Source organism: Bacillus sp. HMSC036E02 (assembly GCF_001836235.1).
In the GTDB taxonomy this organism is placed as follows: domain Bacteria; phylum Bacillota; class Bacilli; order Bacillales; family Bacillaceae_G; genus Bacillus_A; species Bacillus_A cereus.
The window spans coordinates 1-47,030 of sequence record NZ_KV827857.1 but is presented as its reverse complement, the minus strand read 5'-3'; the positions used below and the strand labels follow the sequence as shown (position 1 = coordinate 47,030).

Here is a 47,030-nt window from a genome sequence, read left to right as displayed (position 1 = left end):
GTCACTTGTACATCATCTGGAAGTTGGTTGCTTGGAAGTAGCCTTTGTAGAATTCTCATTCCACCGTAGCCGCCACCTAGTATTACGAGGTGTTTCATGATGGATTACCCCTTTTCTGTTGAAATATCCCCTAATCATAAAATTTTATATTAATAAAATATTTTGACTTTACTCAATCAAATTATATCGAATTTGTGAACAAATAACAATGCATGAATGAATACTCTGTTGTACAATAAGAAGAAAAGTAAACTGTTTTTCTTTTTAAGTTACTCTTTCATTGTAAGTAGCATGTTATATAGAAGAAATCATCTACTTTGAAGTGAAGTAATGAAGTAACTAAATAGTTTAGACTGTGTAACGAAAACAACAAGAAACAGCTTAGTTTTCTTCTTATAGATAAAGTGAAAAGGTAATTTGTTTTGTAGTACAGGGGGGAGAATTTTGATTAAACCATTAATTGAATTTTGTGTAGGTAACCTTGCAAGTGGTTCACAAGCAGCTCTAGAAAAATTAGAAAAAGATCCGAATTTAGATGTAATGGAGTATGGTTGTTTAGGATATTGTGGCATTTGTTTTGAAGGACCATTTGCACTTGTAAATGGTGAAGTTGTACAAGGTGCAACAGTAGAAGAGCTTGTTAATAATGTATATGAGTATTTGGATGAAAATCCAATGTTTTAAGGTGTTGCGAATTAGCAGCACCTTTTTCATTAGATAAAACTTTATTTCGTGGGGAAGACTAATACTGAGTATTAGTCTTCCCAAATCGAAAATAGTAGGATAAATAAAAAAAGGCCCTTTTTAGAAGGGCTTTTTTCTTACACAAATTGTGTAAGAGTGGCTCATCGCCAAACGTTGTCAAATATGAGAAACGGGGGACATTCATATTGTGTTCTAAAAGCATGCATTTTATACTTAACATAACAAATTATTTTGGAGTGAATATAAATGAGCCAATTTTCTTTTACAAAAATGCATGGTCTTGGCAATAGTTATATATATGTAAATATGTTTGAAGAGCAAATTCCTGAAGAAGATTTAGCCCTTGTGGCCGAAAAGGTTTCAAATATTAATACTGGTATTGGAGCAGACGGGATGATTTTAATTTGCCCTTCAGACGTAGCTCCGGTGAAGATGCGTATGTTTAATAATGATGGTTCTGAAGGAAAGAGCTGTGGTAACGGTTTACGCTGCGTAGCGAAATATGCGTATGAGCATAAACTAGTAGAAGAAACAGTTTTCACAATTGAAACGTTAGCTGGTATTGTAACGGCTGAAGTAACAGTAGAAGATGGTGTCGTGACATTAGCAAAAATCGATATGGGAGCACCTCGTCTAACACGTGCAGAAATACCGATGCTTGGTGAAGGTGAAACACCATTTATTCGTGAAAACTTCTTATACAATAATCATCGTTATGCATTTACAGCTGTTTCAATGGGAAATCCGCATGCGGTTATTTTTGTTGATGATGTAGAAAAAGCACCTCTTACAACACTTGGACCAGTTCTCGAGACACATGAAATGTTCCCAGAGCGAGTAAATGTTGAGTTTATCGAAATTTTGAATAATGACGAGATGAACTTCCGCGTTTGGGAACGTGGATCTGGTGTAACGCAAGCTTGCGGAACAGGAGCGTGCGCTGCAGTTGTAGCTGCTATTTTAAATGGAAAGATGGAACGTGGTAAGGAAATTACAGTCCATTTAGCTGGCGGCGATTTAATGATTGCGTGGACTGAAGAAGGAAACGTGTTGATGAAAGGACCTGCGGAAGTAATTTGCCGCGGAGTGTATGAGTACAAGATAGAAGCGTAAAGATGTATAATGAACTAAGAACAGAAAGGAAGGTGTATTTCATGATTGAAGTAACAGAACAAGCAGCTTTTCAAATTAAAGATATGTTAAAAGATGCTGAAGATGGAGAGAAGTATGTGCGCCTTGCTGTACACGGCGGCGGATGTAGCGGTCTTTCTTACGGCTTAGGATTTGAAGTAGAACCAAAAGAAGACGACACAGTTCTTGAGTTTTTCGGTGTTGAATTTGTTATCGATACAGAAAGTGCTCCAATAGTTAAAGGAGTAAAAATTGACTATAAACAATCTATGCTTGGCGGCGGATTTACAATCGACAATCCAAACGCAATCGCATCATGCGGATGTGGATCATCTTTCCGTACAGCATCGAATGCTGGTAAGCCAGAAGAGTGCTAAGTTTTTAGCCAAAAAAGAAAAGACCTTTTTAGCGATAGAATAAAATCGTTAGAAAGGTCTTTTCTTTTTGCGTTAAAACAGGAAATGTATGTAAAGTTACTTTAGATCTTAATTTAAATGTTATTATATATGGTATATATGATTAACGCTGTGAATTCGAGATTCATATTGTTCATTTTAAGATAAGATTATGTAGAAAAAATGTAAACTTTGAACCGAATGGAACTGTTACGGATGTAGTGGAAGACGGTTTACCACGATAATAAATTAGTTACAGGAAGAATTGTAGTAAAGTTGTCTTTGATTTTATAAAGTTTTTGGGAGCATCTCCGAATATAGGTGAAAAAATAATTCTCTTAGCCATGTTAACTACAGTATTAGTATTTACCGAAGTTTCTTCCAAATTCAATAGCGTTATCGTGGATGTTGTTGTCGTATTATCTTTGTTGATATATACCGCAGTAGGGCAGCAATTGTAACTGGACGTAAAAGGACGCGGAGGAGTAGCAGCTTCCTTTTAAAAGAAGGAGGAAAATATGATGGAGGATATTCTTGAATTTATAGGGAGATACGTAATTAAACCTATTATTAGTTTAGTGAGATATCTTGTAATAGAGATTATAATTGAGGGCATAATAGAAGGCGTAATAAACGGTATAAGGAAATTACGTGATAAGTGGCGAAATTGGCGTGAAAGACGTTATTGGCGGTAGTGTAGCTGATGAGCGTGAGAAACAAAAACGTTATACAGAAGCTTAATGGAATGACAATTTCTAAAGTGAAGAAATAATTATTATCTTACAAAAGTGTAATGTTCATGTCATGTTTTTGAATTTCTTCTTTAAGCTCCGGGCTTTAAGATAAGAATATAAGAAAAAACATATGAGGTGAAGGAAATGAAAAGATACATTGCACTATTTAGTATTTTAGTTGTATTTGCAAGTTTGTTAGTTGGTTGTGATTTAAACCGTATGGGTAAAGATGAGTATTATGTTCAAATTACAGTAGATGGAAAAGAATTTGATAGTAAAGATAGTAATGGGCAGAAATTTAAAGATTATGAATATAAACTGACTGGCTTTGATAAAGACGGTAAAGAGAAAGAATTAGAATTCATAGCTCAAAAAAATCTTCGTAAAGAAGCATTCCTACGCGTATACCACTCAGATAAAAAAGGTGTAACAGCTTGGGAAGAAGTGAAAAAAGACGAGCTTCCAGCGAAAGTGAAAGAAAAACTAAGTGTGAAATAAGACAGATAAAAAGGAATTGACGAACAGGGTCAATTCCTTTTTTTGTTTTCAAATTCTTCTTCTGAAATGACTTTAAATCCGTGTCTTTTAAATAAAGCAGTTGTCACTCCGAAACCAGTTTGCTTATTACCGTTAAATTCTCCAGTGTAAATCGTAGAACTACCACAAGATGGGCTGCGTTCTTTTAAAATAATATATTCTGGGTGTAAATCTTTAATTTGTTCTAATGCTTTATAAGCACCATTTACGAAAGCTGCTGTGACATCTTCACCATTTTTTGTTATCACTTTCGCTTTTCCGTCTAAAACGTCGTCGCCATTCCCGCCAATAATTTCAGCGGAAGGACGAGGTGTTGGTAGTCCTCCTAATACTTCAGGGCAAATGAGGACTGTATCTTCTTTTTGCAGAAGCTCCTCTATTTTTGAAACAAGATTGTCATTCCCGTCATAACGGCAAGCAATCCCACCTAAACAAGCGCTAATTACGATCATATTTTCATCTCCATTAAAAAATATTAACTATCACGCCAATTTCGCTTCCTGCCTCTTACTTATAAATGAGGTGATATAAATGGGAAGCTTATATAATTTAATGAAACCATATAGTGAATTTCGAAGTAAAGAAGAGTTTAATACATATCAAAAACAAGTTTTGAAGTGCTACCGATTTCAATTGAATAAAACTGATTCTATCATTATTCATTTTTTAGGAAAATATGCGGTGAATGAGAAACAAAAAACAGTAGGAGTCGCTTGTCCATTAATGGGGACGATTGCGACGAATGTTGGAAAGAGTATTCGTACAGTACGCCGTTCAATTGCAAAGTTAGAGGAACTAGGAATTATAAAGCGTGTTGCAACAAAAGAAAGGCATAAACGCGGCGGGTATAGTGCGAACTTATATGTATTTCTTACATCTGCGATTGACCGCATGGATGACCGTATGAAAATGTCCGCTTGTAAAACTGAGGATAATGCAACTGGCTGTAGTAAAAATGAGCAAAAAATTGCTGGGAAAACAATTCTTTCTAAAAACATTTCACAAATAAAAGAGAAAAGAAAAGGAACGTATGAGCTTGATGAGACGTATTGCCGTCATGATATACCGAAGCCTTTTATATACGCACTGGTGCCGATGACGAGTAATCCGAAGAAAATTAATATATTTTGGAGTAAGGTCGAGCTTGCGTATAAAAAGAGTGGGTTACTAGAACAAGGTGTTTTACTAGAGCAAATATTAGCTGACGAAGAAGTGTATGGAAATTTAATTTGGCGCGTGAAAAGTGTTGTAAGAGCATATAAATATGGGGAAATTCGTAAAGACATTGGGGCACTTTTATACAGTACAGTGCGAGATTTATTTTTAGAGGTTGGATTAGAATGGGGAGCAGCATTAAGGAGAAGTAAGGGAATATCACTATTTGATCCATTCAAAAAAGAGTCATGCGTATAATACATGACTCTAAGTGGCTAATCGAACTTCCTTACAACTGGAATACGAATCGCTACAAATAGTACGAAGACGATAACAGCTATTGCACCACTTTTCATAACGGTTACGATTGGAATTCCCATTGCAAGTGCAAGTGATGTGAATGCATAAGAGAGCGGGATAAAGCCCATTGATGATAGCATAAGTAAACTCATTACGCGTCCCATCATTTCTTCTTTTACTGTCGATTGAATCATTGCCATAAGCGGTACAATCGCCATTGCGATTGTAATACCATAAAACATGCCGGCTAATAGTGCTTGCCAAAGTACGGTGCTAAAGTTGATGGCTAAGAAGAATACACCAGACAATAGCATCATGATAATACAAAATAGACCGCGTCTACGATTAATATTTTTTAAACCTACAATGATAGCACCGATTGCCATTCCGCCGCCTACAGATGCTTCTAAGTAACTAAACTGGAGCGAATCACCATGCAGAACGTTTTTAACAAAAAGAGGGAAACCAACTTGCATCGGGCCGATTAAAAATAAGTTTAAAAAAGCGCTACAAATAAGGAAAGTTGAAAGGAATGGCGATTCCTTTACATATAAGATTCCTTCTTTAATGGAAGTGAACATACCTTTAGCTGTATCTTTTTGTTCTGGCATCGTAAATTGTATTTTTTGAACGAGTATGGCAGCGACAATCAGTAATAAAATCGTAATGGAAAAGATTGTCTCATAGTTCGTAAATTTAATGAGAATACCACCAAGTACAGGGCCTAAGATGACCGATGCTTGGTTCGTCATTTGTGTAAGCGAATTTGCTTGTGTTAACCGGCTTTTTTCTACCAATTCCGGTAAGATAGATCCATCTGCTGACCAGAAGAAAGCATCAGCAAGTCCAAAGAATAAAGCGAATAAAGCAAATGTATATAGTGTTACATCACCAACGATAAACCATGTGAGAATGGTTGCGACAAGAATCGCTCGAATGATATTGGAGTAAAACATAATGTTTTTTTTCGGGAATTTATCAGCTACAGCGCCGCCGACAATCATAAAAATAAGCCTTGGAACACTAAGAGCTACGAAAACAACACCGAGTGAAGCTTCAAGGTTTAATGTTTTTGCTATGTACCACGTTTGTGAAAAAGTAAAAAAGGCTAAAGCAAAGCTTGAAAAAAGAGTAGCTGCCCAAAGAAAAAGGAAATTCGTATTTTTTAATAACGGTTTTCCGCTTCCTTCTAAAGCAGTTTTATTTTGTTGTAGTTCCTCCATATTGCTTCCTTTCTATGTGACGAATTTAAACTAAAAAACTTATTAACAATCGTTTTATACAGTTTCTAATATTTCTATACTGCACTTTCTCATTGTAGACAATAATAATGAATTTGCCCAGTAGCTATTTAACGACAAAAAAAGATGCCGAATGGGCATCTTTTTTTAGGCTAACGCAATATAAATATCCAATTGTGCATGATTTGGGTCTAATGCTCTTTCATCGTAAAGCTCAAAATCTGTTGTGAAGGCACGTTTATTTTCTTTCGACCATTTCCAAATATATTCCCAAGCTTCACAAACGACTTCAGCAACTGGTCCCTTTCTTGTTGTAAATACCGCATATGTAGCGGCAGGTATTGTTAAAGTTGTCATATTTTCAGGAACGTCTTCTAATGAAGAAACGGGCGTACCGATTGTAAATGTATATGTACCAGTTTCATCTGACTCGTAGTTTGAGTAGAAAGCGAATGTTTCTTTCGTTTGTTGATTTGGGATGTGATGCATCATTTGTTCTTGAAAGTATTGGTTCCAGAGTTGTGGGATTTGTCCTTCAGTAGATGCCTCTTTTTCATTAGTCGTCGTAACCGAAACGCCGATTGCGTGGAAAGCTTCTTTTTTTACGATAATGGGTTCGTGTAGCATAAAAAATTCCTCCCTTTAAAAAGAACGTTTGTTCTTATTCAATATAACATATTTTTACATGTAACGGTTGTTATTTTTAGAAAATTTTAATCATAAAAAACAAACTGAAAATAACTAAAAAATGGTAAATTTTCTATTGTATGTATAAATAGGATGAGGAGTATGTTAAAATTTTTAAGTATCCTTTAACTGTTATATAAACCTATACAGCACGGTGTTTTTACTATATTAAAAGTATGGTAAAGGTTTGTATAAGTGTCCGGTATATATGCTATTTTTGATAAATTAAAATAGTAATATTCTATGAGATTTATATTGTTGACATTGGGATTTCAACGATACATTTTCGTAGGTCGGATTGTTGCGAGTGGATATATATTGCTATGTATTCGTCTACTAAATGAAAGGGTTACTGCAATTTAGTAGACGGATAGCAAGTATATAGAAAGGAGAAAGGTAGAAAATATGAAGCAAGTATTGAAGTGTTTTAATGTCGTAACAATGATCACACTTCTTCTATCCATCATATTGCCTTCGCCCAGTGCTTTTGCTACAGAGATAAATAAAAAAAGCTGGGATGAGTTACAAGGAAATGATGTGAAAATTAAGGCAGATCAAGTGAATGCTGAAATGTATAAGGGAGAAGTAGCGGAGAGGGAGCACGTATTTCAATATAAGATTGAAAATACGGGAGATACACCAATCCGAGAATTAGTAATTAAACAAAATAATGACAATGGAATTGAGTTTCTTTCGCAATCTGTGAAAGTAAACGGAGAGAAGTTACTTGAAAATAAGGTAGCGGATTTCTATGTAGAGGAAAAAGATAATGGAGGAAAGGTTCTTTCTTCTAATCTTAAAATTCAAGATTTAAAATCACATGAAAAAATGACTGTATTAATAAAAGCTCGTCGTGCGCAACATTTTAATAAAGAGTATAAGCAAAAAATTAGTGTGCAAAAGGATCAACTACAAATAGGAAACATGTCTGTAGATGTTGAAGGGCTTCCTTCTGAAGAGAAGTTAGAAGCTAATACCGATGATGAGGCTGACAGTAGTAAGAAAGCTATCGGATCAACAACTGATTCAAAAACTAAAGAAGTGGATGGAAAATTAAAAGTATCTGTAGAAGATAAAAATACATCTGCACAAAAAACAGAAATAGAGAAGATAAAACAACCTGAGGCTGAGAAGCAACTAGAAAAAGAGAAAAAGCAATCACCTTTAGCAGTAAAGCAGAGTGATGCAGAAGTACAAGCTGCATCAGAAAATGCTTCGAAGGTTCAAATCCAAACAGGAGATAAACAAGGATTTGGAGACCCGTTGTATTCTACAATTGCTCCTGGTAATTTAGTACAGACTGGTAATGTGACGCTTGGTTTGACATCTGATCATTATGGCAGACAAAGTATGGGTTATAAAACGAATAAAATGACGGTTGATGTTGATAACGATGATAGTACTTTTAATTCGTCAACAGGTGCATTTCCTAACATTCCTGCTGGAAGTAAAGTGAAAAAGGCTTACTTATTCTGGACAGCAGCAATGGGGTTACCAGGAAATATCGCTGATAGAAAGGTTACCGAGGATCAAGTAAGGCAACCAGTCAAAATGAGAATGGGAAATAAAGAATATGCAGAGGTAACTGCTGATAGCATAAGAAAAGCTGATTATCTACCTTATATTTCTAATTATTCAGGTAGTGGCGCAGGATATGTAGCGTATGCAGAAGTAACAAATATAATTGCACAGCAAGGTATTTCTCAAACGTTGACAGTTGCAAATGTGCCACAAATTAAAGATGTAACAGGTGGCGGCTATTACTGGGGTAACTGGAATCTTATATTAGTTTATGAAAACTATAAAGAAACAGTAAAAGACATGAAGATTTGGGAAGGGCTAGTCTCTCAAAAAAGTACAGCCTGGACAGATATTAGTGTTAATAAAATAAACACACCAAAAGAAGGCGCTTTTAAGGCGAAATTTAGTTATTTTTCATCGCAAGGTGATCCAGCTGATAATGATGGATATGCCTATGATTATGGAGAGTATGATTTTGGGTTAGGGTATCAAAAGTTTAAAAATATTAAAGGTAAAGATAATGATGTTAATGACTCATCTATGACAGAAGTACAAGTAGATGGTACTAACGAATTTGTTACAAAAAAATACCCAGGATATAATCCAGATTGGACAAATTCTTTCAGTACAGATATTCATACGTATCACCTTGAAGGACCCACTCAAGTGAAAAATGATTTAAAAGAAGCAAAAATGCGTTTTAGAGCATATGGTGGTGGCGGTGATATTTACGTATTAAATAACGCTACATTCGTTACAGAACATAATGCTCCAAACTTACAAGTTGATAAAAAGGCATTAGATAGTGCCGGAAAAGAAATTAAGGACGTTAAAGCTGGTGAAGAGTTTACGTATCAAATTGAAGTGAAAAATGATACGAAAAATAACCAAGCGCCGGTATCAAATGTAAAAGGTTTTGATAAATTAGATGATCGTTTAGAGTATGTCCCGGGATCTATTCAATATGTTTCTGGAAGTAATAAAGGAAATAAAACAGATAATGCAAGCGATGATGAAGCAGAGTTTGTAAATAATCAAATTGATTTCCGTGTTGGTGAAGGTGCAGATGCTAAAAACGGTGGTGTTTTAAAGCCGGGTGAAAGTACCGTTATTACATTCAAAGTAAAAGTGAAAGATTCTGTACAATCAGATACAACAGTAAAAAATGTCGTTGTTTTAAAGGGACAAGATAGTGCCGAGATAAAGTATGAAACTGAGGACGATGAAATGTTACGGTTACTACCCCAAAAGAAGTTCCAGGGGAAATAGAGGCGAGAAAAATAGCTTCTAATAAAACACCGAAGTTAGGTGATGAGGTAGAGTATCGTATTACATTTAAAAATAAGATAAAAGATGGACGTCTAGATGTATTGACGATTGAAGACGAATTACCAAGTAGTCTTGAATACGTGAAAGATAGTTTGAAAGCCGAAGGTGTAAAACCAGAGCCAGTAGAGCTGAAGTTTGAAAATGGCAAAGTAATTGCAAAGTATCCAGAAATTATGGATATGGAAGAAAGAAGTATCGTCTTTAAAACAAAAGTAAAAGAAACTGCAAAAATTGGTGAAGAAATTGTTAACAAAGCAACCGTTAGTGATAAAACAAATCCACCAAAGGATCTAGAAGAGAAGATTACACCACAGCATAAGGCCGGTAAAATTGATGCAAAGAAAAAGGCAACAAATAAGAAGCCGAAGCTAGGAGAAGAATTTGAATATCAAATTAGCTTTAAAAATACGGTGGAAAACGGAAAACTAGATGCAATTACAATAGAAGATGAAATTCCAGCTAACTTAGAATTTGTTCAAGGCAGTGAGAGAGCTGAAGGTATTGAACCAAATCCAGTAGAGTTAAAAGTAGAGAATGGTAAGGTAATCGCAAAATATCCAGAAATTACGGATACAAAAGAGCGAAGCATCGCCTTTAAAGTGAAAGTAAAAGAAGAGACAAAAGCGGGAGAAACGATTGTTAATAAAGCGGTTGAGAGTGAGCCAAATGGACAGTCTGAGCATCCAGAAGAAAAGATTACGCCGGATTATAAATACGGTAAAGTGGATGTAGAAAAAAACGTAACGAATCAAACACCAAAACTAGGAGAAGAAGTGGAATACCGAATTACATTTTATAATACGGTAGAAAACGGAAAACTAGAAACGGTGCTAGTAGAAGATACACTACCTAAAGGTGTTGAATACGTGAAAGATAGTTTGAAAGCTGAAGGTATAAAACCAGAGCCAGTAGAACTAAAAGTGGAAGATGGCAAAGTAATGGCAAAGTATCCAGAGATTATGGATACAGAAAAAAGAAGTATTGTTTTTAAAGTGAAAGTAAAAGATTCGGCAAAGGTAGGGGAGGCAATTGTAAATAAAGCAATTGCAAAAGATCCGAAAAATGAGCCTGTTGAATCGAAGGTTGTTATTACACCGCAAAGTAAAAAAGGTGAAATTGCTGCTACAAAGGTAGTTAATAATAAGAAGCCGAAGTTAGGTGAAGAAATCGAGTACCGCATTAGTTTTCATAATACGGTTGAGAACGGAAAACTAGAAACGGTGCGAGTGGAAGATACAATTCCAAAAGGTCTTGAATATGTAGAAAATAGCATCAAGGCCGAAGGAGAAGCACCTGGACCAGTAGAATTAGCTGTTGAAAATGGGATAGTCAAAGCTAAGTATATCGATATTATGGATATGAAAGAAAGAAGTATCGTCTTTAAAGTAAAGGTGAAGGAAGAAGTAAAAGTAGATAAAGAGATTGTCAATAAAGCAATTGTTGATGATACGAAAAATCCACCGATTGAACCGGAGGAAAGAATTACTCCACAACATAAGGATGGAATAATTGATTCGAAGAAGACAGTAGATAATCCATCACCAAAACTAGGAGAAGAAGTAGAATACCGAATTAGCTTTAAGAACACGGTAGAAAACGGAAAACTAGAAAAGGTAATAATAGAGGATACAATTCCTAACGGTTTAGAGTATATAAAAGGCAGTGAAAAGGCTGAAGGTGATAAACCAGCTCCATTAAAGTTAAGTGTGAAAGATGGAAAAGTTATTGCTGAATACGACAATATTACGGATATGAAAGAAAGAAGTATTGTCTTTAAGGTAAAGGTGAAGGAAGAAGCGGAAGTGGGGAAGGAAATCATCAATAAGGCAATTGTTGATGATATGAAAGATCCGAAAGAACCAGAAGCGAAAATTACACCATTACACAAAGATGGAAAAATTAAAGCGAAGAAAATCGTAAATAATGAAACACCGAAGTTAGGAGAAGAAGTAGAATACCGAATTAGTATGAAAAATACGGTAAAGAACGGAAAGCTAACAGACGTGACAGTAGAGGATACTTTACCAGAAGGTTTAGAGTATGTAGAAAATAGTTTGAAAGCAGAAGGTGCCGGAATAGATTCAGTAGAGCTGAAATTTGAAAACGGTAAAGTAATGGCAAAATATCCAGAAATTACGGATACAGAAGAAAGAAGTATCGTTTTTAAAGTGAAAGTAAAAGAAGAAGTAAAAGTCGGTAAAAAAATCATTAATAAAGCAACTATTGATGATTCGCAAAATAAGCCAGTTAATCCGACAGCGGAAATTAATCCTCAGTATAAAGATGGAAAACTTGAAGCAAAAAAGATAGTAAATAATGAAACGCCGAAGTTAGGAGAAGAAGTGGAATACCGAATTAGCTTTAAAAATACGGTAGAACATGGAAAGCTAACAGAGGTAAAAATAGAAGATGATTTACCAAATGGATTAGAGTATGTGAAAGATAGTTTAAAAGTAGAAGGTTCTAAGCCAGATCCAGTGGAATTAAAATTTGAAAACGGTAAGGTAATGGCAAAGTATCCTGAGATTACAGATACAAAAGAGAGAAGTATTACCTTTAAAGTGAAAGTAAAAGGTAAAGTGAGCGATTCAATTGTTAATGAAGCGATTGTGAGCGATACGAAACATCCGCCAGAAACACCGACAGCAGAAATTATTCCGCAACATAAAGACGGAAAAGTGAAAGCGAAGAAGACGGTAAATAATGAAACGCCGAAGTTAGGAGAAGAAGTAGAATACCGAATTAGTTTTAAAAACACGGTAGAAGACGGAAAACTAGCAGAGGTAAAAATAGAAGATACTTTACCAGAAGGTTTAGAGTATGTAGAAAACAGTGTGAAAGCAGAAGGTACTAAGCCAGATCCAGTAGAATTGAAAATGGAAAATGGTAAGGTAATGGCGAAGTATCCAGAGATTACGGACACAGAAGAAAGAAGTATCACTTTTAAAGTGAAAGTAAAGGAAGAAGTGAAAGTCGGTAAAAAAATCGTCAACAAAGCAATTGTTGATGATACGAAAAATGAACCAGAAACACCGACGGCAGAAATTACTCCGCAGCATAAAGACGGAAAAGTGGAAGCGAAGAAGACGGTAAATAATGAAACGCCGAAGTTAGGAGAAGAAGTAGAATATCGAATTAGTTTTGAAAATACGGTAGAAAACGGCAAACTAACTGAGGTGAAAGTAGAGGACGAAATTCCAGCTGGTTTAGAATACGTACAGGATAGTATAAAGTCTGATGGGCCGGAACCAAATCCAGTAGAACTTAAAGTTGAGAATGGAAAAGTAACAGCAAAGTATCCAGAAATTACGGATACGAAAAAAAGAAGTATCATCTTTAAAGTGAAAGTACAAGAAACGGTACAAGTAGGAAAAGAAATTATAAACAAGGCGGTTGTGGATGATAATAATCCGACAAATCCACCAGTTGAGTCACTTATACCAATTACACCTCAATATAAAGATGGGAAACTAGAGGCAAGGAAAGAAGTAAGTAACCATGAACCAAAGCTAGGGGAAGAAATCGAATATCGAATTACTTTTAACGGCAGAGTAGATGGCGGGAAGTTAGTTGATGTAAAGATTGAAGATGAAATTCCGTCTGGTTTAGAGTATGTGAAAGAAAGTCTGGAGGCCGTAGGTGATAAGCCTGTGCCAACAGAACTTAAAGTCGAGAATGGAAAAGTAACAGTGAAGTATCCAGAAATTACGGATACGAAAGAAAGAAGTATCATCTTTAAAGTAAAGGTAAAAGAATCAGTAAAAGTTGGAGAGGAAATAACAAATAAAGCGATCATTCATGTAGATGATCCAGATCATCCAGTTATGGAACCGACAGCGACAATAAAGCCAGAATATAAAGATGGTAAGTTAAAAGCGACGAAGACAGTAAATAATAAAGAACCGAAGCTAGGAGAAGAAGTAGAATACCGAATTAGTTTCAAAAATACGGTAGAAAACGGCAAACTAGCAGAGGTAAAGGTAGAAGATGAAATTCCAGCCGGTTTAGAGTACGTGCAAGATAGCATTAGATTTGAAGGGGCTGAACCAAATCCAATAGAGTTAAAAATGGAGTTTGGAAAAGTAATAGCAAAGTATCTAGAAATTACAGATACGAAAGAACGTAGTATTATTTTTAAAGTGAAGGTAAAAGCAGCACCAAGTAAAGGGATAACAAATAGAGCGGTAGTGGACGATAAAATAAATCCACCACTTGAGCCTACAGTTACAATTTTACCGAAAACAAAAGAAGATCTTAAGATACCAGAAGAGCCGAAAGAACCAGAAGTGAAGCCGGAAGATCCGAAAGAACCGAAAGAACCGAAAGAACCAGAAGTGAAACCGGAAGTAAGACTGGAAAAGTTAATTAAAGAACCGCAAGCAAAAGTAGAAAAAGAATTACCGAAAACAGGGGCAGCACATTCATGGATGATGTCAGTTGGTGCGGGAATTTCATTCTTAGTTGGCGGAGTATTATTCGTATTAGGTAGAAGAAGAAAACAATAATTTTTTAGACGAAAAGCACACTGAGTTCGATAGTTTATTGGACTCAGTGTGCTTTTATGTTATATAAAAGGAAAGCTCCTTCCACGTATGGAAGGAGCTTTATTTTTGCATATTAAAACATACTTGAGCTATGCATCGGTTGAAGTTTTGCATTTGGATCGAAGTAAGCTTTTGCATTGTTTACTGCTGTCGGTGCTTCGCCAAATCCACAAGCGATAAGTTTTACTTTTCCTTCATATGTACAAATGTCACCAGCAGCGTAAATGCCAGGAATATTTGTTTCCATTTTTGAATTTACAAGGATGCTGTTTTTTTGTATATCTAAGCCCCAGTTTTTAATTGGGCCAAGAGAAGAAACGAAGCCGTAGTTTACGATTACGTCATCAACATCGATGATAATTTTTTCCTCCGTTTTTACATGTTGAAGAACGACTTGTTCAATCTTGTCATCACCAATGAGTTCTACTGGAACGTATGGTGTACTTACTTCTGCACGAGAATTCATTAAGCTTTCTACGCTATGTTCATGCGCACGGAATTTATCACGACGATGAACGATTGTAACTTTTTCAGCAATCGGTTCTAACATCATTGTCCAGTCTACTGCTGAGTCGCCACCGCCAAATACTACGACGCGCTTACCAGCAAATTTATTCATATCATCAACGAAATAATGTAAGTTTTTCTTTTCGTATTTCGCTGTACCTTCTAATTCTAAGCGGCGTGGTTGGAAAGCACCATTGCCAGCAGTAATGATAACTGATTTAGAATAGTGAGTTTGCTTATTCGTAACAAGTTTAAATATACCATCAGCTTGTTTCTCAAGCGTATCGACAGCTTCTTCTAAACAAACAGTTGGGTCAAATTTCTTCATTTGCTCTTTTAAGTTATCAACTAATTCTTGTGCGCGTACTTTTGGAAATCCAGCCACATCATAAATGTATTTTTCAGGGTAGAGTGCGGATAATTGTCCGCCAAGTTGAGGTAAGCTTTCAATGATTTTTACACTTGCTTGTCTCATACCGCCATAAAATGCTGTGAACAGTCCCGTTGGACCACCACCAATAATTGTTATGTCGTAAACTTTTTGATTTTCTGCCACTTTCATTCCCCCTATAGATGGAATTTTGATATTGATTTCATATATTGTTCATATGTACACGAAAATCCTGCAAATGATGACACTTTCAAATAAATGATAGCATATTTGAGTTCATAATACTTCTGAAAACGACTGAATTGTGTGTAAGTTTTCGCATAGGTTCTTTTTATTGTATAAAATATACAGAAAGGAAAATACATGAAAAAAAGGCTAAAAAACCCTTGAAAACGCTATGTTATTTTAAAATATTGATAATTCTCCAGACGCTTGAATTCTGGAATAAAACCGACTAATATAGGGAAGTATTATGTTAAATTTCTATGACAAAATTCGTACGATTTTTTGACTGCGTTTTGTTATGATATAGAATGTGATAAATTCCACATTCTTGACAAATAGAGTTTTTAGTACTTGGTATTATTTTTCATTACTATTATATAAAGAAAAGGGTTGTGATTTGGTGAAGACTCCAAAAATCGTAGTTTTAGGTGCAGGTTATGGCGGGATGATTACGACTGTTCGTCTGCAAAAAGCATTATCTGTAAATGAAGCTGAAATTACGCTAGTAAACAACAACAGCTATCACTACCAAGCGACTTGGTTACATGAGAGCGCAGCTGGTACATTACAAGATGAAAAAATCTGTCTAGATATTCAAGACGTTATTGATACAAATAAAGTGAACTTTGTACAAGACACAGTAGTAGAAATTAAAGCTGCTGAAAAACGCATTATCTTAAAAGATGGCGAGTTAGAGTATGATTACTTAGTAATTGGTCTTGGTTTCGAATCAGAAACATTCGGAATTACAGGATTAAAAGAGCATGCATTCTCAATCGCTAACATTAATGCAACTCGTGAAATTCGTGAGCATATGGAAGCTAGTTTCTCTAAATATGCAACTGAACAACGCGATGAGTTAGTAACAATCGTTGTTGGTGGTGCTGGATTTACTGGTATCGAGTACGTAGGTGAGCTTGCAAACCGTGTTCCTGAACTTTGCAAAGAGTATAATGTACCACGTGAAAAAGCACGTATCATCTGTGTAGAAGCTGCTCCAACAGCACTTCCAGGTTTTGATCCAGCGTTAGTAGAATACGCTGTAAAACAACTTGAGAAAAAAGGTGTAGAATTCCGCATCGGTACAGCAATTAAAGAAGCAACTGAAGAAGGTATTATCGTTGCGAATGGCGATGACACTGAATTAATTAAGTCTGAAACAGTAGTTTGGGCTGCAGGTGTTCGTGGTAATGGTATTGTGGAAGAGTCTGGCTTTGAAGCAATGCGCGGACGTGTAAAAGTTGATGAGTACATGCACGCTCCAGGATACGAAGATGTATTCATGGTTGGTGACGCAGCGTTAATCATTAATGAAGAAATTAACCGTCCTTACCCACCAACAGCACAAATTGCAATTCAACAAGGTTACAATATTGCACACAACTTAACTGTATTAGTTCGTGGCAAGGGCGAAATGAAGAAATTCGCATTCGATAATAAAGGATCTGTATGTTCTTTAGGTCATGACGATGCAATGGGCGTTGTTATGGGTAAAAAGTTAACAGGTTGGAAAGCTTCCTTCATGAAGAAAGTAATCGATAACCGTTACCTATTCTTATTAGGTGGACCTTTATTAGTTCTTAAAAAAGGTAAATTAAAGTTCTTTTAATATATAGTAGAAAAAGCAGAAACGGCTAAGAGCTGTTTCTGCTTTTTTCATATTAAAAATATAGTATAATATATAAAAAAGAAAGAATATTCTGTCCGTTCTGATGGAGGAGGTTATTACATCATGGAGAAACGAGGGAAGGTATGGCTAGCTGTTAGTGGTTTAGTAGCTACAAAAGATGGTAGGTGGCTATTTGTTAAGAAGAAATACAGTGGATTAAAAGGGAAATGGTCTTTACCGGCTGGTTTTGTAAATGAAGGTGAGACGGTTGATGAAGCTGTGAAACGCGAAGTGTTAGAAGAGACAGGCATTGTCGCTCATGTGAAGGGGATTATTGGTGTTCGATCGGGTGTTATTCGTAATGAGATTAGTGATAATATGATTATTTTCCTTTTGGAACCTGAAGGAGAAAATATTATTGTACAGGAGAAAGAATTGTCTGAAGTGGCGTTCTTACATCCGGATAAGATTGTAGACGATCCGAATACGTCTGTGCTTATTAAATATTTGTTAGAAGGAAGATCAGAACTACATCTTGAAGTGGACAAAACATTAAATCCAGGTGAACCATTTGGTTATACAGCTTATCACGTATTTACGGCACGTGCGAAGGAGAGGGGAAAAGAGTGAGTATACCGGTACTACTTATTTCAATGATGTTATTCTTTATTTTGTTCTTTGGAATTGGATTTTTACTCAACATGATTTTGCGAGCTACTTGGGTAATGGTTATTGTGTATCCGATTGTTTGTATGCTTATTATTAATAAAGCGAGTATGTGGGATTATTTTTCAAAACCGAAAGAAACATTTTCTTCATTTGGGACAAGTGTATCGCACTTAGGACAAGCAGACGTATTTATTCTATCTACTGGATTAGTAGGGGCTGCTTTAGCAGGAGTCGTAATCAAGAAACTTCGGAAAAGCGGATATCAAATGTTTTAATCTCCAATTAAGTTGGAGATTATTTTTTTTGCATATTCCTTCATCGTATAGGGAATGATTAACGATGAAGGAGTGTGGAATATAAAAATGTTAAAACGATATTGTATTCGCATTATGATGACTTGTTTACTTGCAATTGCATTATGCGTAACATGGAATGCTTTCACAGGAGTTTCTTTATTAGAGATTGTAAAGATATATGAAGGAATGAGTGCAAAAGAAGTACATGCAGCAGAAGTTAAGAGAAATGTTGCTCCGAGTAAAGAAGTGATAAATGCTTTAGAGCAGGCAAACGACTGGTCTAAATATCGTTCAATTGAAATGACTGCAACAGGTTATACATCGGGGATTGAGTCAACTGGTAAGAGGCCAGGGCATCCAGAGTATGGTATTACATATTCAGGTGTCAAAGTGAAAAGGGATTTATATTCCACAATTGCTGCGGACTTACGCGTATTCCCGATTGGAACGATTCTCTTCGTGCCAGGTTACGGGTATGGTGTAGTAGCTGATAAGGGCGGTGCAATAAAAGGAAACCGTCTTGATCTATATTATGATACGGTGAAAGATGTTTATAGCCAATGGGGTAAGAAAAAAGTAAATGTGTACGTAGTAAAAGTAGGAAATGGTAAGTTTACAGAAGAAGAGTTAACGATGTTAAATCAAGACGAAACGATGCAAGTGTTTCGTGGTCAATATTTAAAACAAAGATAGTCTAGTCGTAATTACGCTAGACTTTTTTTCTTGGCTTATTTCATGATAGAGGAGATTTTGGATCTGTGATTTTACACGCCATATAACTGTAGTTAGAATTATCGCATTTTATCGAAAATAAAGTTATAATGGTGGTAGAGAAATTTAGGGGGTCTGAACATGTTTCAAGTACAAAAAGAATTAGCAGGTCATGAAGCGGTAATTGTTGCTTTATTTGAAGAAGAGAAAATGAGTAGTTTTGTACAAGAACTGGACAAAGCGTTTGAAGGGCAATTACAAGTTTTACTAGAAGAGAAAGAATTATCTACGAAGAAAAAGGCCATTTCGAAAGTACATAGCTTAGGGAAAACAAATGTGAAACGTTATTACTTTGTTGGTTTAGGAAAGAAGGAATCTTACACGACAGAAACGTTACGTGCGGCTCTTGGTAAGGCGTTTAAAACACTGCAAGCAGCAAAAGTACAAGATGCAGCAATCTTACTTGATTCTTTCGTAACAGAGAAATTAGACGCGATTGATGTCGCTCATATTGCGGCAGAGGTACAAGGCCTTGGTACATATGAGTTACAAACGTATAAATCAGATAAAAAGGATCGTGTAGAGTTAGAGAAGTTCACGGCTATTACAGCGGAAGATGCACAAGAAATTGAAGCAGCATTAACAGTTGGCTACGTACATGGACGTGCAACAAATTCAGCTCGTACACTTGTAAATATGCCGCCAAACGTATTAACAGCGACAAAGCTTGCTGAGTATGCTGTTGAATTAGCGGAGAAATATGATATGGACTATAAAGTTCTTGAAAAAGAAGAAATGGAAGACCTTGGTATGGGTGCGTTACTTGCAGTAAACCAAGGTAGTGTAGAGCCACCAAAAATGATCGCTCTTATTTATAAAGGAAAAGAAGAGTGGACAGATGTCATTGGGTTCGTTGGAAAAGGTATTACATACGATACAGGTGGTTATTCTTTAAAACCACGTGAAGGCATGGTTGGTATGAAAGGTGATATGGGCGGTGCAGCTGCTGTATTAGGTGCGATGGAAATTATCGGTGAACTTCGCCCAGAACAAAATGTGATCGCTGTTATTCCTTCAACTGATAACGTTGTAAGTGGTACGGCATTTAAGCCAGACGATGTAATCACATCTATGAGCGGAAAAACAATTGAAGTATTAAATACGGATGCAGAAGGTCGTCTAGCTTTAGCTGACGGTATTACGTATGCGAAAAACCTTGGTGCAAACTACCTTGTTGATGTTGCAACATTAACAGGCGGTGTAATTGTTGCACTTGGAAACTATACGACAGGCGCAATGACAAATAATGAAGAGTTATTTGAGCAAGTGCTAGAGGCTTCTATGGAAACAGATGAGCCAATTTGGCAACTACCGATTTTTGATCGTGATAAAGAACGTGTGAGAAACAGTAAGTTTGCTGATTTAAATAACTCACCAGGCCGTGAAGGACATGCGGTTATGGCAGGTACATTCCTAGGCGAATTCGCTGAAGATACACCATGGGTACACTTAGATATCGCTGGAACATCAGAAACAAAAGGTGCGCACGACTTAGGTCCAGCTGGAGCAACTGGCGCAATGGTACGTACACTTGCAACACTTGTGGAGCGTTTCGGAGAAGAATAATTTTTTGAAGAAAAGGCTGTCTCAAATTTTTGAGGCAGCCTTTTTTATTGGTAATTCGATATAATTTCGTTTGCTACTACGCTGTTGAAAAAAATGTTTATAAAGAAATTGTGTATAAAATTCCATTTGAAAAAGGAAGTACGGTCTGTTTCTTTACAGAACCAAGTGCATCACTTTTTTCGGGTAAGCCAATTGTAACTTTGAGGCGTGTCCCGAGCTCAAGATTAACTTCTGTAATTGTGTTAATGAAAGAATATTAGCAATGGAGACGATACGATTATTTTAACGAGAATGCATCATCATGAAGATGGTTACTTTTAGAAAATGTTGATTCCATTAATGAGCGTGTAATGCTGTTGTAGCTTTGTCTATTAGAAATACCAATATGGATGAGAGACCTCTTTATTGGTATTTAATAGTTGATTTTCAATGTTATACTTATGTGATATAATCTTTCCTGTATTAGAAGTAAATAACAATTGAATAGGGAGGGAAAGAAGAGAGTGACAAAATAGAAGCACTCTTATTATTATGAGGGAAGGAACTTTATCTCAACAAAATATAGTTGTATTGTTTTTTAAACAGTTACGCCCGAAACAGTGGACTAAAAACTTGCTTGTATTTGCAGCGTTAGTCTTTTCGATAAAACAAGTATCTTTAACTATGGTGGCACAAGCTGCAATTTGTTTTGCACTATTTTGTGCAATATCTGGCTGTGTCTATATTTTAAATGATTTTATGGATATTGAGGCAGATCGACAACACCCTGTTAAGCGATATCGACCGATGGCATCGGGTGCATTAAATCCGTATTTTGCTATTACGGCAGGTTGTGTTATTTTAGTAGCGTCTTTAGTAGTTTCATATATACTAAATCCGTTATTGTGCTTAGTATTAGCAGTCTATTTTATTTTAAATGTAGCGTATTCAATTCGTTTAAAGCACGTTGTAATCATTGATATTTTAATTATTGCATCTGGATTTGTTTTACGAGCATTGGCCGGTGGATTAGTTATTCAAGTGCCATTTACACCGTGGTTTTTATTATGTACATTATTACTGTCACTATTCTTGGCCATTAATAAAAGACGACATGAATTAGTATTGTTACAGAATAATAAAGGTTCTCATAGAAAAGTATTAGAAAGTTATTCTCCAGCTTTGTTAGACCAATTAAGTACAATTGTTACGTCGGCAACTATTGTAACTTATGCTATCTTTACTTTTAATGCAGGGAAAAGTATCTATTTAATGTGGACAATCCCATTTGTAATTTACGGGATTTTTCGTTATTTATATTTAGTTCACATGGAAGATAAAGGTGGAGAACCAGATAAAGTTTTATTAGAGGATCAGCATATTTTAATAACAGTGTTGTTATATGCGATAACAGTTATTATTATACTATTGAACTTTTAATTACTCTATTCGGGTTTGTTAAAACGTTTAAGAGGAGTGTCTTAAACGTTTTTTATTTGGAATAAAACATTTTTTGAATATAAACAGTTAAGGAGTATAGAGATGCAACAATTTTTGATGATTATTTTATCAGTTGGTATGGGAGTTGTAGGGCAAATTTTATTAAAGTTTGGCGCAATGAAATCACAAAGTTCAGCGGCTGTAGGTATTATGAATTTCATTAACGTACCGAACTTTTTCGGACTAGCTTTTTACGGTTTAAGTGCATTATTATGGATGATTGTGCTGAGAAAGGTTGATTTAAGTTATGCATACCCAATGGTGAGTTTCGGATATGTGTTTGTTATTATTGCATCAGCATTATTATTTGGTGAAACAATCAATTTCATGAAGATTGCTGGAATGGTATGTATAGTAGCTGGCATTTTATTTATTGCAAAATCATAGGAGGTAAAGCAATGGGAACATATTTATATTGTGTACTTCCATTTATAGCTTGGGTAGCTTCGGGAGTATTAAAATTTTTAGTGAATTATCTTCGTTCTGGAAAAGATGCTTTTCGTTTAGTAGGAAATGGTGGATTTCCTAGTACGCATACAACGATTTTATCAAGTATGGTCATGACAATAGGGTTTCATGAAGGTTTTAATACCCCGATGTTTGGAATCGGGATGGCAATTTTAACAATTGTTATCATTGATGCCACAGGACTTCGCCGTACAGTTGGTAAACATGCAAGAATGTTGAATAAACATATAAGTTCGGAAGAAGAAAAATTAAGAGAGCGCCAAGGACATCATTGGCATGAGATTTTTGGTGGACTGGTGTTAGGAACAGTTATTGGGTACGTGGCACATCTAATTATGGTATTTCTACCTTAGAGAGGAGAAGAAGTATTGAGTATTTGGAATGGTTATAAAGGAAAGGGGATATTAGCCCTTGTCCTTTTCATTTTTTATTGGTCATTTTATTTTTTTATCGGTTGGAAAATGGAAAACGACTCTAAGATTTTAACAGCTTCCTGGTATGACATGTATTTTTCTTTTGATCAGGGTTATTACATTTTAAGTTTTTTCTTGGCTAAAATACCAATTGCAGATGAAGTGTTGTTTCGACATCCATTTTTAAATTTTTTAACTGAGGAAATAGCAACAGTGGTATCATCACTAGGTGTAAAAAATGTAGTGCAAGGTATTATATTTTTCCAAGCATTCTTAAGTACGATAAGTGTAGTCATGATTTACATGTTATGTTGTAAAATTTGTAAGAATGTAATTGTTTCTTTCCTATTAGCGGTTATGTACGGATTTTCAGCTACTATGTTAGTTATTACGTGGACACCGGAATCTTTTGTTTATGCCAATTTCACATTGGTACTGATGTGCTTTGTATGTTATCCGTTTATTACAGGAGAAAAAGAAGCGAAAGCAGGATTCAGCGTTGCTAATATGTTATTGGCAATAGGAATAACGGGAGTTACATTAACAAATTCGTTTATGTGGTTTTTAGGTAGTGTAATGAGTTATAAAACATTAAAGAAAAGAATCATTTGGACTGGTATTTCTATCATTGTGGTCGTTCTTCTTTTCGTATTAGTGATTATAGAAAATAACATATCACTTATTGATGTGATCAATACTAATATTAAATTTACAGAGAAACAAGGTTTTTCAGAGGAATATGTAGGGTCTAAGTATATACTAGCATTTCATTTAGTATTAGGATCTTCATTCATCTTTGGACCATTCTCGGAAGTTACTTTAAGACAAGGTGAGCAATTCGCACAATTAAATATGCTTCCATCGCATACTATGATCGGATGGATTGTGATTGTATCTGTGTATGCTTTTATAATAGTAGCTGTATGGAAAAACTTTAGAAAAGAACCTTTTGTAAGGTTTTTAAGTTTCTGTTTACTATTTAATATTGTTTTACATGGAATTATTGGTTTTGGGGCATCTGAAGCATTTATTTATGGCGCACATATGCTGTTTACAATACCGTTATTATTGGCATATGGTTTTAAAGTGATGAGACGTGTAAAAGTAGTTGCTTTATGTTTAATATTAATATTAATAATTATAAATAATTTTGAAAGTATGCTATATTTTTACCATTTTGCAGTCTCCAATTATTCTTTATAATAAAATAGATTTTTAATAAAGGGTACTTTAGATAGGATGTCTAAAGTACCCTTTTTCCTATTTCTTAAAAATAGATACAAAATAATAGCCGGAAGTGTAGCATTTTAGAAAAAATATAGTTGTTATGAAAGAACTCTAAACATGTTTTGAGTACAAAAAGAGTTAGCAAGACATGAAGTGATAATTATTGTACTTAGATATCGCTGTGTGCACATAATTTATGGGGCAGTTCCAGCAATGGGTAGGTAATTCGTATACTTTTCGAGCATTTTGTAGAAGAATAATTTTTTGAATAAAAGGTTGGCTCAAATTTTGGAGATAGCCTTTTTTATTAATATTGTAGGCGTATTTGTTGGTAATTCGATATAAATTCATTTACTACTGTGCTGTTCAAAACGGTGCTAAAAAGTATTTATAAAGAAATCGTATACAAAATCCCATTTAAAGCAAAAGAAGTACGGCCCGTTTCTTCAGAGACAACTAATATAAGTGCATCACTCTTTTCTGATAAGCCAATTGCAGCTCTGTGACGTGTTCCTAGCTCAGGATCAACTTCTGTACTTTTCGTTAAAGGAAGAATATTAGCAGCTGAGACAATATGATTATTTTTTACGAGAACGGCACCGTCATGAAGGGGGTTACCTGGATAAAATATTGATTCGAGTAATGGCGCAGTTAAATGAGCGTTTAATGTCGTTCCAGTTTGAATGAGAGCTTCAAGCGTCTCGTTTCGTTCCACGACGATAAGAGCACCATGTTTTCTGGCGCTTAAATGTTGGATAGCTGTCGTAATAAAAGATGAACTTTCCGTATAAGGTGATAAATATGCCTGAATATAGTATGTAGCTGCTAATGTTTGTACATTTGCTAACATATGATGAATATCTTCCATTTTGCATAAAATACATTCGTCTTCTTTATCGATTGCGTTCCTCATAATCGATAGTTCTTTTTCAGCAATTTCAATCATTTGCTTTGTTTGTATTTTGAGCTCTTCTGACAAGCCCCATTCGTGCATAATCCTCATTCCCTTTAGTGGAGTATTTAACAATAGTGTATACAAATATTCCTAGTAAAATCCTGTTAGATTTTATAAAATATTGAGATACAGCATGTTTTTTTCATATAATAAAGGTATGACGAGCGAGAGGAGAGAGAAGAATGAATTGGAAACAAGAATTTAGTCGCTGGCTTTCTTACGCACAATTAGATGCAGAATTAAAAGAACAGCTAGAAAATATGAAGCAAGATGAGAAGAAAATCGAGGATAGCTTTTATAAAAATCTAGAGTTTGGCACAGGTGGTATGCGTGGTGAACTTGGTGCTGGTACGAACCGTTTAAACGTATATACAGTTCGTAAAGCAACAAAAGGATTAGCAAGCTTTATCGAAAAGTTAGGTGAGGAAGCGAAAAAACGTGGTGTTGTTGTAGCCTATGATTCTCGTCATAAATCACCTGAGTTTGCAATGGAAGTTGCTGCTACACTTGGTGCACGTGGTATCACAACATATGTGTTTGAAAGCTTACGTCCAACGCCAGTACTTTCTTTCGCAGTTCGTCATTTACATACAGTAAGTGGAATCGTTCTTACGGCAAGCCATAATCCACCTGAATATAACGGATACAAAGTATACGGTGAAGATGGTGGACAGTTACCTCCAAAAGAGGCAGATGAGTTAATTAGCTACGTAAATGCAGTAGAAGATGAATTAACAGTTGAAGTCGCTGATGTAGAGCAATTAAAAACTGACGGTTTATTACATATTATTGGACAAGAAGTAGATGATGCATATGCTGCAGAATTGAACAATGTCATCATTAATAAAGAAATGGTACAAAAGGTTGGTAAAGACTTAAAAATCGTCTTTACACCATTACACGGAACATCAAATATTTCTGTACGCCGTGGTTTAAAAGAAGTTGGATTTACAGATGTAACAGTTGTAAAAGAACAAGAGTTACCAGATCCAAACTTCTCTACAGTAAAATCACCGAACCCAGAAGAGCACGCAGCGTTTGAGTATGCAATTCGTGACGGTGAAAAGGTAGGCGCAGATGTATTAATCGCAACTGATCCTGACGCAGACCGCCTTGGTGTAGCAGTGCGTAATCATAATGGTGAGTTCCAAGTATTAACAGGAAACCAAACAGGTGCATTAATGCTTGATTACTTACTATCTCAAAAGAAAGAAAACGGAACGCTTCCAGAGAACGGTGTCGTATTAAAAACAATCGTAACGTCTGAAATTGGTCGTACAATTGCAAAAGCATACGGTTTAGATACAGTTGATACGCTAACTGGATTTAAATTTATCGGTGAGAAAATTAGACAGTATGAAGAAAGCGGACAATATGAATTCCAATTCGGTTATGAGGAAAGCTATGGTTATTTAATCCGCCCATTCTGCCGTGATAAAGATGCAGTACAATCTGTTCTATTTGCATGTGAAGTAGCTGCATACTACAAATCACAAGGGAAAACGTTATATGACGGTCTATTAGAAGTATTTGAGAAGTACGGCTTCTTCCGTGAAGACCTTGTATCGTTAACGTTAAAAGGAAAAGATGGAGCGGAAAAAATCCAAGAGATGATGGCAACGTTCCGTGAGAATCCTCCGAAAGAAGTGGCGGGCTTAACAGTCGTAGCAGTTGAAGACTATAAAGCGAGCGTTGTTACATCTTTACAAGATGGACATAAAGAAGAGATTCACTTACCGAAATCAAATGTGTTAAAATATCAATTAGAGGATGGTTCATGGTTCTGCCTACGCCCATCTGGAACTGAGCCGAAGATTAAGTTTTACTTTGGTGTGAAAGATAGTTCTTTACAAAATAGTGAACAAAAGTTACTTACTATTAAAGAAGACATTATGAATCGTTTATAATACAAAGTAATTTTAAGTAGTAAGGAACAAAAGGGAGCGAAATCTCCCTTTTGTTTTATGTAGGAAATGCTTGCTATTGATTCCGACAGGAGAGAGGGTATTTTGTGATGAAAAAAGTAAGAAAAGCGATAATCCCAGCAGCTGGATTAGGAACACGTTTTTTACCAGCAACGAAAGCAATGCCGAAAGAAATGTTACCGATAGTAGATAAACCAACGATTCAATACATTGTAGAAGAAGCAGTGAAATCGGGAATCGAAGATATTATTATTGTTACTGGTAAAACAAAGCGCTCTATCGAAGATCATTTTGATAACGCATTTGAACTAGAACAAAACTTATTAGAGAAGAAAAAATATGAGTTGCTTGAAAAAGTACAAGCTTCTTCAAAAATGGTAGATATTCATTACATCCGTCAAAAAGAGCCGAAGGGACTAGGACATGCTGTTTGGTGTGCACGTAAATTCATTGGTGATGAGCCATTTGCAGTGTTACTAGGTGATGATATTGTCCAAGCTGAGAAACCGTGTTTACGTCAATTAATGGATGAGTATGAAAAAACACTTTCTTCTGTTATTGGTGTACAAACTGTTCCAGAAAATGAAACACACCGCTACGGAATTATCGATCCATTAGAACAAGAAGGTCGTCGTTACCAAGTTCGCAATTTCGTTGAGAAACCAGCACAAGGTACAGCTCCTTCAAACTTAGCGATTATGGGGCGCTACATTTTAACGCCTGAAATCTTTATGTTCTTAGAACAGCAACATGTCGGTGCTGGTGGTGAAATTCAGTTAACAGATGCAATCCAAAGCTTAAATGAAATCCAACGTGTATTTGCCTACGATTTCGAAGGAAAGCGCTACGACGTAGGTGAAAAGCTAGGATTCGTTCAAACGACAATCGAAATGGCTCTGCAACACCCAGAATTACGTGATGACATGGTTGCGATGATGAAGAAAATTTTAGAAGAACAAGCGAATCAAGAGTCATAATAAAAAAATGAGTTATTTCAGTATACTGAAATAACTCATTTTTTTATTATGAAATCGTCGAATGAGAATGCTGATAAGCAGAACGACGCACAGCATAATATATGCGAGGTGCGATAATAGCACCGATAATTGTAAATGCAATATCTTTTACTGCAAACCACATCATAATCATCCAAGCAGCTTTATAGCTCATATTACCGCCCATAAAGAGATTGACTGCCCCGTACATGTAAGTAGTACCGATTATATAAGTTAAAATAATTCCTGTGAAAGAGGCAATTGCAAATGTAATGAATGTTGGTCTTTCTTTTTGTTCTACTAGTTTTCCGGATACGTAAGCAACGATAATAAATGCGATAATAAAACCACCAGTAGGATCTAAAAGTGCTCCAAATCCAGCTTTGAAGTTAGCGAAGATTGGTGCGCCGGCTACGCCAACGAGCATATATACAGTCATGGATAAGGCACCAAGTCTACTTCCAAGAAGAAGACCTGCTAAAATTGCGAAAAATGGTTGCATAGATAATGGGATGCCTGCTACTTGAAGGAATGGTGCCCAAGATACAATATTTGCACCGATTGCCATAAGAGCAACGAACATGGCAGCTAATGCTAAATCTAAAACATGAAATCTTCTCATAATGTTAACCTCCTGTTGTTTTTAGGTTAACATTATCGTAGCGAAAATATTTACTTGTTGTCAATTAAAATATTTTGATAAGAAGGCTTTAAATAGTCTCTTAGCAACGTATATGGAATACGAAATTGCGGAATTCCACTTGAATAGGGAGCAATCTCATATAAAGGGAAATAAATGACGAGATTGTCTGGCTCTAAAAAGAAGTGGAATTTTTTCATACTCATTACTTTTTCAGTTGCATCAGGAAAATAAATGCTTTCATTTTGTTTAATTTGTCGTACAATCTCCGCACGGATTACATCTTTATATTTATCCTTTTGTTCAAATAAGTCGTCTAAGTGCAGTACCTTTTTTTCGTTTAAATCGAATGTATTTGCCTTCCACGTATAAAGACCGTGTGCTCCGCCAGTATATTGATAGTAATTCACATATAGGCTAAGAAAAGGTGGTTTGTTTAAAGAGACTTTATAATCAACATTTGCTACGTACGGATGAAATGGTGTACTAGATCCTTCTGTCTCTTTATAATATTTTTTTGCTTCTTTTTCTAATTTGGTTTTAAATTTGTCAGTGGATTTTTTGTAGTATAAATTGAGTTTATTTTGAAATTTAGAGTCAGAAAATTCGTGAAAAGAAGGCCTGTTTATTTGATATTCTATATAAGGTTTCTTACCTTTTTGCGTTACAGTCTTAACATCGATTGTCAGGTTAGATGCTTTGGCTGTTATTGCACAATTTGGTACAATAGTCAGCAAGGAGAACATAAGCAGTAATATACAAAATTTCTGTTTCATTTAGGTGAAGCCTCCTTATATAAGTGTTATAAGTAGTTTGAAAATAAATAGGTAAAATTATACATTTAATTAAAGTAAGAGAAGGGGGAAGCGATATGGCAAAAACTTTAATGGATTCACTTGGAATTGAGTTGTTAGAGATGACAGAAGATAAGGTGGTTGCTACGATGCCTGTTGATGAGCGTACGCATCAGCCATTTGGATTTTTACATGGTGGTGCATCGGTTGCATTAGCAGAAACAGTGGCAAGTGTTGGTTCATATAATTTAATTGATCAAGAAAAATGTATTTGTTTCGGATTAGAAATTAATGCGAACCACATTCGCTCAAAGAAAGATGGAATTGTAACAGCGATCGGAACACCAATACATAGAGGACAATCGACAATGGTTTGGGATGTTCGCATTATTGATGAAAATGATGATTTACTATGTATATCAAGATGTACAGTAGCAATTAAAGAAAAACGTGAAAAATAAAAAAGAGGCGCTCTTATGAGCAGCCTCTTTTTCTTATAATTAGAACTGGATTTTCTTCTCTAAGAAACCTTTTAGTTCGCTAATTGGCATACGAACTTGTTCCATTGTGTCACGGTCACGTACTGTAACAGCTTTGTCTTCAACTGAGTCGAAGTCGTATGTGATACAGAATGGTGTACCGATTTCGTCTTGACGACGGTAACGTTTACCGATAGAACCAGTTTCATCAAAGTCTACCATGAAGTCTTTAGCTAATTCTGCGAATACTTCAGTAGCACCTTCAGATAGCTTTTTAGATAATGGTAAGATAGCTGCTTTGTATGGTGCTAAAGCAGGGTGGAAACGAAGAACTGTACGAGAATCGTTTTCTAATTGCTCTTCTTCATATGCATCACATAAGAATGCTAATGTTACGCGGTCTGCGCCTAAAGATGGCTCGATGCAGTATGGTACGTAACGCTCATTCGTTTGTGGATCGATATAGTTAAAGTCTTCGTTTGAGTGTTCCATGTGACGTTTTAAGTCGAAGTCTGTACGAGATGCAACGCCCCAAAGTTCGCCCCAACCGAATGGGAATTTGAATTCAATGTCAGTTGTTGCATTACTGTAGTGAGATAACTCTTCTTCACCGTGGTCACGAAGACGCATGCTCTCTTCAGACATACCAAGTGAAAGTAACCAGTTTTTACAAGTTTCACGCCAGAATGCGAACCACTCTAAATCTTCACCAGGCTTACAGAAGAATTCAAGTTCCATTTGTTCAAATTCACGTGTACGGAATGTGAAGTTACCAGGTGTGATTTCGTTACGGAAACTCTTACCGATTTGGCCGATACCAAATGGAAGCTTTTTACGCATAGAGCGTTGAACGTTTTTGAAGTTTACGAAAATACCTTGTGCTGTTTCAGGACGAAGGAAGATTTCGTTTGTGCTAGACTCTGTAACACCTTGGAATGTTTTGAACATTAAGTTGAACTGACGGATTTCAGTAAATTCTTCACTACCGCAATCAGGACATTTTACTTCATGTTCTTTCATTAAGTCAGCCATTTGGTCGAAAGTAAGACCGTCAACAACCATTTCGATGCCTTTTGCATCTAAAGCATCCTCAATTAATTTGTCAGCACGGTGACGAGCTTTACATTTTTTACAGTCGATCATTGGATCGTTGAAGTTACCAACGTGACCAGAAGCGATCCAAGTTTTAGGGTTCATTAAAATAGCTGCGTCTAAACCAACGTTGTGTGGAGATTCTTGAATGAATTTTTTCCACCAAGCTTTTTTAACATTATTTTTTAATTCGATTCCAAGTGGACCGTAATCCCAAGTGTTTGCAAGACCACCGTAAATTTCAGAACCAGGGAAAACAAAACCGCGATGTTTCGCTAAGTTTACAACTTGTTCCATTGAATACATAAGAAAATCCTCCTTTTGAAAGTTAACGTATTGGCGATGACATACTCTGATACTTTGGAAACGGGCAGTATATGTTAAAAAGAACATAAAAAAACGCTCATCCCAAGGCTTATTTGCCTAGGGACGAGCGTTTGCCCGCGGTTCCACCCTAGTTGATACACAAAAGGTGCATCCACTTTATCATGTATTGCTCAGGACTGCCGTTTCCTTGCGGCTTCAGGCTTTCACTATCCCTGAATCGCTTTTTATGCAAGTACTTATAAGTCCGTCATCGCTACTTATATTAATAATAATGAACATATTCTAACACGTTCTTTTTTAAATCTCAATAGAGGAACGCGTCTATCTATGATAGAGTCTCGCCTATTTTTTCGTTATTTATTCGGTAATTTTGTTTAATATGCTTAATTGCTTCGCGCTTACTTAATGGAGCGAGCTCATTGTTTTGCACGTATTCCCAAACTACATCCTGATTTGTTTTTGCATATTCACGAAGGACCCAGCCAATTGCTTTTTGAATGAAAAATTCTTTTGAAGAATGTAGTTGTCCAATAATCCAGAAAAGAAGTTCTTCATCCATCTTTTGTTTATATTTGAGTTGGAATAAAATAGTGGCACGTTGTAACCAAATGTTATCTGATGCAATCCATTTTGGGATATAGGCAGAAATCAATTCTGGATGTTGTAAAAAGATATTACCTAAAAATGTAGGTACGATGCTATCGACAGTGTCCCACCAAGATTTTGTTACAATCAATTCTTCTAAGAAGGGGATATGTGTTTCGTTTATATGCTTTTTATATTTTTGCATAATATCAAGTGCAGCCGCTTGGAATTCACGTTCTGGTAAGTCCCAAAGTTCACGTACGATAATTTGGAAGTCTCTTTTATCTGGGAGAGTATGTATTTGAATGATGTCTTTTAATAATTGGCGTCTTTCCGGTGTTTGAATACCTAGAAATGGGAAGTGATTTTTCATATAACGAGCCATAGGTTCTGCTTTTTCAAGATTTTGATGAGCTGTAAAATGCTCTTGTAATGCTTTTACAAATGGATGCATACGTGTTTCTCCTCTCTTATTTTCTTTCTTCTCTTATTATACAAAGAGTTTGGATAAATTTTAAAACATAACTTGCAATGTAATGAAATATGTTGAAAGTAGAGAGGAGAGGATAAGATGGAGGATCAAGGCGTACTAGCAGGTTTCTTTGCTCTTAGTTTTGCGTTTATTCTTGTTATATTGATTTGGGCAATTATTTCATATTTGTTAACGGCTTTTGCACTTTATTCGATGGCGAAAAATGATGGTGCAACGGACGGGGTGCTTGCGTTTATTCCGTTTTTGAATAGTAAGACGTGGGGGGACTTAGCGAAAGATAAATTACCAGATTTTTTGAAAGAAGAAGCAGGGTGGAAAGTATTCGGCATATATGTTGCATGTTTCATTTTTAATTTCGTACCAATTATAAGTTTACTAGCAACAGCTGTATCGATTGTATTGTCCATTTATCTTATCTACGCTATTTTAGACAGATACGGAACGAACTCTATATTATTTACGATTATTCATGTAATCACATTTTCGGTGTTCTTACCGATTCACTTATTTATTATTCGAAATGAACCGGTGAGATATAAAGAGTAGATTTTTCATTTTTGTTGATAAGTAGCTATAAGTAAAAAAGCGCCCTGATTATCAGAGCGCTTTTTCTACTACATAAGGTAGCGTAAATAAATATAAATGTGAGAAATGATTAATGAAACGATCATAATTGGGAAACCGACTTTTAGGAAGTCCATGTAACTAAATTTATGTCCTTCGCGGCTCGCGATACCTGCAACGATTACGTTAGCAGAAGCTCCGATTAATGTTCCGTTTCCGCCCAGACAAGCACCTAGTGCTAATGCCCACCATAATACATCGATTTGTGCGTCAGATGGTGATAAGCCTAGCCCAACTGCCATATCGTTAATAAGTGGAATCATTGTTGCGACGAATGGGATGTTATCAATTGTTGCAGAAGCGATACCAGATACCCATAAAATAAGGATGGATGCGTAAGAAATATCTCCGCCTGTTATACCAATTACTTTTTGAGCTAACATTTTGATAAGACCGATATCGATAAGTCCTCCAACAAGTACGAATAACCCTGCGAAGAAGAAGATTGTTACCCACTCTACGCTTGCAAATACTTCTTCAATTTCATGCTCTTTCACACCAATTAACATAAGTATAGTAGCACCAGTTAAGGCGATAATAGCGGCATCGATATGGAAAATAGAATGAGTCATGAAACCTACAATCGTAAGTCCAAGTACCGTTAAAGATTTTTTCATTAATACTGGGTCTTTAATGTATTGTTTTTCATCTAAGCTCATTAATTTTTTAACTTGTACAGGATCGGCAATTAATTGTTTGCGATACATGAAGTAAAGTATTATCGCTGTAACTGCAATAATAATAATTACAATGGGTGCTAGATTCAATAGGAAAGCATTGAAGTCTAAATGCTTATTTGCAGAACCAATCATAATGTTAGGTGGATCACCAATTAATGTTGCTGTTCCTCCAATGTTTGAAAAAATAATTTCAGAAAGTAAATAAGGAACAGGATTTACTTGCAGTATGCGCGTAATAGATAAAGTAACTGGAACAACAAGAAGTACAGTTGTAACGTTATCTAAAAATGCGGAGCCAAGCGCGGTAAGTAAGGAAAGTGAAATTAAAATTTTAATTGGATTTCCTTGTGCCCCTTTTGCTGCTTTAATGGCAACGTATTGGAAGACACCTGATTTACTCGTAATGTTCACCAAAATCATCATACCGATGAGTAGCGTAATCGTTCCCCATTCAATATGTTTCGTAAAGGCGTTATGTAAATCGACGACCCCCACAATTACCATGAGTGCTGCACCAAGAAGTGCGATGACAGCGCGATTAATTTTTTCAGAAATAATAATGGCATATGTAATTAAAAAGACTGCGATAGCAAAATAATACTGCCAGTTAGCGAGTTCTTGCGTTGTTTCGTGCAAAAATCTCATCTCCTTTCATTCACTTTTTCTTAGTGTGTCAAAAATGCTCTAGAAGAAACACACATAACGTCATTATAAAGTAGGAAAATGGCGGATGTAAATGAAAGGAGAGATTTTGTCATATTTTCTGCATAGGTCATTTTTTCTTATTTTTTAAAATATTTGTGGGCATTTGACATATATATAAGATACATCCAATCTGAATATTTAAAATGGAATTAGCATTCGAGCTTGTTCGTGTAGGAGTGTCAAATAGAAAGGAATGACAAAAATGATAAGGAAGGGATCGTATGGATGAACAACGATTTTTATTTTTAGACTTTGAGTTTACGATGCCCCAGCATAGAAAGAAACCGAAAGGATTTTTTCCAGAGATTATTGAGGTAGGACTCGTTTCAGTTGCTGGCTGTAAGGTAGAAGATACGTATTCATCACATGTTAGGCCGAAAACATTTCCCTCTTTAACGGATCGATGTAAGAAGTTTTTAGGAATAAAACAAGAAGTCGTGGATAAAGGGATTTCATTTCCTGAACTCGTTAAGAAGCTTTCAGAATACGAAACGAAATGTAAACCGACAATTGTAACGTGGGGAAATATGGATATGAAAGTGCTGAAGCATAATTGTGAAATGGCAGGGATAGCTTTTCCATTCTTCGGACAGTGTCGTGATTTATCGCTTGAGTATAAGAAGTTTTTTGGAGAAAGAAATCAAACAGGATTATGGAAAGCAATTGAGGCGTATGGAAAAGTAGGGACAGGGAAGCATCATTGTGCGCTTGATGATGCAATGACGACGTACAATATTTTTAAACTAGTAGAAAAAGATAAAGAGTATTTAGTAAAACCAGCACCTCCAACATTAGGAGAACTTGTTGATTTTTCAAAAGTGTTAAAGAAAGTGAGCACACAGTAACGACCAAATTGCACATTATGTAATTTGGTCGTTTTGTTTTTTAGAGTTTGTAGTCTTTCTTTAATTGCTCTAATGTGTCTAGACTACGAACCGCAAAAGGTGAATCATCTTCAGAAAATGAATTCATTTGAGTTTCTAATGCTAATTTTAGTGAATCTGTATAATCCGGAATTTCTCCTTCATATTTCTTCACCATTTGTTCTGGAATGTTCGTTTGCTCACGAAAAGCTAAAGCACGTCTTTCGTGGAAAAATGGTACGTCAGCTTGTTTTACGTTATGTAAGTCACCTTGCACCGGATGTTTTAAAACAGCTAATACTTTTACGACGTAACTGCCAGGGCGGCTATTTGTAACCTCGCCAATGTATTTTCCTGTTTTATAAATACCAGTAACGATTTCACCAATTTCAAATGTTTCTCTCATATTTTTCACCTCAAGTTTATAGTAAGGAAAGTGAGGGAAGGAGTCAAAGAAATCCTTCGTTTTCAGAACGCCCCTTGAGAATATGGGGAGGTTGCACTATAATTTAAAATGATATAACAGAAAATTCTGATGTTTTATAAATCCTATAATAAGGAGTGTTCTATATGATGCCTTTATATTTTCCGGAAGATAAAACAGAATATATTATTCCAGGGATTGTTTGTGTTCTATTTATTATCGGTGCTATTGCCACGTGGCGCATGTTTATTCGTATATCAAAAAGAGAAGCAGACCGATTACAGAAAGTTGAAGAAAAACTATTAGCTGAAAAGAAACAGTAACGCATTTTTGTATGTTTCCCTCTATGCTCGGACAATCTAAGGGCAGAATATATTTTGGAGGGAATAGAATGAAGAAACGGCTTTTTTTCAGTTGTTGTTTATTATTTCTGATGGCAGGTTGTGACCAAGGAAAGCCGAAAGAAATTGACGTGAAATTACATAATGCTTCAGGAGATGAAGTAGGGACTGCGAAAGTAGTTCAGCAAACAAGCGGAGTGAAAATTAAGATTAAAGGGGAAGGTTTCACGCCAGGCCCGCACGGCATACATGTGCACGAAATTGGTGAGTGTAAAGCACCACGATTTGAATCATCTGGGAATCATTTTAATCCTGATAATAAAAAGCATGGACTCCTTAATCCGAAGGGTGCAGAAAACGGTGATTTACCGAACGTAGTTGCAGATGGTTCTGGAAAGATTAAAGCAGAAATCGATGCACCTCACATTACACTTGAAGAAGGGAAAACGACGATTCATAGAAAAGATGGAGCGTCTATTATTATTACAGAAAACCCTGATGATGGTATGACTCAACCGACAGGTAAATCAGGGGATCGAATTGCTTGTGGCGTAATTGTAAAAAAAGCATCGGATATGAAGAAAAAGTAAAAGCTACCGTGAATGGTAGCTTTCTTTGTGAAATGTAATTGAAAATATATCAGCGATTATTGGAATATATCGACTTACCGACAAAATATGACAAAGGAGTCTGTCCAAGAATGATTCGGGACAGACTCCTTTCTTATTATGAAAACGTATGACGCAGTCTGTTTAAAATTTCTTCTAAAACAGATCGTGGACAGCCGATGTTAATTCGAATATGTTCTTCGCCACCTAACCCGTATTTCTCACCAGGTTCAACGATGATTTTTCCTTTTTCCTCAAGTAGTGCGGTACGCTCGTTTTGAGAAAGCTTTAGACGAGAACAATCAATCCATAATAAAAAGCTACCTTCTGGCTTCGTTACGGAAAGAGCAGGTATGTGAGTTTTAATATATTCACAAGCAAATTGAGCATTATCTTCTATATATAATCGAATTTCGTTTAGCCAATCATTACATTCTGTATAGGCGCTTTGCATCGCTGTATAAGCGAAGATATTTAACCCGTGGAAGCCTTGTCTATACTGGATAGCTGTAAAGGCATGACGGAGCTTTTCGTTTGGAATGATAATGATCGACGCTTGTAATCCAGCGATATTAAATGTTTTACTTGGAGCCATGCAAGTGATAGTGCGCTCTGCTAATTCTTCAGATAAGGAAGCGAACGGTGTATGTGTATGGTCTGCATAAATGATATCGGAATGAATTTCATCCGCCACAACGATTACGTCATATTTAGTACATAACGATCCGAGCTGCACAAGTTCCTCTTTCGTCCAAACGCGTCCGATTGGGTTATGAGGGCTACAAAGAAGCAAGAGTTTGATGCCTTGCTGAAACTGCTTTTCTAAATGCTTGAAGTCTATCACATATGTATCATTTTGTTTCTGTAATGGACTCACGCATAACTGCCTGTTGTTTGTTGTGACCATTTCGAAAAATGGAGGATAAATAGGTGGTTGTACGAGAACAGATTCGTTTTCTTTGGTGAAAGCCTGTATGCTCGTACTAAGAGCTGGAACGATTCCGGCGCTAAAGACAATCCATTCTTTTTGAATATCCCAGTTGTATTGTTGTTTTGTCCAGTTACAAATAATATCTCCAATATTTTCGGGAGGAAGTGTATAGCCAAAAATCGGATGTTCGATTCGTTGTTTTAAGGCAGTTTGAATTGGTTTTGGTACTTCAAAATCCATATCAGCAATCCAAGCATGGATAAGTTCTTCGTTTTTATATGTATCCCATTTTATACTATGCGTTCCACGTCGATTGATTGCTTTATGAAATAGTTGCATAAGTTTGCTCCCTTCTTCTGTAAAACCAATAAGTTATGAAAGTTCTCTCTCTTCTTATAGAATAGCTGATGTGATAGGATAAAGAAAAGTATTAAAAAGTGAAAAGGCGGGAAGCGAATGGGTACATATGAAAAGATGATAGAGGTTGTGAAGAATTGGGATCCGTTTCAAATGGGACCGGAGTTTTATGAAACAGAAGCGAGCGATGTTGTGAGCGTCATAAGTGTGTTTGACGATCCAAAATATATCGCAAAGAAGATTCAACATATATACTTTATGTCTTTCGAGGAAGTACCTGCGCTTGAAAAATGTGAGAAATTAGCTGTGGAATTACTTGTAATAAAAGAAGGCGGAAGCTGTTCATTATAGGCTGTCGGGATTTCCGACAGCCTTTTTTATATTATCCCGCTATTTGCTGGGTAGTAAGACCTTCAACTCAAAATTTAGCGGAAGCAAAGAAGTTAGGTGGAGGCTGATTAAAGTTTCATTTTATTGCGCGGAAAAAGCGATAATTTCTTCATAAACATGTTCAGGCTTTTCTTCAGGTAGTAAATGTCCTGTATTTTCGTAAGAAATAAATTTTGAATTCGGTAAATCTTTGTGTAGACGATGACCTACATGTACAGGGACGACGCGGTCTTTTTCACCCCAAATGAGTAGGATAGGTGTTTCGATTTTTTGTAATTCAGTTGAAGATAAGTCACCTTCACGGTCTCGTATCATGCGAGTTAAAGCGGGAAATATACGGTCGTCATAAAAAGGAGCGGAGTAACCTTTTTTCATTTCATCGTCAATTAATGAGTGATCATGAACGACATTCATTAAGTTATGAACAATGCCGCGCCTTATAATCCAGTTCTTTACGTATAAATGAAAGAACGGTAAATAAGAAGAGTATAGTAAAGGTAAGGTTGCGCGCGCTAAATAGCTCGAGCTACATAGTAAAATCGTCTTTGAAATGAGTTCAGGACGTATACGGTTTACATAGAGAGAAATTTGCCCACCCATAGAATGCCCAACTAATACAATGTTTGAGAGAGATAAATGTTCAATTAAATCAATAATAATCGTTGCTAAATTGTGATAAGAATACTTAAACAGATGAGACTTATCACTTTTTCCGAACGGTGGCAAATCAAGAGCAATGACTGTTCCTTCCTTCGATAGTAAAGGAATTAGACGGCGGTAACTGAATGAGGAAGATAAAAAGCCGTGAACGAGTATGAAAGTAGGACGTTCTGTTTTATTATCATGTTCATACAATTCGTAATGAACAGTAGTGCCGCGAGTGGAAAAAGTGAAATAAGGACAAGTATATTTATGATTCATTTTTTGTCACTCCATTGATTTTTGTTCATATCATCTCCAAGGAAGAAGAAAATATGTTAACAAAAAAAGGCAAGATGACGATGTCATCTTGCCTTTCGTTTATTCAGTATTACCCGCGAACAATATTAGGCGGTGTTTTTCCTTGTAACCCTGCAACTAAATTTTCAGCGGCGGTCATGGCCATTTGCTGACGAGTTTTTAATGTTGCAGATCCGATATGTGGTAAAGTCACAACATTTTGTAATGATAAGAGTGGATTATCTTTTTGAATCGGCTCTTGTGTAAATGTATCGATACCTGCTGCAAAGATTTTCTTTTCTGTTAAAGCATGGATTAACGCTTTTTCATCTACTGTTTTGCCGCGAGAAGCATTAATGAAGATTGCTGTGTCTTTCATTAATGAAAATTCCTTTTCTCCGATAAGGTGATATGTTTCATCTGTTAATGGAGTAAGAAGAACAATAAAGTCAGACTGATTCAGTAGCGTCTGTAAATCACAATATGTAGCATCGAATTTTTGTTCAGCTTCTTCTTTACGACGGCGGTTATAGTAAAGAACATTCATATCAAATCCGAATTTTGCTCGTTTTGCAACGGCTTCTCCAATTCGGCCCATACCGATAATACCAATTGTGCTATGGTGTACATCTAGTCCGAAGTGTTCTTTTCCGATTTCAGCGTTCCATTCACCATTTTTCACGTAAGAATCGAGTTCGCAAACGCGGCGCCCAGCTGATAGCATAAGGGCGAAAACGAGATCAGCTACTGTATCATCTAATACGTATGGTGTATTTGTTCCGATAACATTTCGGTTTTTCATCGCTTGTAAATCAAAATTATCGTAACCGACAGAAATGTTGCTCACTACTTTTAAGTTAGGAGCTACTGTCAGTAATTCTTCATTAATAGCAGATCCGAAATTTAATAACCCATCTTTATCTTGTATTTTCTCTAATAGAATATCACGAGGTACTTTCTCATTTTGATCCCATTTTTCATAATCACAGTGTTCTGATAAATAGTTTTCTACAAATGTTGGAACTGGTTCAGCAATATAAACTTTTGGTTTCACGGTTCCATCCCCTTTCGCTTTATCCCGCATTTTTCCGTTGATTAAAGTTTCACTTTATTTTGACATAATTCAATAGAAAAATCTTCTTTTCAAACTTGAAAGGGTATTTGTATAATTTAGACACAAACGAAAAGGAAGGATGATTTATATGGTGACAGAAAAAGAATTAGAATTATTAGCTTGTCTTGAAAAGAGTAGTCGATTATCTGTAGATACATTAGCGAAGCTGTTAAATATAGAAGTAGAAGAAGTAAAGAAGATGGTTGCGAGATTAGAAAATGAAAAGATTATTGTGGATTATGTAACACATATTGATTGGACGAAAGTGAAAGAACATACAGGTTTAACGGCAATGATCGATGTGAAAGTTACGCCAAAGCACGGCGTTGGGTTTGATGCGGTTGCTGAGCAAATTTATCGTTATTCAGAAGTGAAATCCGTTTATTTAATGTCAGGGACATATGATCTTTCTATTACATTAGAAGGGAAAACGATGGGGGAAGTAGCGATGTTTGTTTCTGAGAAATTAGCAACAATTGAATCTGTCGTTTCTACAACTACTCATTTCATTTTGAAGAAGTATAAACATGAGGGTGTTATTTATGAAAAAGACGATGATGATAAGCGAATTGTGGTGACACCATGAAGCAATTTGAACTATCTAGATCAGCAGAATCTTTAAAACCATCTGGTATTCGAAAATTTTTTGATTTAGCAGCAAATATGAAAGGTGTTATTTCCCTCGGGGTAGGAGAGCCAGATTTTGTTACCCCTTGGAATGTAAGGCAAGCATGTATTCGTTCTTTGGAACAAGGGTATACGTCATATACAGCAAATGCAGGATTATTAGAGCTCCGTCAAGAAATAGCAAAGTATCTAAAAAAACAATTTGCAGTATCTTATGACCCAAGTGATGAAATCATTGTTACAGTTGGAGCGAGCCAGGCGTTAGATGTAGCGATGCGCGCCATTATAAATCCTGATGATGAAGTGCTCATTATTGAACCAAGCTTCGTTTCTTATGCACCACTTGTGACATTAGCTGGAGGAGTTCCAGTTCCTGTGGCGACTACTTTAGAAAATGAGTTTAAAGTACTACCAGAACAAATTGAAGCAGCTATTACAGCGAAAACAAAGGCGATTTTGCTTTGTTCACCAAATAACCCGACAGGTGCAATGCTAAATAAATCCGAGCTTGAAGAAATAGCAGTGATTGTTGAGAAGTACAATCTAATTGTATTATCTGATGAAATTTATGCAGAGCTTGTATACGACGAAGTATATACAAGTTTCGCAAGTATTAAAAATATGCGTGAGCATACGATTTTAATTTCGGGATTTTCAAAAGGGTTTGCGATGACAGGATGGCGTCTCGGTATGATTGCAGCTCCTGTTCAATTTTCAGAATTAATGCTCAAAATCCATCAGTATTCCATGATGTGTGCACCGACGATGTCTCAGTTCGCAGCACTTGAAGCGTTACGTGCGGGGAATGATGAAGTAATTCGGATGAGAGATAGTTATAAGAAGCGTCGTAACTTCATGACGACATCTTTCAATGAAATGGGCTTAACGTGTCATGTGCCAGGCGGAGCATTTTATGTTTTCCCTTCTATATCTTCAACAGGATTATCTTCAGCGGAATTTGCAGAACAGTTATTGCTGGAAGAAAAAGTGGCTGTTGTCCCTGGTAGCGTATTTGGCGAAAGTGGTGAAGGTTTTATTCGTTGTTCTTATGCAACATCGCTTGAACAACTTATGGAAGCAATGAAGAGAATGGAACGGTTTGTAGAGAATAAAAAAAGGACAAAACGTAATACGTTTTGTCCATAAAAGGGGGGGAATACTAGAAAGCCATGTGTTAGTAGTCTATCCCAATATTGGATAATTATACTTCTTTAAGGGAAATTTTTCATGAATTTTGAATGAGTTCTGTCATAGTGGTATAATTTACTAATATAAGGTATACGCATTCTAGATAACGTTATCTAGAATGCGTACTAACCAATCGGATATTTAAAATAAATATATCTGCTTTGCTCTCTATAATTGTAGAGAGAATGGTAAACGTATGGGAGTGTTTCATATGTCAGAACAATATACAACAGGAGTGGTTGTAACAGGGAAAGTGACTGGAATTCAAGATTACGGTGCGTTTGTAGCGTTAGATGCAGAAACACAAGGGCTTGTGCATATATCTGAAATTACAAATGGATATGTAAAGGATATTCATGACTTTTTAAAGGTCGGCGATACAGTAGAAGTAAAGGTACTTTCAATTGATGAAGAGCACAGAAAAATGAGTTTATCGTTAAAAGCGGCGAAAAGAAAACAAGGAAGGATTCTTATACCGAATCCATCTGAAAACGGATTTAATACGCTGCGAGAAAAGTTGGCAGAATGGATTGAAGAGTCCGAGTTAACAAAGTAAAAGAGGAACGCATATGAGCGTTCCTCTTTTACTTTATCTTATGATATATATTTGCAAATATGATTGCATGCAATCATATTCGTATGTCGGAGGTGAAAGGACATACTGATTATCGAATTTCGTTTGTTTCTGGGTGCGTACCAAGATTTTCAGATGGTTTAAACAGTAAACCAAGGTTGATAAGCCCAGATATACCAACGATGCCGTAAATAATACGTGCAAGAGCTGAATTTTGTCCACCGAAAATGGCTGCTACTAAGTCAAACTGGAAAAACCCGATTAGTCCCCAGTTCACAGCGCCAATTACAGTAAAGACTAATGCGATACGTTGTAAAGTACTCATGAAAAAGCCCCCCTTAATTGTGAAGCATGAGCAAGCGATGAGTTAATTAACTCTTTTATAGAATGGGGTAGTTATGTTGTTTTTATACATAAAAAATGTTTGAAAGAAGATGTATATACATCTATACCGAAAAATGCGAATTTTTATGCAAAAAATGAACTTTTTCTAAAAAATATATATTGGTTACGTTTACAATGTTTGAATCGCTTGATTTACAACTTCAGTTTCGCTAAAGTGAATACAGAAATACATATCCATAATTGGAGGGAAAAAGATGAGTACACATGTAACGTTCGACTATTCTAAAGCGTTATCCTTCATCGGTGAACATGAAATCACTTATTTACGTGATGCAGTGAAAGTAACACATCACGCAATCCACGAAAAAACTGGAGCTGGGAACGATTTCCTTGGGTGGGTAGACCTTCCGCTTCAATATGACAAAGAAGAATTTGCTCGCATTCAAAAATGCGCAGAAAAAATTAAAAATGACTCTGACATTTTACTTGTTGTAGGTATCGGTGGTTCTTACTTAGGAGCACGTGCAGCAATCGAAATGTTAAACCATTCTTTCTACAACACGCTTTCTAAAGAACAACGTAAAACTCCACAAGTGCTATTTGTTGGACAAAACATTAGCTCCACTTACATGAAAGATTTAATGGACGTATTAGAAGGTAAAGACTTCTCTATTAACGTTATTTCCAAATCAGGTACAACAACAGAGCCAGCACTAGCATTCCGTATCTTCCGTAAGTTATTAGAAGAAAAGTATGGAAAAGAAGAAGCTCGCAAACGTATTTATGCAACTACAGATAAAGCGCGTGGTGCATTAAAAACATTAGCTGATAACGAAGGTTACGAAACATTTGTTATTCCAGATGATGTTGGAGGTCGTTTCTCTGTATTAACGCCAGTTGGTTTATTACCAATCGCAGTAAGTGGCTTAAATATTGAAGAGATGATGAAAGGTGCAGCTGCTGGTCGTGATGACTTCGGAACATCAGAACTAGAAGAAAATCCAGCTTACCAATATGCAGTAGTTCGTAACGCTTTATACAATAAAGGAAAAACAATTGAAATGCTTGTTAACTATGAACCAGCACTTCAATACTTCGCTGAGTGGTGGAAACAGTTATTTGGTGAAAGTGAAGGAAAAGATCAAAAAGGTATTTTCCCATCTTCAGCAAACTTCTCAACTGATTTACACTCATTAGGTCAATACGTTCAAGAAGGTCGTCGTGACTTATTTGAAACAGTCCTTAAAGTAGGTAAATCTACACATGAACTAACAATTGAATCAGAAGAAAACGATTTAGACGGATTAAACTACCTTGCTGGTGAAACTGTAGACTTCGTAAACACAAAAGCATACGAAGGTACATTACTTGCACATAGCGACGGGGGAGTACCAAACTTAATCGTCAATATTCCTGAATTAAATGAGTACACATTCGGTTACCTTGTATACTTCTTCGAAAAAGCATGTGCGATGAGCGGCTACTTATTAGGCGTGAATCCATTTGACCAACCTGGAGTAGAAGCATATAAGAAAAACATGTTTGCTTTACTTGGTAAACCAGGATTTGAAGAATTAAAAGCAGAATTAGAAGAGCGTTTAAAATAATAAAAAGCGACCGGAATCCGGTCGCTTTTTATTATTTTATCGAAAAGTCCATCAGTATATTCAAACTAAAGTGGGTATGCTAAAGGAAAAGTCTAGGAGGGATGGGCTTGATTCCGATTCAATCAAATTTAGAAGGACGTACATATGCGTTATATAAGTTAGAAGAGATTATGAAACCACTTGGATATAGCATTGGTGGTAATTGGGATTATGATAAAGGATGCTTCGATTACAAAATCGATGAAGAAGATGGGTATCAATTTTTACGAGTTCCATTTACAGCCATTGATGGAGAACTAGATGTACCAGGCGTAATAGTTCGTCTTGGAACGCCGTATATTCTTTCGCACGTATATCAAGACGAACTAGATGATAATGTGAATACTTTAACAGCTGGAACAAGTGGAATGGATCAATTTGCTGAGCCGAAAGATCCAGATGGAGATGTGAAAAGAAAATATATCAATATTGGGAAAGTGCTCATGCAAGAATTAGAGCGTCATTTTACTAATGGTGAATAACAATGAGTATGTCGCTTTCAATGAGAACAAAGGAATGAACTGGATTAATCATATATTGTTCGTCGCGCTTTATACCTAGTAAGAGAATGTTTTGCTTTAAAAGAGTATAGCTACAATTGGCAAAAGTTTGTCCGGTGCAGGACGATGGAAGCTCCATCAGTTGTAATTTATTATCAGAGATTTCGTCGTAAAGTGAAAATAGTACACCTGAAATGGAAGGGAATAAAAGAGAAGCGGTAAATACATAGCTCGTTAATTTATTTCCTTCTATAATTTCTGACACGCCAGCTCTCGTTGCATTTTGTATTTGTTCAGAAGTAAGAAGTTCAGCGATGCAGTGAATGTTTGGGTTGAGCCCTTTTGCAGTTAAAATATTTAAAATGGACTGTGTATCCGCTAAGCTTTCGTTTTTTTCTTTATCAGCTGTTATTAATATGGTGTGTGCCGTTGCAATATTAGCCTTTAATAAAGTTTGATCGTGATGCGGACAACCTTTTATAAATTCTAAATGATGAAATGGTTTTGGGAGTAAAGAAAGTGTTTCATCAATTAAAACGATATCAAGGTTTGGTTGTAATACGTGCATTTGCTTTACAACATGTTTTGCGCGCTCATTCCAGCCAACGATAATCATATGACCGTTAGAAGTAGCGGCTTCTTCACCTTTAATTTTCATATATTGTTTATTAATCATTTCAGTAGCAAACAGCACCATATAATAAGAACAAAAGCCAGTTCCTAATAAAATAATACTTATACCTATTAGTTTTCCTATCGTCGTATGGGGAGCAAAGTCGCCATATCCAACTGTAAAAATGGTAACGATTGACCACCAAATTCCGTCAAACCATGTAGTGAAATGAAAAGGTTCTAATCTATGTATAAGAAAACCGGAAAAAGCAGTCAGTACAATAATAAAACAAATTAAACGAAAAATAATGGAATCACGAAATGTATCTACTAAATTCGGACGGGATTTCAATTGCCTATTCCTCCTTACTTTGTAGGACTACATTCATTGTTGCCATTATAGAAAAAAGAAAAACTCTCTAATTAAAGAGAGTTTGTTTTACGTTACATACTTTCCACTTCAGTTTGTTGGACACTTTCAAGATGCTGGAGAGCATAGTAAACATCAGCGGTATGTCTTTTTTGATCAATGGACAGTTTAAGATGTAAATAGTGAGAACCGTTTTCTAATGTTTTAAGCTTCATATTCTTAACTTTTATATCCATTTCTTTTATTTCTTCAATTACGATTGGGATATTGTCCATATTTCGTACAACAAGTTTCACAGCGATATCACGTTGACGAAATGATCTAGGGCCTACATATTTCATTGCGAGTGGTATAAGTTCGACACTAATCATAAGGAAACACATTCCGAATATCGCTTCAATATAGAATCCGGCCCCAACAGCAATACCAATACCAGAAGCACCCCAGATCATAGCGGCAGTCGTGAGCCCTGCAATGCTATCGTTGCCTCTTCTTAAAATTACGCCAGCACCTAAAAAACCAATTCCTGATACAATTTGAGCGGCAAGTCGAAGTGGATCCATATTCATATGATCGGTATGTGGTAAGTTATAAGCTGCTTTAATAGAAACAATCGTTAGGAGGCAACTAATAATAGAAATAACTAAACACGTTTTTAAACCAAGTGGTTTCCGTTTTAATTCGCGTTCTAAACCAATGGCAAATCCTAAAATAGCCGAGAGACCTAGTTTGATTAATAAATCGGTATAGTCCATATATATTCCTCCTTGTATGATATGCTATATGAATAAAACGCTTATTATAGAAAGAAACGTCTTTTGATAGAGTAACTTTATATAAAATATATGTAGGAATTGCTCATACATGAAAGAGATATTTCGTTTAAGTATATGATATAAAAAAAGAAATGTGGGCAGTTTTAAAAAAAGTTTATAAAAGGTGTTGCATTTCATTTTTCACCATGATATATTAATAACCGTCGCTGATGCGGAAACGCAGAAAACGAC

The 47,030-nt window shown here is 36.0% G+C and carries 46 protein-coding genes and 2 pseudogenes; 30 read left to right on the top strand and 18 right to left on the bottom strand.

Annotation, left to right across the window (positions count from 1 at the left end; genetic code table 11):
* Positions 1–98: hypothetical protein (locus tag HMPREF2590_RS31265; RefSeq protein ID WP_481747579.1), on the bottom strand; the 98-nt coding region annotated here is incomplete at its 3' end.
* Between the two features lie 346 nt (positions 99–444).
* Between HMPREF2590_RS31265 and HMPREF2590_RS21340 the strand changes: the two genes are divergently transcribed.
* The 5 genes and pseudogenes from HMPREF2590_RS21340 to HMPREF2590_RS21325 all read left to right on the top strand — a co-directional run bounded on the left by HMPREF2590_RS21340 (position 445) and on the right by HMPREF2590_RS21325 (position 3,463).
* Positions 445–684, top strand: a complete 240-nt coding sequence (locus HMPREF2590_RS21340) for a YuzB family protein (protein WP_000595026.1) — start codon at positions 445–447, stop codon at positions 682–684.
* A gap of 267 nt (positions 685–951) precedes the next feature.
* On the top strand, positions 952–1,818 hold the full coding sequence (gene dapF, locus HMPREF2590_RS21335; RefSeq protein WP_000077397.1) for a diaminopimelate epimerase: 867 nt from the start codon (positions 952–954) through the stop codon (positions 1,816–1,818).
* A gap of 41 nt (positions 1,819–1,859) precedes the next feature.
* A complete protein-coding gene (locus HMPREF2590_RS21330; protein WP_000573825.1) occupies positions 1,860–2,213 on the top strand; it encodes a HesB/IscA family protein in 354 nt (117 codons plus the stop codon).
* Between the two features lie 684 nt (positions 2,214–2,897).
* Positions 2,898–2,966: pseudogene (locus HMPREF2590_RS30905) on the top strand (methyltransferase); the annotation flags it as partial.
* Positions 2,967–3,109: 143 nt separating this feature from the next.
* On the top strand, positions 3,110–3,463 hold the full coding sequence (locus tag HMPREF2590_RS21325) for a YxeA family protein (protein WP_000833146.1): 354 nt from the start codon (positions 3,110–3,112) through the stop codon (positions 3,461–3,463).
* Positions 3,464–3,492: 29 nt separating this feature from the next.
* On the opposite strand, the gene HMPREF2590_RS21320 is transcribed toward HMPREF2590_RS21325, so the two are convergent.
* Positions 3,493–3,954, bottom strand: coding sequence for a 2-thiouracil desulfurase family protein (locus HMPREF2590_RS21320; protein ID WP_000635484.1), 462 nt, complete (start codon positions 3,952–3,954; stop codon positions 3,493–3,495).
* Between the two features lie 79 nt (positions 3,955–4,033).
* Between HMPREF2590_RS21320 and HMPREF2590_RS21315 the strand changes: the two genes are divergently transcribed.
* A complete protein-coding gene (locus HMPREF2590_RS21315) occupies positions 4,034–4,915 on the top strand; it encodes a helix-turn-helix domain-containing protein (RefSeq protein WP_000535262.1) in 882 nt (293 codons plus the stop codon).
* Positions 4,916–4,932: 17 nt separating this feature from the next.
* Here the strand turns inward: HMPREF2590_RS21315 and HMPREF2590_RS21310 are convergent, their stop codons facing one another.
* Positions 4,933–6,180: an MFS transporter gene (locus tag HMPREF2590_RS21310; protein WP_000391937.1), complete on the bottom strand. Its 1,248-nt coding sequence runs from the start codon at positions 6,178–6,180 to the stop codon at positions 4,933–4,935.
* Positions 6,181–6,345: 165 nt separating this feature from the next.
* A complete protein-coding gene (locus tag HMPREF2590_RS21305) occupies positions 6,346–6,825 on the bottom strand; it encodes a GyrI-like domain-containing protein (protein ID WP_000902162.1) in 480 nt (159 codons plus the stop codon).
* Positions 6,826–7,290: 465 nt separating this feature from the next.
* On the opposite strand from HMPREF2590_RS21305, the pseudogene HMPREF2590_RS21300 reads away from it, so the two are divergent.
* Positions 7,291–13,985: pseudogene (locus HMPREF2590_RS21300) on the top strand (isopeptide-forming domain-containing fimbrial protein); the annotation flags it as partial.
* A 36-nt stretch (positions 13,986–14,021) separates the two neighbouring features.
* Complete coding sequence (locus HMPREF2590_RS31260) at positions 14,022–14,240, top strand: LPXTG cell wall anchor domain-containing protein (RefSeq protein WP_438502881.1); 219 nt, start codon at positions 14,022–14,024, stop codon at positions 14,238–14,240.
* 112 nt (positions 14,241–14,352) lie between these two features.
* On the opposite strand, the gene HMPREF2590_RS21295 is transcribed toward HMPREF2590_RS31260, so the two are convergent.
* Positions 14,353–15,342 (bottom strand): NAD(P)/FAD-dependent oxidoreductase, encoded by a 990-nt coding sequence (locus HMPREF2590_RS21295; protein ID WP_000829788.1) that lies wholly within the window; start codon positions 15,340–15,342, stop codon positions 14,353–14,355.
* Between the two features lie 460 nt (positions 15,343–15,802).
* Between HMPREF2590_RS21295 and HMPREF2590_RS21290 the strand changes: the two genes are divergently transcribed.
* The 9 genes from HMPREF2590_RS21290 to HMPREF2590_RS21245 all read left to right on the top strand — a co-directional run bounded on the left by HMPREF2590_RS21290 (position 15,803) and on the right by HMPREF2590_RS21245 (position 23,876).
* Positions 15,803–17,011 carry an NAD(P)/FAD-dependent oxidoreductase gene (locus HMPREF2590_RS21290; protein ID WP_000856612.1) on the top strand — a complete coding sequence of 403 codons (1,209 nt, stop codon included), beginning with the start codon at positions 15,803–15,805 and terminating at the stop codon, positions 17,009–17,011.
* 123 nt (positions 17,012–17,134) lie between these two features.
* Positions 17,135–17,641: an NUDIX hydrolase gene (locus HMPREF2590_RS21285; protein WP_000415321.1), complete on the top strand. Its 507-nt coding sequence runs from the start codon at positions 17,135–17,137 to the stop codon at positions 17,639–17,641.
* Positions 17,638–17,955 carry a YuiB family protein gene (locus HMPREF2590_RS21280; RefSeq protein ID WP_000027016.1) on the top strand — a complete coding sequence of 106 codons (318 nt, stop codon included), beginning with the start codon at positions 17,638–17,640 and terminating at the stop codon, positions 17,953–17,955. Before HMPREF2590_RS21285 ends, HMPREF2590_RS21280 begins: the two co-directional genes overlap by 4 nt.
* Positions 17,956–18,042: 87 nt before the next feature.
* Complete coding sequence (locus HMPREF2590_RS21275; protein ID WP_000920098.1) at positions 18,043–18,669, top strand: 3D domain-containing protein; 627 nt, start codon at positions 18,043–18,045, stop codon at positions 18,667–18,669.
* 159 nt (positions 18,670–18,828) lie between these two features.
* The gene (gene pepA, locus HMPREF2590_RS21270; protein WP_050822159.1) at positions 18,829–20,313 is read left to right on the top strand and encodes a cytosol aminopeptidase; all 1,485 of its coding nucleotides are present in this window, start codon (positions 18,829–18,831) and stop codon (positions 20,311–20,313) included.
* A gap of 531 nt (positions 20,314–20,844) precedes the next feature.
* Positions 20,845–21,732, top strand: a complete 888-nt coding sequence (locus HMPREF2590_RS21260) for a decaprenyl-phosphate phosphoribosyltransferase (protein WP_001206694.1) — start codon at positions 20,845–20,847, stop codon at positions 21,730–21,732.
* A 102-nt stretch (positions 21,733–21,834) separates the two neighbouring features.
* Entirely contained in the window at positions 21,835–22,179 is a 345-nt protein-coding gene (locus HMPREF2590_RS21255) for an EamA family transporter (RefSeq protein WP_001183889.1), read from the top strand.
* A gap of 11 nt (positions 22,180–22,190) precedes the next feature.
* Positions 22,191–22,613 (top strand): divergent PAP2 family protein, encoded by a 423-nt coding sequence (locus tag HMPREF2590_RS21250; protein WP_000537666.1) that lies wholly within the window; start codon positions 22,191–22,193, stop codon positions 22,611–22,613.
* A 15-nt stretch (positions 22,614–22,628) separates the two neighbouring features.
* The gene (locus HMPREF2590_RS21245) at positions 22,629–23,876 is read left to right on the top strand and encodes a DUF6080 domain-containing protein (RefSeq protein ID WP_000029661.1); all 1,248 of its coding nucleotides are present in this window, start codon (positions 22,629–22,631) and stop codon (positions 23,874–23,876) included.
* Between the two features lie 412 nt (positions 23,877–24,288).
* On the opposite strand, the gene cdaS is transcribed toward HMPREF2590_RS21245, so the two are convergent.
* A complete protein-coding gene (gene cdaS / locus HMPREF2590_RS21240; protein WP_000545252.1) occupies positions 24,289–24,894 on the bottom strand; it encodes a sporulation-specific diadenylate cyclase CdaS in 606 nt (201 codons plus the stop codon).
* A 143-nt stretch (positions 24,895–25,037) separates the two neighbouring features.
* Between cdaS and HMPREF2590_RS21235 the strand changes: the two genes are divergently transcribed.
* Both HMPREF2590_RS21235 and galU read left to right on the top strand, forming a co-directional pair.
* Entirely contained in the window at positions 25,038–26,762 is a 1,725-nt protein-coding gene (locus HMPREF2590_RS21235; RefSeq protein ID WP_001104223.1) for a phospho-sugar mutase, read from the top strand.
* Between the two features lie 107 nt (positions 26,763–26,869).
* On the top strand, positions 26,870–27,757 hold the full coding sequence (gene galU / locus HMPREF2590_RS21230; RefSeq protein WP_030029053.1) for a UTP--glucose-1-phosphate uridylyltransferase GalU: 888 nt from the start codon (positions 26,870–26,872) through the stop codon (positions 27,755–27,757).
* A gap of 46 nt (positions 27,758–27,803) precedes the next feature.
* Here galU and HMPREF2590_RS21225 read toward each other — a convergent pair whose 3' ends face one another.
* Entirely contained in the window at positions 27,804–28,397 is a 594-nt protein-coding gene (locus HMPREF2590_RS21225; protein ID WP_001252163.1) for a biotin transporter BioY, read from the bottom strand.
* A gap of 50 nt (positions 28,398–28,447) precedes the next feature.
* A complete protein-coding gene (locus HMPREF2590_RS21220) occupies positions 28,448–29,191 on the bottom strand; it encodes a DUF3298 and DUF4163 domain-containing protein (RefSeq protein WP_000810318.1) in 744 nt (247 codons plus the stop codon).
* Positions 29,192–29,286: 95 nt separating this feature from the next.
* Here HMPREF2590_RS21220 and HMPREF2590_RS21215 point away from each other — a divergent pair, with 95 nt between their 5' ends.
* Positions 29,287–29,670 carry a hotdog fold thioesterase gene (locus HMPREF2590_RS21215; protein WP_001140612.1) on the top strand — a complete coding sequence of 128 codons (384 nt, stop codon included), beginning with the start codon at positions 29,287–29,289 and terminating at the stop codon, positions 29,668–29,670.
* Positions 29,671–29,709: 39 nt separating this feature from the next.
* On the opposite strand, the gene HMPREF2590_RS21210 is transcribed toward HMPREF2590_RS21215, so the two are convergent.
* Entirely contained in the window at positions 29,710–31,086 is a 1,377-nt protein-coding gene (locus tag HMPREF2590_RS21210) for a glycine--tRNA ligase (protein WP_000287147.1), read from the bottom strand.
* A 346-nt stretch (positions 31,087–31,432) separates the two neighbouring features.
* Complete coding sequence (locus tag HMPREF2590_RS21205; RefSeq protein ID WP_000553304.1) at positions 31,433–32,146, bottom strand: DNA alkylation repair protein; 714 nt, start codon at positions 32,144–32,146, stop codon at positions 31,433–31,435.
* Positions 32,147–32,263: 117 nt separating this feature from the next.
* Here HMPREF2590_RS21205 and HMPREF2590_RS21200 point away from each other — a divergent pair, with 117 nt between their 5' ends.
* Positions 32,264–32,731 (top strand): hypothetical protein, encoded by a 468-nt coding sequence (locus HMPREF2590_RS21200; protein ID WP_000390061.1) that lies wholly within the window; start codon positions 32,264–32,266, stop codon positions 32,729–32,731.
* 68 nt (positions 32,732–32,799) lie between these two features.
* Here HMPREF2590_RS21200 and HMPREF2590_RS21195 read toward each other — a convergent pair whose 3' ends face one another.
* Positions 32,800–34,125: an ArsB/NhaD family transporter gene (locus HMPREF2590_RS21195; RefSeq protein WP_000545230.1), complete on the bottom strand. Its 1,326-nt coding sequence runs from the start codon at positions 34,123–34,125 to the stop codon at positions 32,800–32,802.
* A 290-nt stretch (positions 34,126–34,415) separates the two neighbouring features.
* On the opposite strand from HMPREF2590_RS21195, the gene kapD reads away from it, so the two are divergent.
* Positions 34,416–35,039: a 3'-5' exonuclease KapD gene (kapD, locus tag HMPREF2590_RS21190; protein ID WP_000344358.1), complete on the top strand. Its 624-nt coding sequence runs from the start codon at positions 34,416–34,418 to the stop codon at positions 35,037–35,039.
* Between the two features lie 40 nt (positions 35,040–35,079).
* Here kapD and kapB read toward each other — a convergent pair whose 3' ends face one another.
* The gene (gene kapB / locus HMPREF2590_RS21185; protein ID WP_016118805.1) at positions 35,080–35,463 is read right to left on the bottom strand and encodes a kinase-associated lipoprotein KapB; all 384 of its coding nucleotides are present in this window, start codon (positions 35,461–35,463) and stop codon (positions 35,080–35,082) included.
* A 164-nt stretch (positions 35,464–35,627) separates the two neighbouring features.
* Here kapB and HMPREF2590_RS30465 point away from each other — a divergent pair, with 164 nt between their 5' ends.
* Positions 35,628–35,804 (top strand): hypothetical protein, encoded by a 177-nt coding sequence (locus HMPREF2590_RS30465; RefSeq protein WP_000982755.1) that lies wholly within the window; start codon positions 35,628–35,630, stop codon positions 35,802–35,804.
* A 68-nt stretch (positions 35,805–35,872) separates the two neighbouring features.
* Positions 35,873–36,412 carry a superoxide dismutase [Cu-Zn] gene (gene sodC, locus HMPREF2590_RS21175; protein ID WP_000746512.1) on the top strand — a complete coding sequence of 180 codons (540 nt, stop codon included), beginning with the start codon at positions 35,873–35,875 and terminating at the stop codon, positions 36,410–36,412.
* A 136-nt stretch (positions 36,413–36,548) separates the two neighbouring features.
* Here the strand turns inward: sodC and HMPREF2590_RS21170 are convergent, their stop codons facing one another.
* Positions 36,549–37,700, bottom strand: coding sequence for a MalY/PatB family protein (locus HMPREF2590_RS21170; RefSeq protein ID WP_001175817.1), 1,152 nt, complete (start codon positions 37,698–37,700; stop codon positions 36,549–36,551).
* 117 nt (positions 37,701–37,817) lie between these two features.
* Here HMPREF2590_RS21170 and HMPREF2590_RS21165 point away from each other — a divergent pair, with 117 nt between their 5' ends.
* Positions 37,818–38,069 (top strand): YugE family protein, encoded by a 252-nt coding sequence (locus HMPREF2590_RS21165; RefSeq protein ID WP_000537645.1) that lies wholly within the window; start codon positions 37,818–37,820, stop codon positions 38,067–38,069.
* Between the two features lie 120 nt (positions 38,070–38,189).
* Here HMPREF2590_RS21165 and HMPREF2590_RS21160 read toward each other — a convergent pair whose 3' ends face one another.
* Together HMPREF2590_RS21160 and HMPREF2590_RS21155 are read right to left on the bottom strand one after the other, a co-directional pair.
* On the bottom strand, positions 38,190–39,029 hold the full coding sequence (locus HMPREF2590_RS21160; protein WP_001015858.1) for an alpha/beta fold hydrolase: 840 nt from the start codon (positions 39,027–39,029) through the stop codon (positions 38,190–38,192).
* Positions 39,030–39,138: 109 nt separating this feature from the next.
* Entirely contained in the window at positions 39,139–40,131 is a 993-nt protein-coding gene (locus HMPREF2590_RS21155; protein ID WP_002005894.1) for a 2-hydroxyacid dehydrogenase, read from the bottom strand.
* A gap of 118 nt (positions 40,132–40,249) precedes the next feature.
* Between HMPREF2590_RS21155 and HMPREF2590_RS21150 the strand changes: the two genes are divergently transcribed.
* From HMPREF2590_RS21150 to yugI, 3 genes are all read left to right on the top strand, one after another.
* The gene (locus HMPREF2590_RS21150; RefSeq protein WP_000255696.1) at positions 40,250–40,747 is read left to right on the top strand and encodes an Lrp/AsnC family transcriptional regulator; all 498 of its coding nucleotides are present in this window, start codon (positions 40,250–40,252) and stop codon (positions 40,745–40,747) included.
* A complete protein-coding gene (locus tag HMPREF2590_RS21145; protein ID WP_000808524.1) occupies positions 40,744–41,934 on the top strand; it encodes an aminotransferase in 1,191 nt (396 codons plus the stop codon). Before HMPREF2590_RS21150 ends, HMPREF2590_RS21145 begins: the two co-directional genes overlap by 4 nt.
* 253 nt (positions 41,935–42,187) lie before the next feature.
* Positions 42,188–42,532 (top strand): S1 domain-containing post-transcriptional regulator GSP13, encoded by a 345-nt coding sequence (yugI, locus tag HMPREF2590_RS21140; protein ID WP_000003764.1) that lies wholly within the window; start codon positions 42,188–42,190, stop codon positions 42,530–42,532.
* 109 nt (positions 42,533–42,641) lie between these two features.
* On the opposite strand, the gene HMPREF2590_RS21135 is transcribed toward yugI, so the two are convergent.
* Positions 42,642–42,875: a DUF378 domain-containing protein gene (locus HMPREF2590_RS21135; RefSeq protein WP_000105788.1), complete on the bottom strand. Its 234-nt coding sequence runs from the start codon at positions 42,873–42,875 to the stop codon at positions 42,642–42,644.
* Positions 42,876–43,149: 274 nt separating this feature from the next.
* Here HMPREF2590_RS21135 and HMPREF2590_RS21125 point away from each other — a divergent pair, with 274 nt between their 5' ends.
* Both HMPREF2590_RS21125 and HMPREF2590_RS21120 read left to right on the top strand, forming a co-directional pair.
* Positions 43,150–44,502, top strand: coding sequence for a glucose-6-phosphate isomerase (locus HMPREF2590_RS21125; RefSeq protein ID WP_000103658.1), 1,353 nt, complete (start codon positions 43,150–43,152; stop codon positions 44,500–44,502).
* 107 nt (positions 44,503–44,609) lie between these two features.
* Complete coding sequence (locus tag HMPREF2590_RS21120) at positions 44,610–45,023, top strand: YugN-like family protein (RefSeq protein ID WP_000612334.1); 414 nt, start codon at positions 44,610–44,612, stop codon at positions 45,021–45,023.
* Here the strand turns inward: HMPREF2590_RS21120 and HMPREF2590_RS21115 are convergent.
* Entirely contained in the window at positions 45,010–46,005 is a 996-nt protein-coding gene (locus tag HMPREF2590_RS21115) for a potassium channel family protein (protein ID WP_000842320.1), read from the bottom strand. The genes HMPREF2590_RS21120 and HMPREF2590_RS21115 overlap by 14 nt on opposite strands.
* Before the next feature lie 92 nt (positions 46,006–46,097).
* Positions 46,098–46,778: an MgtC/SapB family protein gene (locus HMPREF2590_RS21110; RefSeq protein WP_000386676.1), complete on the bottom strand. Its 681-nt coding sequence runs from the start codon at positions 46,776–46,778 to the stop codon at positions 46,098–46,100.
* Positions 46,779–47,030: the final 252 nt, after the last annotated feature.

Coding starts and splice junctions, on each gene's coding strand:
- kapB (WP_016118805.1), bottom strand. CDS start 35,463: ATGAGAGAAACATTTGAAATTGGTGAAATCGTTACTGGTATTTATAAA.
- HMPREF2590_RS21135 (WP_000105788.1), bottom strand. CDS start 42,875: ATGAGTACTTTACAACGTATCGCATTAGTCTTTACTGTAATTGGCGCT.
- HMPREF2590_RS21320 (WP_000635484.1), bottom strand. CDS start 3,954: ATGATCGTAATTAGCGCTTGTTTAGGTGGGATTGCTTGCCGTTATGAC.
- HMPREF2590_RS21160 (WP_001015858.1), bottom strand. CDS start 39,029: ATGAATCATAAATATACTTGTCCTTATTTCACTTTTTCCACTCGCGGC.
- HMPREF2590_RS21205 (WP_000553304.1), bottom strand. CDS start 32,146: ATGCATCCATTTGTAAAAGCATTACAAGAGCATTTTACAGCTCATCAA.
- HMPREF2590_RS21215 (WP_001140612.1), top strand. CDS start 29,287: ATGGCAAAAACTTTAATGGATTCACTTGGAATTGAGTTGTTAGAGATG.
- kapD (WP_000344358.1), top strand. CDS start 34,416: ATGGATGAACAACGATTTTTATTTTTAGACTTTGAGTTTACGATGCCC.
- HMPREF2590_RS21200 (WP_000390061.1), top strand. CDS start 32,264: ATGGAGGATCAAGGCGTACTAGCAGGTTTCTTTGCTCTTAGTTTTGCG.
- HMPREF2590_RS21155 (WP_002005894.1), bottom strand. CDS start 40,131: ATGCGGGATAAAGCGAAAGGGGATGGAACCGTGAAACCAAAAGTTTAT.
- HMPREF2590_RS21315 (WP_000535262.1), top strand. CDS start 4,034: ATGGGAAGCTTATATAATTTAATGAAACCATATAGTGAATTTCGAAGT.
- HMPREF2590_RS30465 (WP_000982755.1), top strand. CDS start 35,628: ATGATGCCTTTATATTTTCCGGAAGATAAAACAGAATATATTATTCCA.
- HMPREF2590_RS21330 (WP_000573825.1), top strand. CDS start 1,860: ATGATTGAAGTAACAGAACAAGCAGCTTTTCAAATTAAAGATATGTTA.
- galU (WP_030029053.1), top strand. CDS start 26,870: ATGAAAAAAGTAAGAAAAGCGATAATCCCAGCAGCTGGATTAGGAACA.
- HMPREF2590_RS21125 (WP_000103658.1), top strand. CDS start 43,150: ATGAGTACACATGTAACGTTCGACTATTCTAAAGCGTTATCCTTCATC.
- yugI (WP_000003764.1), top strand. CDS start 42,188: ATGTCAGAACAATATACAACAGGAGTGGTTGTAACAGGGAAAGTGACT.
- HMPREF2590_RS21165 (WP_000537645.1), top strand. CDS start 37,818: ATGGGTACATATGAAAAGATGATAGAGGTTGTGAAGAATTGGGATCCG.
- HMPREF2590_RS21325 (WP_000833146.1), top strand. CDS start 3,110: ATGAAAAGATACATTGCACTATTTAGTATTTTAGTTGTATTTGCAAGT.
- HMPREF2590_RS21225 (WP_001252163.1), bottom strand. CDS start 28,397: ATGAGAAGATTTCATGTTTTAGATTTAGCATTAGCTGCCATGTTCGTT.
- cdaS (WP_000545252.1), bottom strand. CDS start 24,894: ATGCACGAATGGGGCTTGTCAGAAGAGCTCAAAATACAAACAAAGCAA.
- HMPREF2590_RS21220 (WP_000810318.1), bottom strand. CDS start 29,191: ATGAAACAGAAATTTTGTATATTACTGCTTATGTTCTCCTTGCTGACT.
- HMPREF2590_RS21235 (WP_001104223.1), top strand. CDS start 25,038: ATGAATTGGAAACAAGAATTTAGTCGCTGGCTTTCTTACGCACAATTA.
- HMPREF2590_RS21250 (WP_000537666.1), top strand. CDS start 22,191: ATGGGAACATATTTATATTGTGTACTTCCATTTATAGCTTGGGTAGCT.
- HMPREF2590_RS21145 (WP_000808524.1), top strand. CDS start 40,744: ATGAAGCAATTTGAACTATCTAGATCAGCAGAATCTTTAAAACCATCT.
- HMPREF2590_RS21150 (WP_000255696.1), top strand. CDS start 40,250: ATGGTGACAGAAAAAGAATTAGAATTATTAGCTTGTCTTGAAAAGAGT.
- HMPREF2590_RS21305 (WP_000902162.1), bottom strand. CDS start 6,825: ATGCTACACGAACCCATTATCGTAAAAAAAGAAGCTTTCCACGCAATC.
- HMPREF2590_RS21275 (WP_000920098.1), top strand. CDS start 18,043: ATGTTAAAACGATATTGTATTCGCATTATGATGACTTGTTTACTTGCA.
- pepA (WP_050822159.1), top strand. CDS start 18,829: ATGTTTCAAGTACAAAAAGAATTAGCAGGTCATGAAGCGGTAATTGTT.
- dapF (WP_000077397.1), top strand. CDS start 952: ATGAGCCAATTTTCTTTTACAAAAATGCATGGTCTTGGCAATAGTTAT.
- HMPREF2590_RS21210 (WP_000287147.1), bottom strand. CDS start 31,086: ATGTATTCAATGGAACAAGTTGTAAACTTAGCGAAACATCGCGGTTTT.
- HMPREF2590_RS21285 (WP_000415321.1), top strand. CDS start 17,135: ATGGAGAAACGAGGGAAGGTATGGCTAGCTGTTAGTGGTTTAGTAGCT.
- HMPREF2590_RS21170 (WP_001175817.1), bottom strand. CDS start 37,700: ATGCAACTATTTCATAAAGCAATCAATCGACGTGGAACGCATAGTATA.
- sodC (WP_000746512.1), top strand. CDS start 35,873: ATGAAGAAACGGCTTTTTTTCAGTTGTTGTTTATTATTTCTGATGGCA.
- HMPREF2590_RS21260 (WP_001206694.1), top strand. CDS start 20,845: ATGAGGGAAGGAACTTTATCTCAACAAAATATAGTTGTATTGTTTTTT.
- HMPREF2590_RS21310 (WP_000391937.1), bottom strand. CDS start 6,180: ATGGAGGAACTACAACAAAATAAAACTGCTTTAGAAGGAAGCGGAAAA.
- HMPREF2590_RS21110 (WP_000386676.1), bottom strand. CDS start 46,778: ATGGACTATACCGATTTATTAATCAAACTAGGTCTCTCGGCTATTTTA.
- HMPREF2590_RS21255 (WP_001183889.1), top strand. CDS start 21,835: ATGCAACAATTTTTGATGATTATTTTATCAGTTGGTATGGGAGTTGTA.